The sequence below is a fragment of the Fodinibius roseus genome (assembly GCF_900129315.1).
GTDB lineage: Bacteria > Bacteroidota > Rhodothermia > Balneolales > Balneolaceae > Fodinibius > Fodinibius roseus.
Genome location: NZ_FQUS01000005.1, coordinates 173,015 through 226,440 on the forward strand (window position 1 = coordinate 173,015; position 53,426 = coordinate 226,440).

At 43.9% G+C, this 53,426-nt stretch carries 71 protein-coding genes and 2 pseudogenes (2 of these 73 running past the window's edge); 51 read left to right on the top strand and 22 right to left on the bottom strand.

Translation table 11 applies throughout. The annotated features are described in order from the left end of the window. From BUB16_RS06260 to BUB16_RS06270, 3 genes are all read left to right on the top strand, one after another. Positions 1-132: the 3' end of a helix-turn-helix transcriptional regulator gene (locus BUB16_RS06260; RefSeq protein ID WP_073061222.1), read on the top strand. Its footprint begins 504 nt before the window's first position; the window shows 132 of its 636 coding nt (coding positions 505-636); its start codon lies off the left edge, out of view; it ends in the stop codon at positions 130-132. A 78-nt stretch (positions 133-210) separates the two neighbouring features. Next, complete coding sequence (locus BUB16_RS06265) at positions 211-441, top strand: hypothetical protein (RefSeq protein ID WP_073060954.1); 231 nt, start codon at positions 211-213, stop codon at positions 439-441. Positions 442-479: 38 nt separating this feature from the next. Next, entirely contained in the window at positions 480-1,685 is a 1,206-nt protein-coding gene (locus BUB16_RS06270) for an aminotransferase class V-fold PLP-dependent enzyme (protein ID WP_073060957.1), read from the top strand. Positions 1,686-1,716: 31 nt separating this feature from the next. On the opposite strand, the gene BUB16_RS06275 is transcribed toward BUB16_RS06270, so the two are convergent. Next, positions 1,717-2,001: a YdeI/OmpD-associated family protein gene (locus tag BUB16_RS06275; protein WP_073060960.1), complete on the bottom strand. Its 285-nt coding sequence runs from the start codon at positions 1,999-2,001 to the stop codon at positions 1,717-1,719. Positions 2,002-2,256: 255 nt separating this feature from the next. Between BUB16_RS06275 and BUB16_RS21410 the strand changes: the two genes are divergently transcribed. The 5 genes from BUB16_RS21410 (at position 2,257) to BUB16_RS06295 (ending at position 5,317) form a co-directional block, all read left to right on the top strand. Next, complete coding sequence (locus BUB16_RS21410) at positions 2,257-2,424, top strand: hypothetical protein (protein ID WP_170864300.1); 168 nt, start codon at positions 2,257-2,259, stop codon at positions 2,422-2,424. Between the two features lie 60 nt (positions 2,425-2,484). Continuing rightward, positions 2,485-3,036, top strand: a complete 552-nt coding sequence (locus BUB16_RS06280) for a GNAT family N-acetyltransferase (protein ID WP_073060962.1) — start codon at positions 2,485-2,487, stop codon at positions 3,034-3,036. A 54-nt stretch (positions 3,037-3,090) separates the two neighbouring features. Further along, on the top strand, positions 3,091-3,531 hold the full coding sequence (locus BUB16_RS06285; RefSeq protein WP_073060965.1) for a VOC family protein: 441 nt from the start codon (positions 3,091-3,093) through the stop codon (positions 3,529-3,531). A gap of 103 nt (positions 3,532-3,634) precedes the next feature. Then, positions 3,635-4,507, top strand: coding sequence for an AraC family transcriptional regulator (locus BUB16_RS06290; protein WP_073060968.1), 873 nt, complete (start codon positions 3,635-3,637; stop codon positions 4,505-4,507). A gap of 63 nt (positions 4,508-4,570) precedes the next feature. Beyond that, positions 4,571-5,317, top strand: a complete 747-nt coding sequence (locus BUB16_RS06295) for a carbon-nitrogen hydrolase family protein (protein ID WP_073060971.1) — start codon at positions 4,571-4,573, stop codon at positions 5,315-5,317. Here BUB16_RS06295 and BUB16_RS06300 read toward each other — a convergent pair. The 4 genes from BUB16_RS06300 to BUB16_RS06315 all read right to left on the bottom strand — a co-directional run bounded on the left by BUB16_RS06300 (position 5,293) and on the right by BUB16_RS06315 (position 7,826). Continuing rightward, positions 5,293-6,042 (bottom strand): GNAT family N-acetyltransferase, encoded by a 750-nt coding sequence (locus BUB16_RS06300; RefSeq protein WP_073060973.1) that lies wholly within the window; start codon positions 6,040-6,042, stop codon positions 5,293-5,295. The two genes, BUB16_RS06295 and BUB16_RS06300, sit on opposite strands and share 25 nt — an antisense overlap. Next, complete coding sequence (locus BUB16_RS06305; RefSeq protein WP_073060976.1) at positions 6,039-6,488, bottom strand: DMT family transporter; 450 nt, start codon at positions 6,486-6,488, stop codon at positions 6,039-6,041. Before BUB16_RS06305 ends, BUB16_RS06300 begins: the two co-directional genes overlap by 4 nt. An 87-nt stretch (positions 6,489-6,575) precedes the next feature. Then, entirely contained in the window at positions 6,576-7,181 is a 606-nt protein-coding gene (locus BUB16_RS06310; RefSeq protein WP_073060978.1) for a Crp/Fnr family transcriptional regulator, read from the bottom strand. Positions 7,182-7,196: 15 nt separating this feature from the next. Continuing rightward, complete coding sequence (locus tag BUB16_RS06315; protein ID WP_073060980.1) at positions 7,197-7,826, bottom strand: NAD(P)H-dependent oxidoreductase; 630 nt, start codon at positions 7,824-7,826, stop codon at positions 7,197-7,199. 182 nt (positions 7,827-8,008) lie between these two features. On the opposite strand from BUB16_RS06315, the gene BUB16_RS06320 reads away from it, so the two are divergent. Further along, complete coding sequence (locus tag BUB16_RS06320) at positions 8,009-8,380, top strand: SDR family NAD(P)-dependent oxidoreductase (protein ID WP_073060983.1); 372 nt, start codon at positions 8,009-8,011, stop codon at positions 8,378-8,380. Positions 8,381-8,548: 168 nt separating this feature from the next. On the opposite strand, the gene BUB16_RS06325 is transcribed toward BUB16_RS06320, so the two are convergent. After that, complete coding sequence (locus tag BUB16_RS06325) at positions 8,549-9,469, bottom strand: EamA family transporter (protein WP_073060986.1); 921 nt, start codon at positions 9,467-9,469, stop codon at positions 8,549-8,551. 73 nt (positions 9,470-9,542) lie between these two features. Here BUB16_RS06325 and BUB16_RS21415 point away from each other — a divergent pair, with 73 nt between their 5' ends. After that, positions 9,543-9,692, top strand: coding sequence for a hypothetical protein (locus tag BUB16_RS21415; protein WP_170864301.1), 150 nt, complete (start codon positions 9,543-9,545; stop codon positions 9,690-9,692). 72 nt (positions 9,693-9,764) lie between these two features. Here BUB16_RS21415 and BUB16_RS06330 read toward each other — a convergent pair whose 3' ends face one another. The 3 genes from BUB16_RS06330 to BUB16_RS06340 form a co-directional block, all read right to left on the bottom strand. Then, positions 9,765-10,067 (bottom strand): antibiotic biosynthesis monooxygenase family protein, encoded by a 303-nt coding sequence (locus tag BUB16_RS06330; protein ID WP_073060988.1) that lies wholly within the window; start codon positions 10,065-10,067, stop codon positions 9,765-9,767. Positions 10,068-10,090: 23 nt separating this feature from the next. Beyond that, the gene (locus BUB16_RS22360) at positions 10,091-10,252 is read right to left on the bottom strand and encodes a hypothetical protein (protein WP_434083887.1); all 162 of its coding nucleotides are present in this window, start codon (positions 10,250-10,252) and stop codon (positions 10,091-10,093) included. 389 nt (positions 10,253-10,641) lie between these two features. Then, the gene (locus BUB16_RS06340; protein WP_073060991.1) at positions 10,642-11,196 is read right to left on the bottom strand and encodes a DinB family protein; all 555 of its coding nucleotides are present in this window, start codon (positions 11,194-11,196) and stop codon (positions 10,642-10,644) included. Between the two features lie 399 nt (positions 11,197-11,595). Here BUB16_RS06340 and BUB16_RS06345 point away from each other — a divergent pair, with 399 nt between their 5' ends. The 4 genes from BUB16_RS06345 to BUB16_RS06360 all read left to right on the top strand — a co-directional run bounded on the left by BUB16_RS06345 (position 11,596) and on the right by BUB16_RS06360 (position 15,621). After that, positions 11,596-11,904, top strand: coding sequence for a hypothetical protein (locus BUB16_RS06345; RefSeq protein ID WP_073060993.1), 309 nt, complete (start codon positions 11,596-11,598; stop codon positions 11,902-11,904). Between the two features lie 22 nt (positions 11,905-11,926). Then, positions 11,927-12,418: a GNAT family N-acetyltransferase gene (locus BUB16_RS06350; RefSeq protein WP_073060996.1), complete on the top strand. Its 492-nt coding sequence runs from the start codon at positions 11,927-11,929 to the stop codon at positions 12,416-12,418. Positions 12,419-12,562: 144 nt separating this feature from the next. After that, on the top strand, positions 12,563-13,438 hold the full coding sequence (locus BUB16_RS06355; RefSeq protein WP_073060999.1) for a LytR/AlgR family response regulator transcription factor: 876 nt from the start codon (positions 12,563-12,565) through the stop codon (positions 13,436-13,438). A gap of 143 nt (positions 13,439-13,581) precedes the next feature. Then, positions 13,582-15,621, top strand: coding sequence for a pyrroloquinoline quinone-dependent dehydrogenase (locus BUB16_RS06360; RefSeq protein WP_073061002.1), 2,040 nt, complete (start codon positions 13,582-13,584; stop codon positions 15,619-15,621). Between the two features lie 365 nt (positions 15,622-15,986). On the opposite strand, the gene BUB16_RS06365 is transcribed toward BUB16_RS06360, so the two are convergent. Next, positions 15,987-16,730: an amidohydrolase family protein gene (locus BUB16_RS06365; protein WP_073061005.1), complete on the bottom strand. Its 744-nt coding sequence runs from the start codon at positions 16,728-16,730 to the stop codon at positions 15,987-15,989. Between the two features lie 190 nt (positions 16,731-16,920). On the opposite strand from BUB16_RS06365, the gene BUB16_RS06370 reads away from it, so the two are divergent. From BUB16_RS06370 to BUB16_RS06380, 3 genes are all read left to right on the top strand, one after another. Next, positions 16,921-17,736 carry an AraC family transcriptional regulator gene (locus BUB16_RS06370; RefSeq protein ID WP_073061008.1) on the top strand — a complete coding sequence of 272 codons (816 nt, stop codon included), beginning with the start codon at positions 16,921-16,923 and terminating at the stop codon, positions 17,734-17,736. Positions 17,737-17,898: 162 nt separating this feature from the next. After that, positions 17,899-18,798, top strand: a complete 900-nt coding sequence (locus tag BUB16_RS06375; RefSeq protein WP_073061011.1) for a helix-turn-helix transcriptional regulator — start codon at positions 17,899-17,901, stop codon at positions 18,796-18,798. A gap of 175 nt (positions 18,799-18,973) precedes the next feature. Then, a complete protein-coding gene (locus BUB16_RS06380) occupies positions 18,974-19,972 on the top strand; it encodes a quinone oxidoreductase family protein (protein WP_211483108.1) in 999 nt (332 codons plus the stop codon). Positions 19,973-20,180: 208 nt separating this feature from the next. Here the strand turns inward: BUB16_RS06380 and BUB16_RS06385 are convergent, their stop codons facing one another. Both BUB16_RS06385 and BUB16_RS06390 read right to left on the bottom strand, forming a co-directional pair. Further along, positions 20,181-21,011 carry an alpha/beta fold hydrolase gene (locus tag BUB16_RS06385; protein WP_073061018.1) on the bottom strand — a complete coding sequence of 277 codons (831 nt, stop codon included), beginning with the start codon at positions 21,009-21,011 and terminating at the stop codon, positions 20,181-20,183. Positions 21,012-21,061: 50 nt separating this feature from the next. Continuing rightward, complete coding sequence (locus BUB16_RS06390; RefSeq protein WP_073061021.1) at positions 21,062-21,652, bottom strand: TetR/AcrR family transcriptional regulator; 591 nt, start codon at positions 21,650-21,652, stop codon at positions 21,062-21,064. A 162-nt stretch (positions 21,653-21,814) separates the two neighbouring features. Here BUB16_RS06390 and BUB16_RS06395 point away from each other — a divergent pair, with 162 nt between their 5' ends. The 3 genes from BUB16_RS06395 to BUB16_RS06405 all read left to right on the top strand — a co-directional run bounded on the left by BUB16_RS06395 (position 21,815) and on the right by BUB16_RS06405 (position 23,180). Next, positions 21,815-22,237: a VOC family protein gene (locus BUB16_RS06395; protein ID WP_073061024.1), complete on the top strand. Its 423-nt coding sequence runs from the start codon at positions 21,815-21,817 to the stop codon at positions 22,235-22,237. Between the two features lie 405 nt (positions 22,238-22,642). Further along, on the top strand, positions 22,643-22,840 hold the full coding sequence (locus BUB16_RS21420) for a carboxypeptidase-like regulatory domain-containing protein (RefSeq protein ID WP_073061028.1): 198 nt from the start codon (positions 22,643-22,645) through the stop codon (positions 22,838-22,840). Between the two features lie 85 nt (positions 22,841-22,925). Next, positions 22,926-23,180, top strand: coding sequence for a YdeI/OmpD-associated family protein (locus BUB16_RS06405; protein ID WP_073061033.1), 255 nt, complete (start codon positions 22,926-22,928; stop codon positions 23,178-23,180). A 121-nt stretch (positions 23,181-23,301) separates the two neighbouring features. On the opposite strand, the gene BUB16_RS06410 is transcribed toward BUB16_RS06405, so the two are convergent. Then, a complete protein-coding gene (locus BUB16_RS06410) occupies positions 23,302-23,628 on the bottom strand; it encodes a winged helix-turn-helix transcriptional regulator (RefSeq protein WP_073061036.1) in 327 nt (108 codons plus the stop codon). A gap of 382 nt (positions 23,629-24,010) precedes the next feature. Here BUB16_RS06410 and BUB16_RS06415 point away from each other — a divergent pair, with 382 nt between their 5' ends. The 8 genes and pseudogenes from BUB16_RS06415 (at position 24,011) to BUB16_RS06450 (ending at position 29,982) form a co-directional block, all read left to right on the top strand. Further along, positions 24,011-24,385 carry a hypothetical protein gene (locus BUB16_RS06415; RefSeq protein ID WP_073061040.1) on the top strand — a complete coding sequence of 125 codons (375 nt, stop codon included), beginning with the start codon at positions 24,011-24,013 and terminating at the stop codon, positions 24,383-24,385. Between the two features lie 43 nt (positions 24,386-24,428). Then, the gene (locus BUB16_RS06420; RefSeq protein WP_073061043.1) at positions 24,429-24,848 is read left to right on the top strand and encodes an alpha/beta hydrolase fold domain-containing protein; all 420 of its coding nucleotides are present in this window, start codon (positions 24,429-24,431) and stop codon (positions 24,846-24,848) included. A gap of 163 nt (positions 24,849-25,011) precedes the next feature. After that, positions 25,012-25,629 carry a succinate dehydrogenase/fumarate reductase transmembrane subunit gene (locus BUB16_RS06425; RefSeq protein ID WP_073061046.1) on the top strand — a complete coding sequence of 206 codons (618 nt, stop codon included), beginning with the start codon at positions 25,012-25,014 and terminating at the stop codon, positions 25,627-25,629. A gap of 212 nt (positions 25,630-25,841) precedes the next feature. Next, on the top strand, positions 25,842-26,669 hold the full coding sequence (locus BUB16_RS06430) for a dienelactone hydrolase family protein (RefSeq protein ID WP_073061049.1): 828 nt from the start codon (positions 25,842-25,844) through the stop codon (positions 26,667-26,669). A gap of 64 nt (positions 26,670-26,733) precedes the next feature. After that, positions 26,734-26,844: pseudogene (locus tag BUB16_RS21160) on the top strand (SDR family NAD(P)-dependent oxidoreductase); the annotation flags it as partial. A gap of 603 nt (positions 26,845-27,447) precedes the next feature. Beyond that, positions 27,448-28,278 (top strand): AraC family transcriptional regulator, encoded by an 831-nt coding sequence (locus BUB16_RS06440; RefSeq protein WP_073061052.1) that lies wholly within the window; start codon positions 27,448-27,450, stop codon positions 28,276-28,278. Positions 28,279-28,441: 163 nt separating this feature from the next. Further along, complete coding sequence (locus tag BUB16_RS06445; RefSeq protein ID WP_073061055.1) at positions 28,442-29,251, top strand: AraC family transcriptional regulator; 810 nt, start codon at positions 28,442-28,444, stop codon at positions 29,249-29,251. Between the two features lie 320 nt (positions 29,252-29,571). After that, positions 29,572-29,982 carry a VOC family protein gene (locus tag BUB16_RS06450; RefSeq protein ID WP_073061058.1) on the top strand — a complete coding sequence of 137 codons (411 nt, stop codon included), beginning with the start codon at positions 29,572-29,574 and terminating at the stop codon, positions 29,980-29,982. A gap of 62 nt (positions 29,983-30,044) precedes the next feature. Here the strand turns inward: BUB16_RS06450 and BUB16_RS06455 are convergent, their stop codons facing one another. Further along, positions 30,045-30,407 (bottom strand): winged helix-turn-helix transcriptional regulator, encoded by a 363-nt coding sequence (locus tag BUB16_RS06455; RefSeq protein WP_073061061.1) that lies wholly within the window; start codon positions 30,405-30,407, stop codon positions 30,045-30,047. Between the two features lie 230 nt (positions 30,408-30,637). Between BUB16_RS06455 and BUB16_RS06460 the strand changes: the two genes are divergently transcribed. The 3 genes from BUB16_RS06460 (at position 30,638) to BUB16_RS06470 (ending at position 32,590) form a co-directional block, all read left to right on the top strand. Further along, complete coding sequence (locus BUB16_RS06460; protein WP_073061064.1) at positions 30,638-31,012, top strand: DoxX family protein; 375 nt, start codon at positions 30,638-30,640, stop codon at positions 31,010-31,012. Between the two features lie 113 nt (positions 31,013-31,125). Continuing rightward, the gene (locus BUB16_RS06465) at positions 31,126-31,929 is read left to right on the top strand and encodes an alpha/beta fold hydrolase (protein ID WP_073061067.1); all 804 of its coding nucleotides are present in this window, start codon (positions 31,126-31,128) and stop codon (positions 31,927-31,929) included. A gap of 70 nt (positions 31,930-31,999) precedes the next feature. Beyond that, on the top strand, positions 32,000-32,590 hold the full coding sequence (locus BUB16_RS06470) for a peroxiredoxin (RefSeq protein ID WP_084088087.1): 591 nt from the start codon (positions 32,000-32,002) through the stop codon (positions 32,588-32,590). A 236-nt stretch (positions 32,591-32,826) separates the two neighbouring features. Here the strand turns inward: BUB16_RS06470 and BUB16_RS06475 are convergent, their stop codons facing one another. The 3 genes from BUB16_RS06475 to BUB16_RS06485 form a co-directional block, all read right to left on the bottom strand. Continuing rightward, entirely contained in the window at positions 32,827-33,768 is a 942-nt protein-coding gene (locus tag BUB16_RS06475) for a 2-hydroxyacid dehydrogenase (RefSeq protein ID WP_073061070.1), read from the bottom strand. A 374-nt stretch (positions 33,769-34,142) separates the two neighbouring features. Then, entirely contained in the window at positions 34,143-34,580 is a 438-nt protein-coding gene (locus tag BUB16_RS06480) for a cupin domain-containing protein (RefSeq protein WP_084088088.1), read from the bottom strand. 39 nt (positions 34,581-34,619) lie between these two features. Beyond that, the gene (locus BUB16_RS06485) at positions 34,620-35,054 is read right to left on the bottom strand and encodes a carboxymuconolactone decarboxylase family protein (RefSeq protein WP_073061076.1); all 435 of its coding nucleotides are present in this window, start codon (positions 35,052-35,054) and stop codon (positions 34,620-34,622) included. Positions 35,055-35,152: 98 nt separating this feature from the next. Here BUB16_RS06485 and pdxR point away from each other — a divergent pair, with 98 nt between their 5' ends. Further along, positions 35,153-36,619 (top strand): MocR-like pyridoxine biosynthesis transcription factor PdxR, encoded by a 1,467-nt coding sequence (gene pdxR, locus BUB16_RS06490; protein WP_073061078.1) that lies wholly within the window; start codon positions 35,153-35,155, stop codon positions 36,617-36,619. 27 nt (positions 36,620-36,646) lie between these two features. Then, on the top strand, positions 36,647-36,766 hold the full coding sequence (locus tag BUB16_RS22165) for a winged helix-turn-helix transcriptional regulator (protein WP_084088089.1): 120 nt from the start codon (positions 36,647-36,649) through the stop codon (positions 36,764-36,766). 13 nt (positions 36,767-36,779) lie between these two features. Here BUB16_RS22165 and BUB16_RS06500 read toward each other — a convergent pair whose 3' ends face one another. Together BUB16_RS06500 and BUB16_RS06505 are read right to left on the bottom strand one after the other, a co-directional pair. Beyond that, positions 36,780-37,007, bottom strand: coding sequence for a hypothetical protein (locus tag BUB16_RS06500; protein WP_073061081.1), 228 nt, complete (start codon positions 37,005-37,007; stop codon positions 36,780-36,782). 18 nt (positions 37,008-37,025) lie between these two features. Beyond that, positions 37,026-37,814 carry an NAD-dependent epimerase/dehydratase family protein gene (locus BUB16_RS06505; protein ID WP_211483111.1) on the bottom strand — a complete coding sequence of 263 codons (789 nt, stop codon included), beginning with the start codon at positions 37,812-37,814 and terminating at the stop codon, positions 37,026-37,028. Positions 37,815-38,376: 562 nt separating this feature from the next. On the opposite strand from BUB16_RS06505, the gene BUB16_RS06510 reads away from it, so the two are divergent. The 3 genes from BUB16_RS06510 (at position 38,377) to BUB16_RS06520 (ending at position 40,116) form a co-directional block, all read left to right on the top strand. Then, positions 38,377-38,865: a helix-turn-helix domain-containing protein gene (locus tag BUB16_RS06510; protein WP_073061084.1), complete on the top strand. Its 489-nt coding sequence runs from the start codon at positions 38,377-38,379 to the stop codon at positions 38,863-38,865. After that, on the top strand, positions 38,849-39,109 hold the full coding sequence (locus BUB16_RS06515) for an Ada metal-binding domain-containing protein (RefSeq protein WP_073061087.1): 261 nt from the start codon (positions 38,849-38,851) through the stop codon (positions 39,107-39,109). The genes BUB16_RS06510 and BUB16_RS06515 overlap by 17 nt, the downstream gene beginning before the upstream one ends. A gap of 251 nt (positions 39,110-39,360) precedes the next feature. Continuing rightward, complete coding sequence (locus BUB16_RS06520; RefSeq protein WP_073061090.1) at positions 39,361-40,116, top strand: SDR family oxidoreductase; 756 nt, start codon at positions 39,361-39,363, stop codon at positions 40,114-40,116. A gap of 9 nt (positions 40,117-40,125) precedes the next feature. On the opposite strand, the gene BUB16_RS06525 is transcribed toward BUB16_RS06520, so the two are convergent. Next, positions 40,126-41,016 carry a DNA-3-methyladenine glycosylase family protein gene (locus tag BUB16_RS06525; protein ID WP_073061093.1) on the bottom strand — a complete coding sequence of 297 codons (891 nt, stop codon included), beginning with the start codon at positions 41,014-41,016 and terminating at the stop codon, positions 40,126-40,128. A 135-nt stretch (positions 41,017-41,151) separates the two neighbouring features. On the opposite strand from BUB16_RS06525, the pseudogene BUB16_RS22365 reads away from it, so the two are divergent. Further along, positions 41,152-41,259, top strand: a pseudogene (locus BUB16_RS22365) (transcriptional regulator); the annotation flags it as partial. A gap of 41 nt (positions 41,260-41,300) precedes the next feature. Here the strand turns inward: BUB16_RS22365 and BUB16_RS06530 are convergent. After that, positions 41,301-42,413, bottom strand: a complete 1,113-nt coding sequence (locus tag BUB16_RS06530) for an alkene reductase (protein WP_073061227.1) — start codon at positions 42,411-42,413, stop codon at positions 41,301-41,303. A 51-nt stretch (positions 42,414-42,464) separates the two neighbouring features. Beyond that, positions 42,465-43,499, bottom strand: coding sequence for an aldo/keto reductase (locus tag BUB16_RS06535; RefSeq protein ID WP_073061230.1), 1,035 nt, complete (start codon positions 43,497-43,499; stop codon positions 42,465-42,467). Between the two features lie 151 nt (positions 43,500-43,650). Here BUB16_RS06535 and BUB16_RS06540 point away from each other — a divergent pair, with 151 nt between their 5' ends. The 14 genes from BUB16_RS06540 to BUB16_RS06605 form a co-directional block, all read left to right on the top strand. Next, positions 43,651-44,499, top strand: a complete 849-nt coding sequence (locus tag BUB16_RS06540; RefSeq protein ID WP_073061096.1) for a helix-turn-helix domain-containing protein — start codon at positions 43,651-43,653, stop codon at positions 44,497-44,499. An 80-nt stretch (positions 44,500-44,579) separates the two neighbouring features. Next, on the top strand, positions 44,580-45,524 hold the full coding sequence (locus BUB16_RS06545) for a helix-turn-helix domain-containing protein (RefSeq protein WP_170864302.1): 945 nt from the start codon (positions 44,580-44,582) through the stop codon (positions 45,522-45,524). Positions 45,525-45,627: 103 nt separating this feature from the next. Then, positions 45,628-46,770: an alkene reductase gene (locus tag BUB16_RS06550; protein WP_073061233.1), complete on the top strand. Its 1,143-nt coding sequence runs from the start codon at positions 45,628-45,630 to the stop codon at positions 46,768-46,770. Between the two features lie 97 nt (positions 46,771-46,867). Next, a complete protein-coding gene (locus BUB16_RS06555) occupies positions 46,868-47,488 on the top strand; it encodes an NAD(P)-dependent oxidoreductase (RefSeq protein ID WP_073061237.1) in 621 nt (206 codons plus the stop codon). A gap of 257 nt (positions 47,489-47,745) precedes the next feature. After that, on the top strand, positions 47,746-48,216 hold the full coding sequence (locus tag BUB16_RS06560) for an anthrone oxygenase family protein (RefSeq protein ID WP_211483113.1): 471 nt from the start codon (positions 47,746-47,748) through the stop codon (positions 48,214-48,216). A 26-nt stretch (positions 48,217-48,242) separates the two neighbouring features. Further along, positions 48,243-48,761, top strand: a complete 519-nt coding sequence (locus tag BUB16_RS06565) for a GNAT family N-acetyltransferase (RefSeq protein ID WP_073061104.1) — start codon at positions 48,243-48,245, stop codon at positions 48,759-48,761. Positions 48,762-48,904: 143 nt separating this feature from the next. Beyond that, positions 48,905-49,744 (top strand): sigma-70 family RNA polymerase sigma factor, encoded by an 840-nt coding sequence (locus BUB16_RS06570; RefSeq protein ID WP_073061106.1) that lies wholly within the window; start codon positions 48,905-48,907, stop codon positions 49,742-49,744. Positions 49,745-49,832: 88 nt separating this feature from the next. Then, positions 49,833-50,294: a carboxymuconolactone decarboxylase family protein gene (locus BUB16_RS06575; RefSeq protein WP_073061108.1), complete on the top strand. Its 462-nt coding sequence runs from the start codon at positions 49,833-49,835 to the stop codon at positions 50,292-50,294. Between the two features lie 188 nt (positions 50,295-50,482). After that, positions 50,483-50,761: an SDR family NAD(P)-dependent oxidoreductase gene (locus tag BUB16_RS06580; protein WP_073061110.1), complete on the top strand. Its 279-nt coding sequence runs from the start codon at positions 50,483-50,485 to the stop codon at positions 50,759-50,761. Between the two features lie 114 nt (positions 50,762-50,875). Then, positions 50,876-51,565 (top strand): SDR family oxidoreductase, encoded by a 690-nt coding sequence (locus BUB16_RS06585; protein WP_073061112.1) that lies wholly within the window; start codon positions 50,876-50,878, stop codon positions 51,563-51,565. 109 nt (positions 51,566-51,674) lie between these two features. Then, the gene (locus BUB16_RS06590; RefSeq protein ID WP_073061114.1) at positions 51,675-52,259 is read left to right on the top strand and encodes an LOG family protein; all 585 of its coding nucleotides are present in this window, start codon (positions 51,675-51,677) and stop codon (positions 52,257-52,259) included. Positions 52,260-52,327: 68 nt separating this feature from the next. Further along, on the top strand, positions 52,328-52,483 hold the full coding sequence (locus BUB16_RS21425; protein ID WP_170864303.1) for a hypothetical protein: 156 nt from the start codon (positions 52,328-52,330) through the stop codon (positions 52,481-52,483). A gap of 159 nt (positions 52,484-52,642) precedes the next feature. Further along, on the top strand, positions 52,643-53,212 hold the full coding sequence (locus BUB16_RS06600) for an ATP-dependent Clp protease proteolytic subunit (RefSeq protein WP_073061119.1): 570 nt from the start codon (positions 52,643-52,645) through the stop codon (positions 53,210-53,212). A gap of 118 nt (positions 53,213-53,330) precedes the next feature. Continuing rightward, positions 53,331-53,426, top strand: partial view of a VOC family protein gene (locus BUB16_RS06605; protein WP_073061121.1) — the 5' end (the start) only. It continues 297 nt past the right edge of the window; the window shows 96 of its 393 coding nt (coding positions 1-96); its start codon is at positions 53,331-53,333; its stop codon lies beyond the right edge, outside the window.

Below are 53,426 nucleotides of genomic sequence, written 5' to 3' on the forward strand. Positions count from 1 at the left end.
CAGGGATTCTGCCAGGCGGAATTGAATGTATTCCGGGAGGTACTGGGAGAGGCGGCGGAAGTAGAGCGTACCGAGCATATTATCAAAGGAGCGCGCAGGTGCGCTTATCGGGTGACAGAGAATACACGGTAACTTATTTTCTAATAATTTCGATTTGTCTCTGAGTGACTCGTTATTTGTCAAACATAGTCACTTTTCAAAAGCTTACTCATGAAGACACAATACTATACAACAACCAGTATCGACGGCTTTATGACTGATGGAAATCACTCTCTCGATTGGTTCTTCCAGTTTGGAGAAGTCGAAAGCATGACGGGGGCGCCGCTGTTGCCACGCAATATTACCACTCCGCCCATAAAATTGATTGACGTTCAGCAGCATGGCGGATTTTTTGCAGTTATGAAGTTCATAGAAAGTTATAATACCCATCAAACCGCATAAACGTCCGGATCGGGCGCAAAATTGAATATCACAGAATTATGACTGACACAAGTAGACCTTCAGATCATCACGATTTAAACCGATGGCTAGATGATACGCCTGGCTGCAGCCACCGGATTCATCTCAACAATGCCGGGGCCGGATTGATGCCTGTACCTGTTATCAATGCCGTCCGGGATTATTTGGAAAAGGAGGCACGCTATGGCGGGTATGAGGCGGCGGATGCTGCCTCCGGGGAGATCCATTCCTGCTATGAAGCGATCGGTCGGCTTATCGGCACAACAGCCTCCAATATTGCTATTGTGGAAAATGCCACCGTCGCGGTCTCGCAGGTGCTCAGTGCCTTTGAATTTCAGAGGGGGGATACGATTGTCACCACCAATGTGGTGTATTCCTCCAACCAGATTATGCTGCTTAACCTGGTCAATCGATTTGGGATTAAAATTATCCGTGCGAAAGATCTGCCCGAGGGCGGGGTGGATCCGGACTCGGTTCGCTCGCTGATTGAAAAGCACAGCCCGCGTCTTGTGATGATGAGCTGGGTGCCCACCAACTCCGGACTCGTTCAGGATGCCCGGTCGGTCGGGGAAATATGCCGGGAAGCTGAGGTCCCTTTTGTGCTTGATGCCTGCCAGGCCGTGGGACAACTGCCGGTGGATGTCAAGGAACTGAAGTGCGACTTCCTGGCCGCCACTTCTCGCAAATTTTTACGTGGTCCCCGGGGATTGGGCTTTTTATATGTTTCCGATCATATGCTGGAGCAAGGGATGTTGCCGATGTTTCCTGATACCCGCGGCGCTAAATGGACGGGCGTTGAAGAGTTCCGGGCGGAATCGGATGCCAAACGATTTGAAAACTGGGAATTTCCCTATGCACTTGTGTTGGGATTGGGGGCGGCCGCAAGGTACCTTCAGTCCGTCGGCGTTGAAACAGCAAGCCGGCGGGCCCTTGATCTGGCTGCGTACACGCGTGAAAAATTAGCCGGTCTCGAAAGGGTGCGGGTACTGGATCGGGGACAGAACCAATGTGCAATAGTAACGGCTGCGATCAGGGGCATGGCTGCTCCTGAAGTGGTGGAAAAACTGCGGGCTAAAAAAATTAATACCTCAGCCTCCATGCGGCACCACGGGATCATTGACATGGATGCCAAGGGAGTGGAGACGGCCTTGCGGATTTCCCCGCATTATTACAATACCAGGGAAGAGATTGACAGGACGACCGATGTCCTGAAAAATGTGGTGTAGTTGATAACCGCGTCGGGATGATTATGACTATTTAACCTCGTCTTAAAAGAGGAATTTTCTGTTCCTTTTCACATGACTCGATTAAGATTTGAAGCCGACGCTGCCGGGTCTTCTCTTTTTTGGCGCTCATCACCCAGTGGATGGAGGTCCGGGTATAGCCCGGCGCCAGCTCCTGGAAGAACGCCCACGCTTTGGGATTGGTTCTGATCTTTTCCTTGTATTCCTTTTTCAAACTGACCTCTTCCTGCTCATATGAGGCCTGGGCCGACTTTTCCTCATCGCGCTGCCGGTACGCCCGGAGTCCGGCCGGGTGCATGCGGCCATCTGCCTTGAGCCGTTCTACCGTTTCTATGTTTTTACGGCTCCAGTGGCTGTCCGGTTTTCGGGGGCTGAATCGAATCGTCTGGCTCGCTTACAGGTTCTTCACCCCAGTTATCGATGTTGAAGGAGCTGGTGGTTTGGGTACTCATATCAGAATTCCGTTCGTGAATTTTTGTTTTAAAAAAATTGACTTCGATCAAATATTATGATTGCTTTTGAATATATATTGTAAAAAACCGACAGTAGCATTATGGCGAAACCTAAAAAAGAAAACCCGAGAGGCGTGCTGAATCCCCATGAAGGGAAACATCATTTTGATCTTTCCCGTTTTCATCCGCCGGACGATCTGCAATATTTTTTGGAGCACTTTTGGATTGTGGAAGTGACAGGTAAATTTACTACTCCACTCAACAGATGATTGAAAAGATAAAAATTTTTAATTTTCTGTTACGCTGTACTGATAATCCAAGAGAACGAAATGGATAAATTCCCTGCCTTAGAAACAGATAGACTCCGGCTCCGCAAACCTGCGGCAAAAGATCTGCCAGATATTATCGAATATGCCGGCAACCCGAAGATTGCGGAAATGACGTTAAACATTCCATATCCCTACCGCGAGAAAGATGCCATATTTTTTCTTAATAAAGCCAATCAGGGGGTTGAAGATGAATCTGAATATATATTTGCGATCTGTCTGCAGCCCGATGATCAATTGGTGGGAGTAACCGGATTGAAGATCAATCCCCGGTTCGACCGGGGGATGTTGGGATATTGGATTGGAGAACCTTTCTGGAATAACGGCTATGCTACGGAAGCAATAGAAGCCATATTAACGTTTGGTTTCAGAGAAATAAGACTTAACAAAATTGTTGCTACTCACTTTCCAGAGAATCCCGCATCCGGGAAAGTAATGTCTAAAAATGGAATGAAAAAAGAAGCCAGGCTTACCGAACATGTAAAGAAACAGGGTGTATATAAGGATGTTGTCCAATACCGATTGACCCGTACTGAATTTCTGGAAAGACCATGATGGTTGTTCATAATCACAGTAACAATAAAGTTCATTTCTAAATATCTTGGTGCTATGAGTATAACCCCGTTTTCAGATAAGTATCATACCGCAACGCCCTACTTGTTGGTGGAAGGAGTTGCTGGACTGGTCGATTTTTTAGCGAATGCATTCGGAGCGGAGAAAACTATATGGCTCGAACGAAATAACGGATCAATCATGCATGTAGAAGTGCAAATTGGGGATTCCATCATCATGATGGGAGAGCCGACGGATGAATTCGATTCCATGCCCGGCTCGATCTACCTGCGTGTTGAGGACTGTGATGCCACCTACCAAAAGGCACTCGAATCTGGCGGAGAATCGATCATGGAGCCTACCGACATGCATCATGCAGGAGAGCGGTATGGCGGAATCAAAGACCCGGCAGGAAATATCTGGTGGATTGCGACTCATATCGAAGATGTGTCACCAGAGGAACAGCAGCGACGAATTAAGGAGAGTGGAACATTATGAGAATACTCAATCTCTGGCACACCCTGCATAACTGTACATGAACTGCAGGACAGCAGCCGCTAACTTTGGAATGAATTGAAATCAAAAACGGAAGGTCATTCATATGGATTGGCTCGATAAAATGAACGGGGCGATGAACTATATCGAGGACAACCTGACGACTGAGATTGACTATTGGGAAATAGCCAGGAGTGCTTGTTGTTCGGAATATCACCTTCGCAGAATGTTCCCCTTTATTACCGGTGTTTCTCTTTCGGAGTACATTCGCCGGAGACGCCTTAGCCTGGCGGCTTTTGAGCTGAATAGCAATAATATTGCTGTTCGAGATGTCGCCACGAAGTATGGGTATAGCTCTCCCGATGCATTTACAAGAGCATTCAAAAACTGGCATGGAATAACTCCATCCGATGCTCGAAAGCATGGGGAGCAGCTGAAAGCCTATCCCAGAATGATCTTTCATCTATCCATAGAAGGAGGAGTTGAAATGAATTATCGAATTGAAGAAAAGAACACATTTAATATCGTTGGAATTATGAAAAGAGTTCCGATCGTGTTCGAGGGACCTAATCCTGAAATTGAATCGATGTGGAAAGAGCTTGATGAACAGCAGTTAGCGCGACTTAAAGAGCTATCGAATGTAGATCCCAAAGGAATAATTAGTGCATCGACCAATTTTTCTGAGGGTCGTATGGAAGAAGAAGGAGAGCTGGATCACTATATCGGGGTAGCGACCACAAATAAAGCGGGCGATAACTTTGCCCAACTAACAGTCCCTGTTTCTACATGGGCGGTATTTGAATCGATAGGTTCATTTCCTGAAACACTGCAGGAAACATGGGGACGCATTTATTCCGAATGGTTCCCTACTTCAAATTATGAGTTAGCCAAAGGTCCGGAAATGCTTTGGAACGAGAATAAAGATACGGATTCTGCGACGTTCAAAAGTGAAATCTGGATTCCTGTATCAGAAAAATAATCCATTAAATTAACGGGTATACCCGGCACTTGCTGGTGTACCCGTTATTTAAAATTCTAAAAGATGAAAATTTGTGTAGCCCAAACGCATCCTGTGAAGGCAGAGGTGGAGAAAAATATCCAGAATCATAAAAGAATCATTAAGACAGCTCTCGACCACGAGGCGGAGATGATTATATTTCCCGAATTATCACTAACTGGATATGAACCGGAGCTTGCCGAACAGCTGGCAACCACCAAAGATGATACCCGCTTTAATGATTTCCAAAAACTTAGTAATAAGCATCAAGTTACAATCGGTGCTGGCATGCCGCTAAAATCTGACCATGGAATTATTATAGGGATGGTGATTTTCCAACCCGAAGAAGAACGCCGGGTATATGGCAAGAAATATTTGCATGCTGATGAGGAGCCTTTCTTTGTAAGTGGTTCGCATTTACCGGAACTGCTGGGGGAGCAAAAAAATATAGCACCGGCTATTTGTTATGAGCTGTCGGTTCCGGAACATTCGGAGCAAGCTTATGAAGCTGGATCGAGTATTTACATAGCGAGTGTGGCAAAATTTCAAAATGGTGTTGAAAAAGCCAAGGAACAATTGTCAACCATTGCCAAGAAATATTCGATGACGGTGCTGATGGCCAATGCCGTGGGACAAGCAGATGGTGATATCTGCGCCGGTCAATCTGCGGTTTGGAATAAGAAAGGGGAGTTGCTCGGGCAGTTGGATGAGACTGAAGCAGGCAAAATTATATTCGATACAGAATCCAATAATATGACCCAAAGATCTCATTTTCCTGATTCCAGGCCGTAATGCTTTAAGCTAAACTGCTCCTCGAAACCCAGTTTCACATACAATCCCTTGCCCATATCTGAGGCCTGCAGGGTAGCATAGTCCTTGCCGGTTTCAATGGCCTGGTTCAACAGGTGCTTCATGATTTTTCCGGCAAATCCACGTCTCCGCATTTCGGGGATAACACCCATACCGTGAATACCCGAGACGTTTGCTGTATTGAACTGTATGGCCGTTCCTACCGGCTGGCCCTGGTAGGAGGCCAGGTAGAAATTGATATCACCGAAGGTTTTCAGGAGGATTTCGGGGCTTATTCGATATCCAAACGCCTCAGGATAAATTTCAGCCCATGATTTCGCTTTCTCTTCGCTCGAAACAAGCTGGATATCTAAGCGTCCCTGCTCTTCAAAGGGATCAGCCAGTTCAAGCGACATGCCCAGCAGTTCAAATTGCTCGGTGCAGCCGTTGGCCTCCAGCTGCTCATGGTATCCGTCGCTGTCATCAATATCCCAAACGGGAAGCACGAGGTCTGTGGATGTCGATCTCATTATATCCAATGCCTTCCTTACAGTTTTCTCGTTTTTGATTTCCCCATTAAACCACAGCCGGTTAGGCCAGTCCGAATTGGGGACCAGACAATAGTCAAAGTCAGATCCTTTGACATAGGAGTCAAACGGAATACCCGCGGTCTTCCAAAGGGAGGTAAGGTTTTTGATGTTCGCTTGTATAAGTTCTGAATTCTTCATTTTAACTGGATTAATACGATTCCGATTATCATTGATATTACGCCGATTACTCGTCGTATAGTGATCGGTTCGGTCGGCAGGTTCAGCCAGCCGAAATGTCCCGCGATAACGGAGAAAATAAGCTGTCCGCAAAGCCCGAGCGAGATCATGGTGGAGATGCCCAGTTTCGGGATGGTGTAGTAGTACAGGCTGATTCCCAGCACGCTGAAGAGTCCGCCCGCAAACCACTTGTACCAGGGGATTTGGGACAGTCCCTTCCAGCTGGGCAACTGTTCAACACTAACGGCGGCAACCACTATGGCAAACAACGTGCTGAAAAAGAACGCCACAACCGAAGCCAGCAGGGGATTTTTAAGCAGCACACCCAGATGGGCGTTGAGAGCGCCCTGCATGGCCAGGAAAACACCACCGACAAACGCTAATGTGATCAGAAACAGGTAATTCATTGGTTAAAAAGCTTGTTTTGGTTTCTTGATTACGATCTGTGATCAAGATATTGCAGCTGATATACCTTTGCATTTACATAGGTTGATTCAGCGGTTATTATTCAGCTTTTTTCTGATGCGGCTGAGCTGGGTGGGCGTAATGCCCAGGTGGGCGGCAATATGCCTTTGCGCGATACGATTATCAATATCCGGGTGCCTGTCCAGGAGTTTCTGGTATCGCTGGGTGGCATTTTCCATGACGAGGGAGATCTCCCGCTGCTCCTTGTCAAGGATCCAGTTTTTCTCCAGGTAGGCGATATAAAAGTCTTTCAGATCCTGGTGCTCATCAATGAGTTTCCGGTACTTGAAATAATCCAGGTTGATGATAATGGAATCTTCAAGCGCTTCCAGGGTAAACTCAGATGGGGCTTTTTTGAGCAAAGAGACTTTGGATCCGGCAAATCGCCCATCCAGAAATAGGTTCTTGTTATAAACATTGCCATCATAATCGGTGACAAATGCCCGAAGTGCTCCCTTGCAAATAAAGTGAAAGTCCCGCGCCACCTGTCCCTCACGAAGCAATATTTCGCCTTCTTCCAGGGTTTGGAAGCGTACGAGGGATTCAATCATCGCCCATGAATTGTCACTGACACGGGAATAGCTTTCAAACTTGGTTCTCAGTTTCGATATATATTTTTCTTTGTTGATTTCCATCTCTTCTCAACTTCGTCAGATTACTTCAAACAATTGATGTTCGGGTTTCCTCACCTTATCCGCAAATTGTCGTTGATCATTGGCGGTGCGATAACCAATGGTAGCAATGACCGAAGCATTCAGTCCTTGTTCTTCCAGTCCCAGTATCTTATTGTATTGATCAGGTTCAAACCCCTCCATGGGGCAGGCGTCAATTTTCAGCTCGGCGCAGGCGGTCAGCAGATTCCCCAGCGCCAGGTACGTTTGCCGGGCTGTCCAGTGAGGCTTCTCAATATTCGATTTATTATTGATATCATCTTTCATAAAATCACCGTAATCTACCAAATCCTGCATGTCGATATTTTGTATTTTTGACTTCCGTTCCAGGAATTCATCCACATGATGGTCTTTAACCTCCGTATAATTGCAGAATACGATCAAATGAGAAGAATCCGTAATTTGGTCTTGTTCAAATGAGGCAGGTTTTAGTCTTTTCTTAAGCTCCTGATCCCCGATGATCAACACCTTATAGAGCTGAAGTCCGTACGAAGAAACAGACAGTTGTACTGCTTTTTTAATCTTTTCCAGATCTTCTGCGGGAACTTTTCTTGTGGGATCAAATTGTTTGGTGGCATATCGCCATTTCAAATGTTCGATCAATTGCATTGCTAATATTACTTTTTTTTGGGATTCAAGTGAATTCGTCCAAAAAGTATGTGAGGGATTAAAGCCTTGCATTTACATATGTTGATTTAACTCGTCGATCGGAACGTTAGCAGCAATCGGCGCCGGCACGGATAGTAAACGTTGCTTCCATTGGCCAGCAAGCCCTGGACTTTGACAATCTGATGCTGGAGAATGGCTACTCCGGTAATCGCGCCTATTGCCAGAGCAAGCTAGCGCAGATCATGTTTACCATAGAGCTGGGCGATCGGCTGGGAGACTCTCAGGTCACCGTCAACGCCCTGCACCCGGCAACTTACATGGACACCAATATGGTCCGCGAGGCGGGCATCAGTCCCGCAAACAGTGTTGAGAAAGGAGCTGAAGCGGTAGCATATGTCGCAACTTCTCCGGAACTGGCGGGCGTTACCGGCGAATTTTTTAACGTTAAACGCCACTCGCAGGCCAACAGTCAGGCCTATGATAAAAAGGCACGGCAACGTTTATGGGATATCTCTGAAGAGTTGAGGGGGCAGATCAAACATCTGAATACTTAATATGTTTTTGAAAAAATTACAGCCACCGCCACCTCTCACAAGTATCGTACGGTAATATTGGATCCTGGAAGGCCGCCCGAACAGATCAAAAGGGATGGGTGTACGTAAACGAAGAAAGCCTACAGACAAAAGCTGAGTTTAACTATTGGGTGGATCTGGCGCTTGACTTCAATCAAAATTAGTTTGAAAATGTGCGTATCGTATCAAAAATACGGCAGCTAAAATCATGATCAAGGATAGTGTAGTTTTAATCGTAATAAGCTCATCGGCTAATACCCATCCTAAGAATACAGCTACCATTGGATGTACATATGCATAGGTTCCTACAAGCGCTGGGGAGTATTCTTTCAGCAGCCATAAATAGGCCAAATAGCCAATGATGGAACTAAATACGATTAAAAATACCAAAGCGAATATTGAATTATATGTAACATCAAAAATAGAGAGCAATGTGTGCTCGCCAAAGAAAAATCCGATCAGGTACAAAAGAAAACCGGCCGTACCCATTTGGATGGCCAAATTCATAGGCAGAGAAACATTTTTGTTCGTTTTCTTGGAAAAAAGCGAACCCCAAGACCAGCACAAGGTTCCACCTAAAAGCACGATCAAGCCTACATAAAAAAGTTCTCGGTTATCGGACAGGTAGCCAAGCGTGTTGTAATCAGATAAAAGGGCGACACCGATCACTCCGATTCCAAGTCCCGCCCCTATATAAGGATTGTTGAAATTTTTTTTCCACCTTTCTTTATCAAAAACGACCATCCAAAGGGGGACTGTTGCCAATACGATGGCGGCCAGTCCGGAGGGGATATACTGCTCGGACCAGACAAGTCCTCCCGTCCCCAGTACATTCAGCCATATCCCCTGCTTGACAGACGGCAGGGCTGCTTTAAAAGTAGGTCTTGTCTCACCTCTGAATCGAATCCATAGGTATATGATTATTCCTGCAACAAAAAAACGGGTACCTGCCATCAAAAAAGGAGGAATAGACTCAATAGCAATCCGGATAGCCACAAAGTTAGCCCCCCAGACAAAATAAACAACTCCGAATGCCAGAAGGCCAATCCAACGATTTGAGATAGACGTCATAAATTTTTTACTGACTAATTTAATTTTAATAGTAAAAATATAATTATTTTATTTTTCTTGGCAATATTGTTTTATGAGTGATAGTAATTTCAACATTGGTAATCATTACTGGATCGGGATGCATTTTGCTACACTTCAGCTGGATAAGAGCTGTATTATATCGAAGTCCGGCCTGGATAGTATTTTCCTCGGAGTTATTGGTGCGTATGGTTTTGATGCGTAATTGGAATTGACTATAGCCCGAGCCTATTTCCCTGGATTAATAACCCGTATCCTGTAAAGGTACTCTGACAGGCTATTTTTTCGTTACCTTATAATGGCGGACATGTTCTTCAAATTCCAAGAGGAAGTCTTGATCTTCGGGATAATATTTGGCCTTAAGGACTTCACTGCCGGCAAATTTTTTTATAGCTTCTTCAGAAGTCCAGAATGTCAGCGTTTCAAAATGGGCGATCTCTTCTTCGATTCGATGTAAAATGGTTATCTTCAAACATCCATTAACCCTTTCATAATCCGGAATCGCCCGTTTTTGGAGAAATTCGAGATACTCATTTGCTTTTTCTGCAGGTGTAATTCCATGCCAAATACGTGCTATCATAACTAAGTATATTTTAGAGTAAATTAATGATCAGTTCCGTCATAAATCCACATAGGGATCGTATTTCCAGCTCGGTTGAATCCACAGGATTTGTAAAATCCTACTGCTTCCTTATCTGCTATTAACATATGTTGATGGTAGTCTTCATATTTTTTTGTGAGTAGCTTAAAGATATTCTTGCCAATTCCCCGGTTCTGAAATGAGGGAAGTACAAGGAGGTGCGGGTAATAAACGACACGAGATAGCCATCCGAAATGGCATTTCCAATACCTATCAGTTGGTTCTTACTCCAGGCAGAGACCAACGAGTGAGAATTGATTAATGCTTTATGAAGTTTGTTGGGTTTTTTAGCGGATGACCAATCATTTTGTTTATAGAGCGGTATAATTTGGTCAGGCGAAATCTCCTTTGTTTTACTATACTTAATATTCGTTGCTTTTTGCATTTGATGAAGTGGCTTGGACTTTGAAGTAAAAACAGGCTCCAGCTTAAGGAAAAGGACCCTTTTTTGTACGATGTCGTGCCAGTGGTGTGATTTTTTTATTTATTTTTTATGAAAATCGATGTGTTGGAACTATTTGATAAGACTCAGATCCTTAAATGGGAATAGTTTGTAGGAGTAGTTCATGGGACCAGGCTTGGCCTGATGTTTTCGTTGGTTCATTTTTTTGATTAATACAACTTGACCTAAATGATAGAGATCATGTTGAATAATCCCGTTCAACAGGTATCTGAAGGAATAGGATTGCCCTCCCACCGTTTTATCAAGGATGCTACCATCGCTTTCCCGTAATATTGACAATAGGTGTTGATGCTCGGTGGTAAGCTTGCCCATCAGATTATCCCAGGCATCTTTTTTTTCGGGATAAAGCCTTTGCCAACGAAAGCTATTTTCTTGACTGACATAATAATCATTATCGCCGAGTAGTCGCCTTGTGGCAAATACCCGATAGGTAATCAGATGAGCAACCAATTCTCCAATGGAGTGAATCCCTTCAGTGGGAGACTCAAATACATTATCCGGATCCACGGATTTCAGAATGGAATGGATAGGTTCGCCATACCAGGGATTTTTATCAAAAGTTTGGTCGAGTTGATTTATAATGTATGATATTTCGGAAGCATGCATAATGCTCGTTACTATTTTTTACTGTTAAAATAATTTATACCAGTAAAAAATTAATATAAAATGTCTTTACTTCCAAAATTGTTTTCAGTAGTAATATTATTATATTGAAAACAGTCAGCTAATTGTAATTTTGATTGATTTCAGATGAGTAAAGAACGCAGCATACAAACTTTGTCATTAGACGGGAACTGTCTTTGTTTCAATTTTATAAATACCGTCCACGACAGGAGTGAGGGAGTAGAGTCTTTTGAATATCTGAGCTCCTGTGAAAAATTGCTGGAGTGGTGTGAGCGTCTTACAGTAATCAACAAGCGACTGGTTGTTAATTAATTTATTTGAAATTAATTATTAGAACCAAATGAGAAATAGCCTTTAGACCTATAAAATGAAATACAAATTATGATCTCAAGACATTGGACAGGAGTTGCGAAAAAAGCAAGGGCAGATGAATATGTTCATCATCTTAAAACGGATACCTTTAAACAGATAGAGCAGATAGCTGGATTCATTTCAGCACAAATCCTAAAAAGAGAAGTCGAAGAAGGCATAGAATTTCTCATTATTACGGAGTGTGAGAGCCTTGATGCAATAAAACAATTTGCAGGAGAAAAGCTTGACAGAGCAGTAGTTCCACCCCCTGTTCAGGATATTATGGTACAGTATGATGATAAAGTCAGACATTATAAGGAGAGTTATAAAACCGCTTAATTAGAAAGTGAACGAATTGGATATGAGTGATCTCAAAATACAACCCGCAATAGTATCTGATGTTCCATTAATTCTTTCCCTGATAAAAGAGCTTGCAGCGGTGGAAGAGTTTCCGTTTGAAGTTACCGTGACTGCCGAAGATCTCAAGAAGAATTTGTTTGGCAAGCATCCATCGGCTGAGGCCTTATTGGTTTATGCAGGTGATGATCTTGCCGGCTTTGCAGTATTTTACCAAACGTTCGCTACAACAACGGGGCAACCCGGACTCCATCTCGATGACCTGTACATACGATCAGAATTCCAGGGGAGAGGTATCGGAAGAAAGGTTTTAGCCCATCTTGCCCGTATTGCAAAACAGCGCGATTGTGTCAGATTCGAGTGGTGGGTTTTGGAGTCAAATGTCCGGGCCAAAAATTTCTACGAAAAAATCGGAGCTCGGGAACTGGAGGAACTGGAAATTTATCGCCTCCGAGAAAATGGTATCGATGAACTTTCAAATAAGCTTGATAGGTAACGAGTAGTTACGGACAAGTCTTATATTTCCTTGCCAACCTAATTTTTTATGATTAATCTTTCATTTGTAAATAATTTCAACACATCGGCGACCGCAGCTTATGCGACCGGTCGTTCTATCACAGACTCATACTTTCGAAAATAGTTGAAATCCCCCTTACATCAATCATATCCTTTTTTTTATGATACCTGGAAGAACGTGTGCTTCCAAGCGATTATCCTTGCCATTGTTGTAACGCTCTTTCAGTATATTTTCGAACCTTTTACCTATGAATTTGGGGAACACCGGTTCTCATTTTTTACAATTTCACTACTTAACGGATTACTCGTCGGTTTAATCTTTCTTGGTTTTATAACCATTTCGAAAACTCTGGTCCCGAACTTTTTTCAAAGGTGGCAATGGACAGTAGGGAAAGAAATAGGATTTTGGGCCGGGCTTCTGTTGATAATTGGTGTTGGTATGTTTTTTCGGCGGGAACTGATATACGATAATCCGAATAATTTCTCTTTCAGATACTTGATAGCAGAAGTTGTCAACACATTTCTTGTTGGCTCGCTGATTATCGCCATTAGTGTAATGATCAATTATATACAACTGCTGAAATCAACTGCCAATAGGGAAAAAACATGGGATAAACTGGTCCGGGATTTTCAGAAAAGGCAGTATGAAAATCCGGAAATAATTATTAGAGCCCAAAGCCCTCAGGATAATATCAGGTTCCGGCTTTCTGATTTTATGTACGCCATGTCCGACGGAAACTATGTGAAATTCTATCTTCAAGACCAGGATGGTAACACCTCGCGACATATAAAAAGAAATACACTTTCAAATACCGAGGAGCAGTGCAGTAATTACCCAACTATCTTGAGAGTCCATCGCTCCTACATCGTAAATATACATAAGATCGACTCGGTCAGCGGAAATGCCCAGGGATATAAACTGACACTTGCAGATATTGAAGCTCAAATACCTGTATCCCGTAGCTATATTGATTCTTTTGAAGCAGCTGTGAAAGACTGATCGCAGCTTGTTGTACTACGGCTTTTACATCCACCACAAAATCTTTTCCATTCGTCCCATTCCCCTTTCTTGTAGTCTGAGGGTTACTAATTTAGCCCAAGGTCAGACTTCATTTCATTCCAACATAAACGTATCCCTAATCCATGAATACCATACTTTACCATCTGTTCGTATTTGTATTGATTGCTTCCGCGTTCCATCCAGTTCAAGCCCAACAAACACCGTCAGCAACTAATGACTCGGTTCAAAATACAGAAGGAGGTCCCACAGAGTGGGCGGCATACGGTCGAGATTTACAGGGAAGCCGGTATTTACCGGTATCAAAAATTAACCGGGACAATATTCACCAGCTTCATGTTGCCTGGTCCTATCGAACCGGCGAGGCAGAGTCTGAATATGCTACGGAAAAGCCGGCGTCTTTTCAGGCTACACCCGTTATGGTGGATGGGACCCTGTACCTCAGTACTCCCCTGGGACGAGTGGTTGCACTTGACCCGGCAACCGGGGAAGAGCTTTGGGAGTTCGATCCAAATATTGACCGCGATATTCGATATGGAGATTTTGCCAATCGCGGGGTTTCCGTCTGGTTGGATAAATCAGCATCGGAAAACGATCCATGCAGACGCAGAATTTTCGTGGGCACGGCACAATCGCAATTGATAGCATTGGATGCAAAGGAGGGCAAGCGTTGCAGTGGTTTCGGGCGAAATGGATCGGTAAATCTTTTGGAAGGGCTTCGAATACCGCCTCGTGAACCGGCGGCATTTACTCTCACGTCACCGCCACTCGCAGCAAACGGGCTGGTGGTGGTTGGTTCATCTATCGCGGACAACACCTGGCCCGATCCCGCAAGCGGTGAGGTCCGGGCCTATGATGCTCGTACCGGGGAGTTGGTATGGAGCTGGGATCCGGTTCCTCAAAATCCGGATGATCCCCCCTATGATGAATGGCGGGGAGAAATGGCGCACAAAACCGGCGGGGCGAACGCGTGGTCTGTTCTCTCTGCGGATCCGGATCGCGATCTTGTTTTTATTCCTACGTCCAGTGCGGCCCCGGACTACTATGGGGTCCTGCGACTGGGCGATAACCGGTATGCCAATTCGATTGTCGCACTCCGGCTTTCCACAGGAGTACGGGTATGGTCATTTCAAACGGTTCACCACGACTTGTGGGATTATGATAATGCCGCCCCGCCCGCGCTTACAACCATTCGAAAAGACGACGCAGAAATTCCCGCAGTGATACAGGCCACAAAAACCGGTATGATGTATATCCTCAACCGGGAGACTGGAAAACCGATTTTTCCTGTCCAGGAAAGGCCGGTCCCCGGTAGCGATATTCCGCTGGAAGAAGCTTCTCCCACGCAGCCTTTTACTGAAGTGACACCATCGCTCAGTCCCCACCAGTTCTCCCTCGAGCAGGTATGGGGTATTACCGAAGAGGATCGTTCTGCATGTTATGAAACGGTCAAAGGACTGCGGAATGAGGGCATTTTTACCCCGCCAAGCGAACAGGGCACATTGGTTATGCCATCGAATATTGGCGGTGCGCACTGGGGTGGGGTTGCAGTAGACCCTGTAAAGCAAATAGCCGTGGTTCCTGTCAACAGGACAGCAGCAATGGTGCAGCTGATTCCGCGTGAGAAGTATGATCCGGATCAATTGGGAGAAGAGGATAAACGCCTTGGTCACGATTATGAATACAACCCGATGTATGGCACGCCCTATGTGATGCGCCGCCGGCTGCTGTTGAGTCCGTCGGGGCTGCCATGCAGTCCGCCTCCATTTGGCTCGCTGGTTGCTATTAATCTGAAAACAGGTGACAAGCTCTGGGATGTTCCTCTTGGTTCTATGTCTCGGTTTGCCAAATCTGATAAAGCGGATTATATCCGTCAGATGGAGAGCTGGGGATCTGTCAATCTCGGTGGACCGATTATCACAGAGGGAGGGCTTGTGTTTATTGGAGCGGCGTTGAATGACCGGCTGCATGCTTTTGATATTGAAACGGGCCAACTGCTCTGGACCGGAACACTACCCGCAAGCGGTCGGGCTACTCCGATGAGTTATCAGCTTGCTTCCGGTGAACAGTTTGTGGTGATTTCGGTAGGCGGAGGCGGCTCGTTTGGAGAAGGAGATTATGTTGTGGCATTTCGGTTGAACCGTGATAGTCTTCGTATTGATTGAAGAAAACCAGCAGGTTAATGATTCTGCACTTATTGGATCTCTGATTACGGCATTGTTTGGGGAACTTGCATCGTGTGAGTTTTGAAATTTATCCGGATGGAATGCTCCCGGCTAAAGAAACTGTCGCTACTCTAAGAATTATTTTCGATTCATCTTTTCATATCAAACGTTGTTTTTGGTCAGAATGTTTGCTCCATCGTAGAGTATGATTCATATAAGATCAATTACCTCTCAGGTAATGAATTTTTATCGATTGCAGAAGTTTGATCATTATACTTTCGGGTAGGATAGACTAACAATTTTTTTAAAAGGACGTAGATAAGTAATTCTAATGAAAAGACGAAGATGAGAAAATCTTATACTACCTACAGTTTATACCATTTTTCTGCATTTTTATAGAAGATTTGTTCCTGCTGCTCTTTCGAGAAATGGTCTTTAATCAGGTCAATATCTCCAGAAGAAAAGGGTTCTTTTGCTCTTGTCGAAGGTAAGTCGGTACCAAATAATAAGGCTTCTGCATTAATGGAATATATTTTTTTCATTAGTGCAATGGGACTGAAGTCAAGTCTCCCGAAACCTGTGGCCTTTACCTTTATGCCCTGATCCACTAATTCAAATAGTTTATCTATCCCATCTTTGGTTAGACCCAGATGATCAATGGAAAAGGGGGGAAGCTGCTGCAGTATATCCCATATATTTTGCAGCGAATTATTTCTGATATATAATTCTGAATGCCAGCCAAATTTCTCGTGCAACCGGTTGGAAAGGTTAACCATCGTCTCTAATTGTTTCGGGCTTCCCCGAACGATATTAAAACGAACGGCCCGGACTCCCGCCTCAGCAAGTTGAACTAATTTTTCGTGGGAAATGTCTGCAGGAATATTTGCAACGCCCACAAAATTAGATCCTAATTGGTTCAGCGCATGGAGAAGGTACGTCTGATCAAACGCTTGAAACGAGCCGGAAACAAGGGCGCCCCCGGACACCTCGTAATCATTCATCCTGGTTTTATAGTCGTCAATAGTAAATTCGGGAGGCAGATATCCCTTGTTTTCCACAAGGGGAAAATCAAAATTAACAATGTGAAAATGAGCGTCAAATATCTTCATAAATTTATAAATAGTACGGTATTTGGATAATAAGCAGTATTCGTCGATAGCTTGTACAACAGCGAATCTTTTAAGGGGTTGACCATTGCCTACGCACGGCTATATCGCACCTGCTATTTGATAGTTTGCCGAATCTAAGCTACCATATGCTTATAATCTATTCAAAAATTCATTATAACAAGAACTCGGAATGGCTGCTCAAAATCGATCCCAATACCGTGAATTTTCACCACCGCCTTCTCTTTCGAAACAGATTCTTTGCGTCTGGACACAAAAAATTGAAGAAAAGGATGGTCCATATTGTCACTCTATTCTTCCCGACGGTTGCGTGGATATTGTCTGGATTGGAGATATGGAACCCATGGTAGCCGGACCGGCAACTCACCGTATCCTTGCTCAGCTCCCGGCTGGTACAAATGTTATGGGTGCACGCTTTCAGCCTGGCTGGGCCGGTAGTTTTCTTGGCCTGCCCGCAGAGGAGCTACTCAACCAACATGTTTCATTAACTGAAATTGCACATCCGGCTGCCCGACAATTGTCTCAAGAAGTTTTTAATTACAGATCGGAATCTTCGAGGTTGACTGCCATTATGGAAACATTGGAATCTTACCTGAAAAAGGAACCCTGCATTGATCCTGCGATCCAGGCTTGCGTTACCTGGCTTGTCCGTCACCCGGCGGGTCGTATATCTGATCTTGCTTCGCAAACGGGTCTGAGCAATAGGCAAATACGACGGAAGTTTAATGCTGCTGTAGGCTATGCCCCCAAAACCTTTCAGCGCATCGCACGTTTTCAACGGTTTCTGATGTTGTCTGAAGACGGACCTCTTGGAGTACAAGACCTGGCGGGTTTGGCTTATGTGGCAGGATATGCGGATCAGGCCCATATGGGTCGTGAGGTGAAGTTGCTGTCTGGTGACCCCCCACAGGTTCTATTGGAAAATAATGCTGTCAGTACATTGGCCATGTTTGATTTATTTGACGCTCAGGTAACACGGCAAAATTAATAATATAATGAAAATTGAAGACAGGCAGATGATCACATAGAGTTTTGCTGTTCATTATCTACTGCTGATAAAAAAGAAAATTCATCAATATATTTACCCGATAGAAACGAGATTTATAGCTTTCGGGTTTGTATTTACTCATCCTGTTTACAAAAGTGAATCATGTCTCAAATCAATATATTCCGGGAAATTGACGATTACATCAGAACGCTGGATTTAAATGTGGAGGCCAAACGCTCCGACTTTCTTGTATTCGATTATGAGCATGCCAACTGGGAGCATTATGACCGGTTGTCGACTTACAGGCAACATTATTTTGAGATCAATCTGGATATCACCAAAGGTTGTGATTCTCATGTTGATCAGTTCGAGTTGCCCACCATCACCAACCGGCTTACACTAATCAGTCCCCATCGATTGCAGACCACCGGATCTCACGAAGAAATGGAAAATGCATGCAAGGGGTATGGTATGTTTTTCAAGCCGGAGTTTATCCATGCTAATCCTGCCAACAATACTTTTTTGAAGGATTTTCCTTTTTTCAGCCACTTGAATCCACCGGTCATTTCACTAAATAACGACGAGATCGACCTGCTGGCGGATATTATCCGGAAACTTAAATATGAGTATGATACTCGGAGCGTTTTTAGTAAAGAGATCATTAAAAACTATCTGAACATTCTATTCCTTAAAGCAAAAGAGCTTTATTCATCTCCCTCAAATCGATATAAAAACACGAGTCGTAATCAGCAGATCTATGATGAGTTCAGATGGCTGGTTCAACAACATTTTCTGGAGCTGACGTCAGTCCGAGCGTACGCGGATGAGATGCACCTTACTCCCAAGTACCTGTCCGAAACGGTTAAAGATGTCAGCGGGCAGGGAGCGCTCGATATTATTCATCAAACACAACTTAACCATGCCAAGGCCCTGCTTAGGCAAACGCCAAAGACCGTAAAAGAAGTGGCCTATGCGCTCAATTTTGATAATCCGGAATACTTTTCTGTTTTCTTTAAGCGGCTAAGTGGAGAGAGTCCCTCTCAATTTCGCATCTCTGAGTGAAGGAATTTCTCAAATATTAGAAATCTTGGGTGGCATACCGTTGACTTTGAAGCTATTCCCATTCCCAATTCCGTAATTTTCAAAGCCTTTCCCGAGATTTTCTCAAGGCGTTTTTCTATCTGATTTCTGATGTTTGCAAGGGAATCAAATTGAGTAATAAAAACATGACAATAGCATGGACCAACCAGATTATAATATACCAGCCAACATGAAAGCCATCGCCATAGACCGTTTTGGTGGCGCCGGCGAACTCAAACTTCAGACGTTGCCGGTCCCCGAGATCGTTCCCGACGAAGTTCTGATTCGCATCGAGTGGGCAGGCTTGGGATCGTGGGATGTTGAAGAGCGGGAGGGACAATATGCCGAGTATCTTGGAGAGCCGACATTTCCCTACGTGCTTGGCTGGGAAGGAGCGGGCAGAGTCGCTGCCGTCGGTGAGCGGGTCAGCCGCTTTAAGCAAGGCGACCGGGTGTATGCCGCCAACTTCCCGAAACATAACGGCGGTGGGTTCTACGCCATGTACGCTGCGGTAAAGGCCGACTGCGTCTCCCATATTCCTGAGAATCTTCCTTCTAATCAGGCGGGGGTGATGACCGTTGATGCCATAACTGCGCTGACCGGTTTAGATAATGTGCTCAACCTGAAACAGGATCAATCACTCATGATCTTTGGCGCCAGCGGTGGTATTGGGCATATGGCCGTGCAACTTGCAAAACAGATGGGGGCGCGGGTTTTTGCAGTAGCTTCCGGCGATGATGGCGTGGAGTTCGTTCAACAGCTCGGTGCCGATGTTGCCGTAGATGGTCGGCGCGAAGATGTTGTAAAAGCCGCAAAAGATTTTGCACCAGAAGGACTTGATAAGGCGCTTGCCACTGCGGGTGGTGAAGCAGAAGACCGGGCATTGACAACCGTTCGTGAAGGAGGACGCGTAATTTATCCCAATGGAGTAATTCCCAAACCGAATGTTACTACCGGCATAAATCTCCAGAACTACGACATGCTGCCCATTGGTCGACAGTCGATTGACAAACTAACCTATCTGATTAACGAGGGACCGTTCAAAGTCCATATTGGAGGCACATTTTTACCTGAAGAGATCAAAAAAGCGCACCGGGCGCTTGACGGACATTATCTCGGGAAACTTGTTCTCACATTCCCTAACGGTGAAGATTGATACGGTTCATGTGAGATGCATGAAAACATTGTTCATGTACCAGCCAAACAGATCCGAATTCGGATCACGGCAGGCTTGTAGCAGGGCATTGTGCAACTTGTCCTTATTAAACCCAAGCCAGTTTGTTGTGTCAGCAAAAATTTATCTTACTTATTGAGCACTCGAAATACTATCCAAGAAGTTGCACTCATTAATCGGATTCGGCATATTACCCACGAACGAAGTCGAATATTTCGTTATTGACTTCATCGGATGACAGATTATGTCCAAGTCCTTTGGTTACTATTAAATCTGCATCCGACCATTTTCGATCCAATTCTTCTGCATATGCGAACGGAGCAAAACGGTCGTTTCTGTCATGAATGATCAGTCCCGGTAGATCAAGCTGTTCGGCAAATCGGGATATGGCAATATTCTCTAAATCCACACCCGTTTCTTTTTCAAAATAGTTTCGAATACAGCGAAGCGCTTTTTTATTCAGGTCAAGACGCTGCTTAAAATAGGAGAGAAAATCCTCTGTTTTTCCCGGCGTCCCGATAACAACCAGATGTTCCGCTTTGGGCAGGTTAAATCTGCTGACTGCATAAAACGTGGAAAATGCACCCAGCGAGTGTCCGATGATCGTATCCAGCTTACCAATCTGTTGACCAAATTGCATAATGACTTCTCCGTACAGGGGCGCTGAGAAAAAATGTCCCCCGGACTGCCCGTGACCCGGGGCATCAATGGCATATACCGTATACTGCGAAGTCGGAAATAGGCGGACCAACTCCTTCCACCTGGCTGAATGGCTCTGCCAGCCATGCAGTAGCAAGATCTTTTTAGGTCCGTATCCCCATTGGTATCCCCGGAGGTTAAGTTCACAATGCTGAAACGAAATCGCTTTCGAACGGTCCAAAAACTGTTGTCCGGCAGGCGTAATATTTTTCTTTGCAGGCCAACCGAACAGTTTAAATCCGAGCCTGCCCGCATGATTCGGAGCAATATCTGCCATAGCGTTCAAATAGGTTCCGATAGTTCGTTCAATTTTTCGTCTCATTGTATAGTGTTCTATTAGATACCGATCGGTATTTATGGGGTTAAATTTTTTTAGTCTTCGATATCCGAAATCATACCATTTAAATGTTGTACTGTACTATCCATATCTGCAGTATCGTTTTTCAAACGGCTCATCATGATAGCTCCTTCAAGAAGGGCAATCATTACGCTGCTAAAATGTTCAGTATTTAAATCGCTCTTTAATTGGTTGTTTCTTTTTCCATTTTCAAGGATTCTCTGAAGGGACGATTCAATCATTCCCAAAAACCGAACGGCTTTTTTTCTCAGCACAGGATTAGCATCGTCGGCTTCCACGGCGGTGTTCAGCAGGGGACAACCGCCCTGGATGCAGGGGTGAGTCACATAAGTTTTATAAAAGCTGACAATCGCTCGCAGTTTTTCCGGAGCGGTTTCTGCCATTTTTATTTTTTGCCCGAGCTTATCCATCACCAGCTTAGCCATTTCGTCGAAAGCTGCCTCTTCCAGCTTCTCCTTATTCTGAAAATGCTTGTAGATCGCACCTTTGGTCAGCCCCGCGGCCTTGGTGATATCACTCAGCGAGGTGGCTTTATACCCTTTGGTATTAAACAAGCTGCCTGAGTGAGTCAGGATTTTTTCTTTTGTGCGTTCTGGATTTCTCATATATACAAGATACCGATCGGTATCGTAAGGTTCAATATATTTTACTGATATATGTCCGATTTATTCAATACTCAAGATTTTCATATAAGTAATTTTGTCTATCAGTTACTCATATATTAAAATTCTGTATGAAAATAGAACTAATAACCGAAGGTAAACAAAATGAAATCCAGAATAACTGTTATTACCATTGGCGTTGATGACTTGGAACAATCTCTTCAATTTTATCGCGACGGACTTGGTTTGTCTACAGAAGGGATCGTCGGAGAAGAATTTGAACACGGGGCGGTGGCCTTCTTTGATCTGCAGAACGGACTCAGATTAGCCATTTGGCCGCGTGAAAGTATCGCTCACGATACGGGTCTTTCTGAGAGTGAACCCAATCCTGCGGAATTCACTCTTGGCCATAATGTTTCTTCCAAAGCGGAAGTGGACGAGGTTATGAAACAGGCGGAAAATGCGGGTGCCCGAATCGCAAAACAAGCTCAGGACACGTTCTGGGGTGGGTATGCCGGCTATTTTCAGGATCCTGATGGTCATTTGTGGGAGGTCGTTTGGAATCCAGAGATGTTACCGGAGGATTAAACGCCAGAGATGGTCAGCAAATTTAGTAAGTATCCTTTCTGGGATTTTAAGGATAACTAATTGGATAAAAAATTATGAAAGAGAAATACCTTCATTTGGCACCAGCCCGCCTCCTTAGTCTTACTACTATCATCTTCGACTAACGCAAAAGGCGTTAAGCCGGATTCGATCAGATCAAATATGGGTTTTTGATCTATATCAAAAAATATATATAGCCTTAGTCACCACTTGCTATTATTGTGTAATAAAAAGTGAAGACTCGGCGATGATTTATTGGTGGACATTCCTATGCACAATTCGAAATTTAAAAATACTACTACAAAAACAACCCAATGGTTTATCTTACATTTTTGTTCATCTTGTTTACAAGTTTTCAGGAGACTCCTGCGGACCAATCAAGCCATATTGATTAATACCATTTCAGGCAAAGTTCGCGCCCGGGATACCGGAGAGACCCTGCCCAACGCCTCCGTTCAGGTAAAAGGGACGCAAATCGGTACCACAACGAATGCGGATGGCCGGTTTGCGCTGGTTGGTCTTGAAGCGGATTCCATTACCATTCGGATTTCCTATGTTGGGTACCGGGCCGAAGAACTTGAATAGTCAATTTCAACATTTCAAGCGCCCGCCGCGTAAGCGCAGGGCATGATAAGGAGCACTGCTGCTCGACAACTAACCCAATAGTGAGATGAGTTCAGATTTTTCAAACCTCGAAAGGCCGAAACATCCCATGCCGAAGTTCGTCAAAAAGGCGCTGGAAGAGCGGGGTCTGATGGAGGATTACAGGGAGCGTCCCGCTTACCAGCAAAACGACTATATCGGTTGGATAAACAAGGCGAAACGTCAGGAAACCAAACAGAAAAGACTCCGCCAGATGCTGCATGAACTCGAAGTGGGCGGGGTATATATGAAGATGGATCATCCTCCCTCGAAAAAAGAATAAAAAAAGTTCCTTGCACTCGTTCCCAACGTCCTGGTTGGGAATGCATAGCCGGAGCTCTTGGTCTCCGAGATGGTTGATCAGGCAACTGCGAATTTGCGAAATATTGATGTCACCGCACGCCTTACCCATTCCCCAAAACATGTTCCTTGCCCCAACTTGCCATTTCTTTAAACACAGGGGATAGGCTTTCACCTAACTCAGTTAGCGAATACTCTACACGGGGCGGTATCTCGTTGTATTCTTTTCGTTTGATAAGCCCGTCTTTTTCCAGTTGTCTCAACTGCTCGGTCAGGACTTTTCTTGAAATGCCCGGAATACGGACATCAATTTGGCCAAATCGCCTTGTACCTGAGGTGAGATTGTATAAGATGATCGGTTTCCACTTTCCACCAATGAGTTCAAGCATTGCTGTAATCGGACATTCTATGTTTTCTTGTGCATCAGTCATATTAGTTACCCTGACGTTACCACTTTTTGCCAGTTACCCAGAGGTAACCTGTTACTTTTTGTAACTATCATAAGTACCTTTTCGAAACCATAATAAATCATTCAATTTAAACATTCAAAGGATATGGTTTTGGTAGCAGGAGCAACAACACATTTAGGCGCGGCAACCATGGCATATTTGTTGAAAACACACCAGCCTACAACAGGGTGGTGTTTGCAAGAGACGAAAACAAAACAAGACGCTAATGGCAGACACAAGACGAAAGTGAGGGCTAACATCTGATTTGGTGATGGCCATTATCGTATTGTTTTCTCTTACGTCTTGCTCTGACAAGGAAACCATTGAAACGACTATAAATCAACCGTAACAAAAAGCGAATGCTATGAAGAACGTATTAATCATCGGTATGGATCCTCATACCATCGACTTTACAAATCCTGAAATCCCGGAAGGTCTGACCGCAGAGAAAATTGAAAGAGGGACCCAGACTACACTGGAGAAATTACATTCTTTGGGCTATGAGGCCGAACTATTTTTAATAGAAACAGGTGCTACTGATTTAAATAACCTTGAAGAACACCTATCCAAAAAAAACTTCGACGGAATTGTCATAGGAAACGGCATACGAAGCATAGCCACCAACTTCATTTTATTTGAACAAATTGTCAATACTGTACATGCCAATGCTCCAACATCTAAAATTATTTTTAATACTCTGCCCACCAACACCGATGAGGCGGTAAAACGCTGGTTGTAGAATGGGATAACCGAATCGGGACAAACTATCCATTTAAAGAGTTATGGCTCTTAAAGAGAAACTACAAATGCCGTCAAGGGTAGTGTTGATTTCACCGTGGTTAAATCTTAAGTGCAATACGGAGTCGCATAAAAGAAGAAAGGAAATGGACCCGATTCTTACCACGGATATGTTGCTGGAATATGCGAACTACTATGCCGGTGATGACCTTGATGAAGCTGATCCAAGTCAATTGAGCTTCACCAGCTTTCCCCCTTTGTTCATTCTGGTCGGCAGTAATGAAATACTGTTTGGTGATTCAAAACTTTTTTACGAAAAGGTAAAATCGTTGCAACCTCGCACGAAAATGAAAGAATATGAAGATCAAAACCACGTGTGGCTGCTGGCCGATATAGGATCTCAAGCCTCGCAAGATGCTTTGACAGATATAGAAAAGTTTATTGCCAAAGCAACAAACCGCTAACAAAGCAAATGGACGTGTTTTTCAGATCAGCTAAAGACACCACAAGAGACCGACCCAAAGCAGGACTTGATCAGGCATCGATCTATCTTTTTTGATCTGCATCAAATGAAATACCGACTTATTTTTTCATTTTGTAAATGGAATTTTAAGTAACTGAACAAAAATGAAAATCCGGACTTTACATTATTTCTCAGGGTTACTGATTGTCGTTTTTACAGCACTGCATCTGTTCAATCATTTATTCAGCATAGTTGGAGCTGATACCCATATCCAAATGATGGAGTTGCTGCGCACAGTCTATCGCAATAGTTTTGTTGAGTTTGTACTGTTGCTTGCAGTAGGGGTACAAATTTTCAGCGGACTTGCTCTTGTCTCAAGAAACAAAAGAAGTACTAATATATGGGAAAAAATGCATATTTATTCCGGACTGTATTTAGCATTTTTTTTAGCGATTCATACATCAGCAGTACTAACAGGACGATTTCTTCTGGAGCTTGATACCAATGTTTATTTCGGGGCCTCAGGGTTAAATTCTTTTCCTTATGTCCTGTTTTTTATTCCTTACTACGGATTAGCTATTAGTAGTTTTTTTGTACATATCGCCTGTATTCACTACAAAAGGATGAATAACCAGTTAGCTGGGCTCACCGTCGAAAGGCAATCAATACTGATTATTATTACAGGAGTTATCATAACTGTAATCATTTTTTATGGATTAACTGATGGGTTTAGAGGGCTTGAAATTCCAACAGAATACCAATTCCAAAATTTAAATTGTTGAATTGATAAGTAGCGGCACGATTTATAATAATAACTATATTGATGTAATTGTTGATCCATATGAACTGATTTTATCCTGTATTCGAAATACCAAACTGAAATATATCATGGTATTAGTTGACTATGCCTAAAAATCACCCATTTTTTCTCTGCTTATTACTCCTATGCTCTGTATCGATATCGCTAAGAGCACAGAGCGACAGCGTGTCTGATATGCAGCCCGTAGAGTCAGAAGCATTTGAAGTGATGCAGCAATTCTTTGACTATGACCAAACGGTACCTCTGGAAGCTGATGTAATTGGCCGGCTTGAAAAACCGGGATATATCCGTGAGAGGATATCCTTTCGGGGTGCACTTGGCAGCAAGGTTCCGGGATATTTGGCGCTGCCAACAAACAAAATGGGGCCTTATCCGGTGGTACTTTTGTTGCACGGGGTTACCAGCTCAAAAGAAAGTTGGTGGGAAGAAAACAGCACGATGAGGAAGTTAACCATTCAACTACTTGAATCCGGTTATGCTGCGCTTTCACTGGATACAGAATATCACGGAGAGCGTTCGTCGAATAACGAGTTGGATTCTCCAATAGCACTACTCGAGAATGAGCGATTTGTGCAGTACCGAGACATGATCATGCGATCCACTATTGATTACCGACGCGGGATGGATTATCTGACTACCCGCACGGAGATTGATACCACCCGAATCGGAATGATTGGATACAGTATGGGCGGTATGATGACTTTTATGCTCAGCGCTGTAGATTCCCGGATCAAAACCTCGGTAGCATGCGTTTCGCCGATTGTGACGGTTCCGTACCTCCCGACAGGAGTCCACCATCACGCTCCTTACATCCATGAAGTTCCCTTTCTCATGTTAATGGGGAAAAATGATGGACAAAATTATACCGAGGCGCAAGCCCGTCAGCTTCACGATTTAATCGGCAGTGATACCAAGGAGTTAATTTTCTTTGACAGCGGGCATATGCTGCCTGCTGAGTGGACTGACCGGGCCGTATATTGGATAGGTAAACACTTAAACTAAGTTTAGCACAGAAATAGCGATCTGTTTTTAGTAAAAGTGAAATAAAAAATGAGAGAAACTATTTATGAAAACCTTGAAAAATAAAACAGCACTGGTCACAGGAGCAAGCCGAGGCATTGGCCGTGGTATAGCCTTGGCTTTGTCGGAAGCTGGAGTTCAGGTAGCCGTCAATTATTACCAACCAAACGTTCAATATAGATGGGGATTTTATCCTTCATAATAGGGAAGAGCATTATTCCTCTAATTGGGTTGTCTAATTGTTTATCATGAGCTATAAATCATTATTACAATATATCGGCCGTCACATTACGCTTACGGATAAAGAGTCAGAGCTATTACAGTCTTTAACCCGGATCTTTAATCAGTTCTACTTTATGTTGGCGAACCATATACGAAAGTGGATAACAATAAGGCCGGAGAACATTTTTAACGGGCTCTTTCACATGCCAGGACAGGGTCCAAAAACATGTGATTCAGAGGAAGTTTGACAACCTGTAATTGATCGAATAAAATAATTTTGTGAACTATTCAGGCTGGCATTTTGAATGGTATCCTTCACATTTTGGTTACAAATATATGTCCTAACATGTTTACCGGTTAGCAATAGATCTGCGAATCAGTATTTGACCGCTGACCGTTAACGGTGATCTGTTGTACTTCTATCGTTGATGATAGAGTGGTCTGCGGGTAAAGTCATTAAAGGTTTTCGCTCTTTAAGCCAACCGATAAATGTGTTATTCCATTTAAATACTGCTTCTTTTTTTAGACAGTCTATCACATGCAATATCGAGAAATAGATCCTCCGTCAGACTTGCAACACATCATTCGGTTCTTATGGATTGCCAGGGCAGATGCCCTCCCTTCGGATTCGGTAGCCTATCGAATCGTTGCAGACGGTTGTCCGGGGATTATCTTTCAAAAAAGTAATTCCAGTTTTGCTCCGGAAGTCGAGGAGGAAAGCCCACTTCCGAATCTGTTTGTATATGGACAGACCACCAAACATGGGATCCTTCGTTCCTCCGGCAACGCCTATACCATAGGAGTGAATTTTTATCCATATGCCTTAAAAACCATTTTTGGATTCGATGCCGATGAAGCGATGGATGAGCTGATTAGTCTGGATGCGTTTGACAACTATTTATACGAGAAGTTGAACGATGCCGATACCACGGAAGACCGGATTGATCATATCTGCGATTTTATCCGTAAGCAGATGGAAAAGCATGCCTATAAAGATGGTGCTGTAATGCATAGCATTTTGCAGATCAAAAAGAACAGGGGTGATCTCCCGGTATATACCCTCTATAATGATTTGCAAATATCCGAACGTCAATTTCAGCGGCGATTTAAGCGACAAGTTGGCGTAACCCCCAAACTGTTTACCCGGATCATCCGTTTTCAATCGGCCTTCAACCAGGTTCGCACCCAGAATTACCGGCAACTTTCGGATGTGGCCTTCGACAACGGTTATGCCGACCAGTCCCACTTTATCCGGGATTTTAAGGAATTTTCAGGATTGAATCCCGGTGCCTACGAAAACCGCCGGTTGTCGTTTATTTGCCAACACCGCGAGTGGAATGTGGCGTTTAGTCAGCAGTTAAGATCTTAATATTTACCTTTCTAAATAATGCTGGATTGGAATCCAAAGTATCACTCTATTTTGGATGATATTGAGAATGAATCCTACAAAATGAGACATAATCCAGAATAATAGTTATTTAAATCAGATAGTATTTTTATCTTATTTCAATCTATAACGTCATCAAATAATTGTGTACAAAAGATTAAATATCCGGCAATTTTATCGCCCGTTGCAACCCGCTGTAAGTGGGACAAACGGCAAAGTAACGTATTCTGAGATCCAACCAGATGAAAGGTTGCAAGATTTTATCTATTGCTATTGGCAACTCCAAACAAACGAAGAACTGGAGGATTCCTTTTGTTATCGAGTGGTTGCTGATGGCTGCATCGATATCTTTTTTGAGTTTGAAAATCCTGATGAATCGTATGTTATGGGATTTTCAAATCGCTTTGCCGAATTTTCGCTTGGCAAGTCGTTTAATTACGTAGGCATTCGTTTTTTACCGACGGCATTTGCAGAGCTTTTCGAGATCAACGTCTCGGAGCTGACAAATGTTTCCGAATCGTTGGGTAATGTCATTCCCGAAACGGCTGTTTTTATTTCCGGGAATATGCACCGGCAAATGGCGCTCATCGATCAGAAACAAATATTGGATCAATATTTTTGCAATCATATTTATCAGTCAATCATCGAGGGTGACCACAGGATTTGGAATGCACTGCATTTAATCTTGGCCAACCGGGGGGATATACAGCTTTCAAAAGATCTGGATGCTGGCGTAAGTCCGCGTCAATTGCGAAGGTTGTTCAAACAAAAAATTGGCGGGACCGTCAAAACGTTCAGCCGAATTGTTCGCTTTCAACATACCTTAGAATTAGTTCAGGGGGACAAACTATCTGGATCTGAATTCTTTGACGCCGGTTATTACGATCAGTCGCACTTTATCAAAGAATTCAACCAGCTGTATGGGAAAACACCATCCGAGGTGTTGGTTAGCTAACCGGCATTCTACTGGTATTTGGGGTAAAATCATATAAGCTATTGATAGAGGACTTTGCAAAACGCTCAAAAATCAAACGTGTCATTGTCCCGATAGTTCGGGAAAGTAATCTCCACTTAGAGACTAAAAAAGAGATCGCCGCACTACATTCGCGATGACAATAAGGTTTTGCAAAGTCCTCTGACAGGGAAGAAATGCGGGCTAAAATTGTCCGTTTTTTACAATACCGGCTGTACTACTGATGTTAAGTTTGTATCAACCTAAAATTGATACTTATGAAATCATCTTTCCTGTGTTTTCTTATTGGATTATTAACCACCATGCATGTTCAAGCACAAACACAAAAACAGTCAGCGATGAAACTGAATGCCGGAATTATCACTGAAAAGCTACCCGAGACCAAAGCATTCTATACCGAAATTCTTGGTTTTGGTATAACGTATGAAAATGAGTTTTATCTCTTAATGCATACGCCAAATAAACAGGCAGAAATCAGTTTTTTATTGCCGGATCACCCGTCCCAGCAGCCGCTATTCAAAGATGCATTTTCAGGCAAAGGCGTTTATCTTACGATAGAAGTAGAGGATGTAGATGCAAAATACCAAGAGCTAAAAGAAAAGGGCGCCGATATTAAAATTGATCTGCGCGATGAACCGTGGGGAGATCGCCATTTTGCCATTGAGGATCCCAATGGCGTAGGTATTGATATTGTAGAATATCATCAGCCGTAACATCCAAATGAATATCGGTATATTTTTATGAAAAGCGGGAAATGTGCTTGGAGGGGATAATGTCAATTATTTTCTATTTTTTCCCGATGCATCTCACCCCAGTCCGACATTTTTTCTAACATACTTTTCATGGAATGTCCGAGTTCTGTAAGCTCGTACTCCACACGCGGCGGTACTTCCGGGTGCACGATGCGGTTGATCAGTTGATCCTCCTCCAGCTCATCCAATTGTTTGGCCAACATGCGCTCGGAAATGCCGGTCAGCAGGTCGCGCAGCTGACTGAATCGCAATCGCTCATCTTCCATCAATGCCCAGAGAATACTTCCTTTCCACCGATCGCCGATTAAATTCAGGGTGTAAGCCATGCCGCAGGTCGCCTTAAGTCGCTCTTCGTTAAGCCAGTTTGTAGAGGTCTGTTTTCTCATATGATTTATTCGATTTCAGCATGAAAAGATTTATCAAGAATACAATCAAAGTTGATGAGGAAAGCGTTCGCCTATTTTGAATGCAAATCAGATAATTGCTCTTTCAAGTCCATAGTGCCAATACTTACAAAATTGTAAGCTTCTATAAATTCTGTAAGGTCTTCTAAAACTATTTCCTAGCTCTTAGTTTCGCCTTCACATTAATATTTAACAACCAAAATTATAGACTAATGAGTTTAGTAATACAAGCAATACATTGGATTTCAATTACAGCTTTCAGTTTCATATTTGGGTATGCCGGAGTAAAGAAATTGTACCAGGAAGAAACCATGATGATGGGGATGGAGGAATTGGGTTTCGGGGTAACCTGGACTTTTGCGATTGGCTTGGCAGAAGTTCTGGGCACTATTGGAGTGCTTGCTGGCATCTTTGTTCATCCCGTCAAAATCATTTCTGTACTCCTGTTGATGCCGTTTGCCATCGGAGCATTTACCATGCATATGGGGCATCAGCATCCATTCAGTATCTACTGGCAGTCTTTGGCGGTTTGTGTACTCAGTATCGTTATCCTCTGGACAGATGATAGCTTTAAGCTGGTGCTTTAATTTTGATGCTGTCAAAAAAAACCTTGCGTGTCGGTTTTATTCTATTTCAGAAGCTTTAGTTCTCATACTCTTTCACTTTAAAATAAAGATTTAAAAAAAATACAAGATCCAAAATGAATCGTCTACATCTATGGGGAAACACGCATTTTTATGAAGATTTAAATCAGGATAAAAACGAGACGATAGTCTTGGTTCATGGACATCCCTTTACCCATACCATGTGGAAATATCAGTATGGTGTGCTGAATGATTTTAGACTCGTCTTGCCTGATCTAAAGGGATATGGCAAAACCGATTATAAGTTCAGAAAAATATATATAGAAGAGCATGCACTTGATCTGGCGATGCTGTTAGATCGTCTGGATATCGAGCAGGTACACTTAATTGGGTTATCTATGGGAACACAAATCATCGTAGAATTTGCAAGGTTGTTTCCCCATCGTATTAAATCCTTGGTGATTTGTGCAGGCAGCCCCAGGGCTGAAAATGAAACATCCTACAATGAACGACTTACATTGGCTGAGCAAATAAGTTCTGAGGGGATGAAAGCGTATACTGAGCAGGATATCCATAAGTATATCCATCCCGAAACAATGAAAGAAAAAGGTGAAGTATACCAGCACTTATATGATATGATGGTCAACACTGAAATGGAGGATGCTGCTGCTTCACACCGGGGAAGAGCTGAGCGAAGAGATAACTTTGATTATCTAAATCGTATTGAAGTTCCAGCGTTAGTTATTGCCGGAAAAGAGGATTATTTCTTTGAGGTTTCGGATGTCAAAGAAGTAGCCGAGCAAATTCCTCATTCTTCGTTTAAGATTAATGAGCAATCCGGACACCTGCCGAATATGGAACAACCAGATATCTTTAATTCCTATTTGACAGAATTTTATAAAGAAAATGATTTTAAATAGGTGGTAAACTTACCATCACGAAGGAATTCCAATAAAAGTATATAAGTATAATTTTTAGTCACTATATAGAATGAAGGAAAGAATTAATAAACACAATTCAGTGCAAAATAAGACAGCATTTATTACGGGAGCTACCAGCGGTATTGGAGAAGCTACGGCCGATCATTTGACCAATAAACCAGTTCCTTCAGTAACCCTAAATACCACTGACCGAGCTACTGTTGATCTATCGAATATTACAGGGCGTGTAGTTGTCTATTGTTTTCCGAAGATGGGACGTTCGGCTGATGAAAAAGATCCAGACGGATGGAGTCAAATACCGGGGGCATATGGGTGTACTCAGGAATCGTGTAGTTTCAGGGATCACTATCAAGAATTGAGAGATCTCGGTGTGAATGAGGTATTCGGCCTTTCCCTGCAGTCAATTAATCATCAGCGTGAGGCACGCGACCGAGTCCAGTTACCATTTGAACTTTTGAGTGATGTTGATCACGAATTTACCAATCAGTTACAGCTACCCACCTTTGAAGTTGAGGGTGAGACTTATCACAAACGTCTTACTATGGTACTTGCTGATGGGACCATCGAACATGTATTTTATCCTGTCTTTCCGCCCGACGAGCATGCGAATGAGGTAGTGGAGTGGCTAACGAAATATTAAGGAAATGTTTAATTCGCTGAACGGAAATAATTCTCAAATAGATTAATGGATTGCCCAGTTTCCGTTGGTTATTGAAGCGCCCAGCAATTTATCCGTTTCTCTCGTGATCTTGGGTTATTCGACTACATGGAAATGTTAGTCGATTTTCCTAATGGAAGCAAATAACATGTTAGTCGATATAGTCGAGACATATCTTTTTCGAAAAAAGCTAGGTATAGATAGATTATTCTTAATTCTCATATATTGTTAGCTGAGTATAAAGGCTCTTTACCTTGTGCATATCGATTGATATTGTCAACGACGATGCGGGCTGTTCCTTTGAATGATGCATTTGTAACACCTCCAATATGCGGAGTAGCAATAACATTGTGTTGGAATAGAGGATGATCGGGATTAACGGGCTCTTCGGCAAAAACATCTAATCCTGCACCCGCCAGGTGCTCTGTTTGGAGTATGTGAAGCAAGGCATCGTGGTTGAGAAACCCACCACGGGCAATATTAATGAAAAAGGCACCGGGTTTTATAGCCTGTAATTCAGGCTTATCGATAAAATGATGACGGGAAACCCTGTAGTTGAGACACAATATCACATAGTCGGCGTTATGTACGGCTTCGGTATAGTCCGATAAGCCAAAGAGCCTATCAACTCCGGATGGCACTCCACGTTCTGGGTACTCATGGATGCCGGTAACATGCATATCCAGGCTATGGAGGCGTCTGGCAAGTGCCCTGCCAATACCCCCCAGTCCTATGATGCACGCCCTTTTTCCGAAAAGAGTCTGTCCTATGGGTCTACCGACCTCTCTGGCTTGCAGGACATTCTGGATCTCATGAAACTTTCTGGACAGCATCATCATAAGCATGATCGCATGTTCTGCTACAGATTCGGCATTTCCTGATTCTGCACTCGGCACACGTGCCACCCATATTTTATTTCGAGTGGCAGCTTCGATATCAACAACTCCTAATCCAACGCCGAATTGCTGTACTAGACCAAAATTCCCCTGTTTCATAAGTTTTTCATCGACATTCGTAATAAAAGGGATGATTACATCGGTCTTTGCAACATGATCCTGAACCCTATTTTCGGGACAGATGCGTAAATTATAGTCTGAAAGAAGTGGCTTTAGGTGGTCAATTGCATTTGAAAAGCCTTCACCACAAAAAAGAATATTCATAACTTGAGAATATGCCTGCTCTTAGTAGGAAATTAGTCTTTTATCCAAAATAAGTAGCATCGTTAATAAATCGTTTTAATAAATTGTAAAGGATAGGGGGTAAGATCATCCGCCCATTTTTATTTAGATTAAAAGGTATGGGATTGGTGATTTTTTTATCAGAACAAACAAATGAATCTACAACTCAGCATATAGACATTATTTTTTCGGATATCGAGATGCCGGATCTGTCGGGGATCGACTTTCCCATTTTATTCAGTTGTTTGTAAAGCATGTGTCCAGATATGCTGTCGATCAGTAGATCATATACAGCATTACTTCCGGTTTTAGCCGATTACTGTCAGATTCTGGACGAACCAGAGGGTTGAACTGGTTTAGTTATATTCTTTTTGATAGTCTGATCTTCCTTCTTTGATGATATAAAACAGTAGTATCCTCGACATGCGTTTTTCCTCCATATTCTGTAGGAGCGTGTGCAGGATGTTACGGGGTTCATTGAACATTTCCCCCTGCTGAAAAATTGCTTCCGGTTTACCTTTGAGCTTAATTTTTACACTGCCATCCAGCACATAGCCAAATAGTTCGGCATCGTGCCGATGGGCAACGGTATCGGTAAACGCCGGCGGGACCTCAAGCACCTTGCTGTAAAGCTCATATCCTTCGAGCTCTGGATCAGAAAGGGCTTGTCTCAAGACCGGGACATGTCCGAGTTCCTGCTTCTCCGATTGACCGGTAGAATCATCCGGTGATAGGAATACCAATAGAATGCAAGCTATGACTACTATTCCAAGCTGTTGATTAAATCGTCTCATATGTTGAAAATATTTTTAGACTTAATTGAATAACAATTTCTAATCCTTTTCCGGCATTAGGTGAGAGGATATGGCAATACGGTTCCAGCTGTTGATGGTGATGGCCGTAAATACTACTTGCGCAAATTGTTGTTCGCCCAACACGGCGATGGCTTCTTCATATACCTCATCCGGGATCCCCCCGTCTGAAATCGTCGTCACCTCTTCGGTCACCTTCAGGGCAATTTCTTCTTGTTCAGTAAAGAAAGGGGTTTCCCACCAGGCGCTGAGGCCGTAAAGTCGCTGTTCGGTTTCTCCCAGGTCACGAGCATCTTTGGTGTGCATGTTTATACAGAATCCGCAGCCGTTCATTTGGGAGGCCCTTATTTTAATCAGCTCTTTGAGTTTGGGATCAAGGTCAAACGCCTCCAACTGGGTTTCTGCTACGGACATCGCTTCGTAAATGCGCGGTTCTGTTTTCTTAAAAAGACTCATATTCTATCTTCTGTTCTTTGTGGTGATTTGTTTGCTTGAGTATATTTATTTATTGGACTATCATTATAGACCAATATGAATAAACCAGATAGACCAGAATGCTTCCGCTGGATAAACTCATTACAATTGACAAGTCATCCAATACGGCCGTTTATCTGCAGATATCCAACACGATGATTCACCAAATTCGTAGCGGACGGCTACGTAAGGGAACAAAACTGCCGGGATCCCGAAAATTAGCAGAGTCGTTACAGGTTCACCGGAATACCTTGCTGGCAGCATACGACGAGCTGCAGGCCCAGGGATGGATAGAGACGGAACCCCGAAAAGGAACGTTTGTAGTACAGGATTTGCCGGACATCCAGCCGCAGGGTATTGTTCAAACAACTCCAAAGGCAACGTATCCCAGGGAAACCGCATTCACAGTTGATGAAAGCAGGATTGTGCAGTTTCCCTCTGGCCAACCGTCGCATGAGTTTGAATTGACCATCGACGATGGATTTCCCGACATACGAGAAGCCCCCATAGAAGCGTATACGCGTGAGTTGCGAAGCCTTTCCAGGCGAAGTGTATTCAATAAGTATTACCGGTACGGTAGCCCGGAGGGAGTGAACTATCTCCGGGAAACGCTATCTTCCTTTTTGAATGATTCCAGGGGACTGCCGATTTCGCCCGGAAATATTATGATAACAAACGGGGCACAAATGGGCATTTATCTGACCGCTCGCCTTCTCATCCGGCCCGGAGATCATGTCATTGTTGGTGATCCCTGTTTCTGGGGAGCAACCCGGACCTTACAGCAAACGGGAGCCGAGATTAACAGGGTTCCGGTCGATGGTTCGGGCATGGATATAGATGCGGTTGAAAGGCTTTGTAAGAAAAAGGAGATCAAATTGCTGTATATTATTACCCATCACCAGCATCCGACCACGGTTACCCTTTCGCCCAAACGGAGGATTCGTCTGCTTGAATTGGCCGCTGAATATGATTTTGCTATTATTGAAGATGACTACGACTACAATTTTCATTATGCCAGCAGTCCCATTCTGCCGATGGCCAGCCTAGATCAACACGGAAACGTTATTTATATTGGAACACTGAGTAAGACCCTGGTCCCATCCATCCGGATGGGGTTTGTCGTTGCACCTGAAAATTTCATAACAGCTGTTTCTCACCAGCGAAGAGCCGTGGACTGGCAAGGAGACAGTTTGAAGGAGGTAGCTATCGCCAGGCTATATGAGAATGGAACAATGGATCGGCATATAAAAAAGATGATTCGTCTTTACCGGGAGCGGCGTGATCGTTTTTGCGGGCTCTTGCAACAAAAAATCGGAGATCGCGTTTCATTTGACAAACCAGACGGCGGCATGTCCGCCTGGGCAACCTTTCTTGATAATGATCTGAACACTGTTGAAGAAAAATCCAGGGAAAGAGGTTTGCGAATTCCCAACAGCAGGGTCTACAATAAGGGGTCGGTCTATAATACCATCCGTCTGGGTTTTGCTTCCCTCAACTTCAAAGAGCAGGAAAGAGCTGTTGAAATATTATCTAAGTCGCTCAGCTAAGGTTGTTATAGATTGACCACGTAAACTATTCGTAGCCGTGCCCCAAGAGTTAAATACCAATTGACAGACTTTGGGGAAGAGCTCTGTGAGATATTACAATCTCTTTGCGACTGGACGAAAGCACTCGAAGAATCGGTGGGTGGATAAGTAGTTTAAAATCTCACGCTAATTCCCGGCGTATTCTGCTGAAGGATTGCTGGGTGATCTGCAGGTAGGAAGCGATGTATTGCTGGGGGACCTTAAAACCAATGAGGTTGGATATCTTGCCGATGGACAAGAAATGATCACCCGGCTTGTAGGTCTTGGCTTCATAGAGTCCTGCTACATAATCCAGCTCTTTATCAGAGAGAATCCCGCCAAAACTCAACGCGTTGATAAGATTTTCCATCGTTATTAACAGTAAGGTTTATACTAGTCCAAACTCGTTAACGCTCTTGGCACAAGAGAGCACAGCTTCACGGTTGGGCAATGGTTTCCAATCTAACAAATTTTGGGCTTTCGAGTAATCGACTTTTCGTTCCACTCCCAGATCAATGAGTATTGGCTGAAGTGAAGCATCGAAATAGGATAACAGTCGAACCAGGAAATCTGGCAGTATTCGTTTGGGGATCTTTTTGTCTGGGTACTCCTGACGCAGCATGTCAGCTACCTCTTTAAACTTCAGGAAACCAGCCGAGCCAATAAAGCGTTCGTTGGCAGCTTCAGGATGTTCCATTGCCCGGATCAGCAGAACGGCAACAGACCGTACATCCACAATGTCAAAACCGATGTCGGGCATGCTGCCGTCCAGCATTTTTATGACGATATTAGCAGAAGTTCCGAAATCCTTCTCCAATACCGGTCCCAGTATGGCACCCGGGCAGACGGTTGTCAGTTCCATGCCACTGTGATCTTGGTCCATAAATTCCCAGCTGGCTTTTTCAGCGATGGTTTTACTGCGAAAATAAGGTGTCGTATCCTCTTTGTTTTGGGTGTTCGTCCAGTCGGATTCGGAATACATGCCGCTACGGTCACCGTTGTTTCTTCCATAAATGATGGAACCGACTGATGAAGTGAGTACCACTCTTTTTACATTATGGGCTGCCGCGGCCTTGAGTACAATCAGCGTGCCGTTTTTGGCTGGGATGATCAGATCATCTTCGTTGTCCGGGAGCTCCCGTGGAAAAGGAGAGGCAATATGCTGAACGAATTCCATGCCGGGCATCAGCGCCGGGCATCAGCTTGTCCCAAACTTGGTCATCTGTCAGATCGGCCTCGGCAAAATGTAAACGGCCCATATGCGAAGTATGCCGAGAGATTGTCTTTTGATGCTTTTCGCCCGATCCATATTCCGTAGCGTGCCAGTGACTTCTTACCCTTTTTCCAGCAGTTGAATAGTGGTGTGTGATCCCAAAAATCCAGTGATCCCGGTGAGGAGCACTTTTTTTGGTTTACCTTCCATAGTGTTAGTTAGCTTAGAATTAAAATGACACTACCAAGATAAAGACTAAGGCAGTCATTTCTTTTAACATTTGGTAAGAAATGGCGGTTTATTAGGGCAGCTGATCATATATCCAATGGATGCGATGCTCAAAAAGTAAGTCTAAAAATGAGATTCAATTTATGAGTGATATCAGATACCCAAGTATGGCTGTAAATTTTTTCCTTCGAAAAGGGGGCGCTTAAGAAGTAGAATTGGGGAAATAATCCGCAAGAATCGGATTTTCTTCTCCGCCAACCATTGCTAACTTCATATTAAAATAAAGATATCATAAGTCATGATTGATTATCAGCGTGTAGCTAAAGCCATTACCTATATAAAAGAACATGCCATCGAGCAGCCCAACCTGGATGATGTTGCTGAAGCGGTGCATCTCAGTCCTTACCATTTCCATCGGATGTTCAAAGAGTGGGCTGGTGTCACACCGAAGGAATTTTTGCAGTATATTAGCTTGAACCATGCCAAAAGGTTGTTAGATAAAAACCAAACCATCGAAGAAGCGATCTTTCACACCGGGCTTTCCAGCAGCAGCCGACTGCATGATCTGTTTGTCAATATCGAAGGCATGACGCCCGGGGAGTTTAAAAATCAGGGGCAATCGCTTGATATCCGCTATCATTTCAGTGAAAGTCCCTTTGGCCATATCCTGGTTGCTTCGACAGGCAAAGGCATTGGCGAATACCGCTGGGGCAGCACGCGTAAGACGGCTATTATTGGATGGGAGGCTGCACAAATATTTGAAGAAAATCATGCTCAGACAGATTAAGTTAGGTGTCACAACCTCGGCTCAAAAACGAAGAATCCGGTCGCTCATTAAAGGTGGTCAAATCACGCTGGCCGGAAACCGAAATTTAAAAATATACGGTCAGCTGGATTGCAGCTCGGGCAAGCGGATGAAAGCTGAAAACCGGGTATTTTTCAGAAATCGAGAAGGCGCGATACGACAAGGCTACCGTCCCTGCGGACACTGCATGGGAGAAGAATATAAAAAATGGCAGAAAAAGAGTTAATTTAAGGTCAGCTCGATGAAAGAAAGGAGGGCTTTTATACTGACAATGAACAATTTCCGACTACCATTGGTCCCACCTCCCCTCGACTCAATCCAAAAAAGTAGTTCATGAAAGGGGCTCTCCCTAACCACTTATTCCTGTATGTAGAAACCTTTCTTTCCCAAGGTATTCCGCAAGAATCGGGTGTTAGAATAACCACAACCATCCGACATTTAGTTGTATTATAATTGTAAATATTAAAAAAGATTACAATGGATAAGCAAGACAAAACAGTTCTTATAACAGGCGGAACAAGTGGAATGGGATTGGCTACAGCCCGGGCATTTATCCAGGATGGAGCTGAAGTGATTATCACCGGCCGCCACCAGGATACGATCAATAAAACCGTCAACGAGTTGGGGACGGGAGCCCATGGCATTGTTTCTGATGCAGGAAATATGTTGGACCTCAACATGCTACAAGAACAAATAAAAGAAATTACATCTTATGTAGATATTCTGTTTGTAAACGCTGGATACGGAAAGTTTGCCCCTGTTGAAGCTGTTACAGAAGAACACTTCGATGAGCTGTTTAATGTGTTAGTTAAAGGCACCTTTTTTACGGTCCAGCAAGTGTTACCTTTGATAAAGGAAGGTGGTGCCATTATCCTCAATACCTCTGTGGTTACAGAGGCAGGATTTTCAAACATGTCAGTATACTCCGCGGCGAAGTCGGCGGTACAATCTTTCATTAAAACTATGGCTGCCGAATGTGCGGCCAAAAATATCCGGGTTAATGGCGTAAGTCCCGGGTATATTGACACCAATATCTGGGAGAAGACCGGTCTTTCGGCCGAACAAATCGAAGGGCAAATTGAAGCCATAACACCCACTATTCCCTTTAATCGTTTTGGAGATCCTGATGAAGTGGCTGAAGCGGTCTGTTTCCTGGCTTCTGATGAGGCCTCTTATATTCATGGAACAGAAATTGTTATCGATGGAGGTTATTCTGAGATCAACGGAAGTTAATCTCAAATACTAACTCAGTTTTCTCCAGAGATAAATATTCAGATATGATTCCCACCCGCGAAAAGGCTTGAAAAAGTTTTCTATTTCACTTCGGGTGGGTTTTCTATCTAAGTTCATGATCGATGAGACCGCACTTTGTAAGCCAGTATCCCCATACGTAATACAGTTCATTTTCTGGAGTGATTTCATCAGCACATAATTGGCCGTCCAATCCCCCACCCCTCTGATTGTTTTCAGCTGCGTTACCATTTGCTGGTATGTTTCCTGATTTTGCAGCTGCTGTTTCGAGAAATCGCCGCGGACAAACTGCCGCGCAATACCAATGATATATTCCGCTTTACGACGCGAAAACTGCATATCCCTGAGGGATTCTACCGATAAAGCTGCCAACACTTCTGGCTCGGGAAAGAAGTAATGTTTTGTGGAATCATGCTTCAAAAAGCTACCATAGTTTTCAACCAGCCTCCGCTTTAATTTATATGCAAAGGTAAGGTTAATCTGCTGACCAATGACGCACCAGCACAGGGCCTCAAAAAGGTCGGGGATGCCCATCAGCCGCAGGCCATGATACCGGGTGCTCATCCACGAAAACTGTTCGTGTTGGTCCAGCAATTGATAGAAAGGCTGCAGTTCTCGTTTTAGATCGAACCACTCGGTTACATATTGCGTTGCTTTTGTCAGATTCAGCTCTCCTGCAATCCGCTCTACTTTCAGTGTATCTGATCTTGGAGAGATTTTAATCAATCCCTGCTCTTTGCCAATGCGAAGTGGTTTTAACACCGCTTTACCTTCAATGGTGTAAAGGCAGTCATCATAGCCGCGATCCAGGAAATGAAGGCATTCGGCAAAGTTAAAAATATGCGGCGTGTTCAGCTGAGCGGTATCATGGTGAAATTCCATAGCCTGTAGTATAACCAACCGACCTCTTAATACCACCCACTTTTTGCGGGATTCGTATGATATACTTGTATAACCAGACAGCTATGTATTGGTAATCAAATAGTTAGATAACTAAACTACAAGGAATTGGTTTTAATGCAGCGAGATGTATTTCAAGCAATAGCTGATCCTACACGCAGGGGCATCTTAGATCTTCTGGCTGAACAGAAACTGCCAGCCAATAAAGTAGCCAGTAATTTTGATATGTTGTGACCGACGATATCCTATTAAAGTTCAAACAATAATTATTGCTTACCATTCTTATATAGCGGATAATCGGTATATCCTTCCGCCCCTCCGCCGAAATAGGTATCCGGATCTCCCTGAGCCAATGGGAAATCGTGTTTCAGCCGATAGGGTAAATCCGGATTGGCAATAAATGGCCGTCCGAAACCAATCATATCCGCCCAGCCTTGCTCGAGGGCAGAGACCGCTTTTTGTTTGTTGTATTTCCCCGAATAAATCATAGTACCGGAAAAGGCGTCCCGCAGTGACTGTTTAAATGCCACGGGCATGAGCGGTGCATCATCCCAATCCGCTTCTGCTATATGGATATACGCTATATCGAACTCGTCCAGCATTTCAGCCACGGCAAGATAGGTTTCTTTGGGATGGTCATCTTTTGTGCCATTTAAGGTTGTTAACGGCGCCAAGCGGACACCCACTTTTTTGGGTCCGAGTACATCCACAACTTCGCGGGTAACCTCCCGGAGAAAACGGAGCCTGTTTTTCAGGGAGCCTCCGTATTTATCTGTTCTGTTACTGGATTGTGAGTCCAGGAATTGATTGATCAGGTAGCCATTGGCCCCGTGCAGTTCAATACCATCAAAGCCGGCCTCTTGTGCGTTTGTAGCCGCTTTCCCAAAATCTTTGATCGTCTGTTTGATTTCAGGGATGGTAAGTGCTCGTGGCTTCGAATGTTGCACCATTTTGCCGATACCTGATTCAGGCCCCTTTCCATCCGGTGCGACATACACTTCAACGCCGTCAGCGACCAGTGCAGAAGAAGAGACGGGAGCTTTTTGTTCGGGTTGAAAAGAGGTGTGGGAAAGGCGGCCAACATGCCACAGCTGGGCAAAAATGAGCCCATCTTTTTCATGAACGGCGTCGGTAACTTTACGCCATCCTGCAACCTGCTTGGGGGAATGAATGCCCGGCGTCCAGGCGTAGCCCTGTCCCTGCTGACTGATTTGCGTACCCTCAGTAATAACCAATCCGGCTTCCGCTCGCTGTTGATAATAACGTGCCATCAGGTCGGTTGCTACATTACCTTTGCCCGCCCGTGAACGAGTCATGGGCGGCATTACAATTCGGTTTGTTGTTTTGTAAGATCCTAATGAATGAGATGTAAATAGAATATTGAAATCGCTACTCATGGATAAATAACTTTTTTGAATTTTGATGGGAGGTTAGACTAATGGCGGATTAAGCTTCCTAAATCCTTCCTGCCGACGATAGGGCCAGTAGGGGTAAGCGGCCGGTTTTTCACTGACGTCATCCAGCCGGGCCACCTGTTCTGGGCTAAGATTCCAGCCTACCGCGCCAAGGTTATCGCGAAGTTGTTCCTCGTTTCGGGCCCCAATGATTACAGAAGAAACGGTAGGTCGTTGCAGTAACCAGTTGATAGCAATTTGCGGGATCGATTTGCCCGTTTCTTCCGCAATTTCATCCATAACATCAACCACATCGTACAGCAATTCATCATTGACGGGAGGACCGGCATTGGCGGTCTCATGCAGACGACTTTTTTCAGGTAGTGGCTGGTCGCGGCGGATCTTTCCAGTCAGTCGTCCCCAACCCAGCGGACTCCAGACCATCGCACCTACACCCTGATCCTGTCCCAGCGGCATGAGTTCCCACTCATAATCACGTCCCACCAGCGAGTAATAGCTTTGGTTGACGACATAGCGCGGGTAGCCGTATCTCTCGGAGATGGCAAGTGATTTCATCAGTTGCCAGCCCGAGAAATTCGAGACGCCCACGTAGCGCACCTTGCCGGAGCGTATAAGATCGTCAAGCGTGGAAAGAACTTCCTTAATTGGTGTTGACCCGTCAAAAGCGTGGATTTGCAGCAGGTCGATGTAGTCGGTTTGGAGGCGTTTTAGAGACGCATTCACGGCGCGGAGCAGCCGGTGGCGTGAAGATCCCGCATCATGCGGACCGTCACCCATCGGCAGGGTCGTTTTGGTGGAGATCATGAGTTGGTCTCGTCGTCCCTTGATGGCTTCGCCCAGGATCTCTTCCGAAGCGCCATTGGAATAAACATCAGCCGTATCAAATAAATTTACCCCGGCTTCCAGGCAGATATCGATCAACCGGCGGGCCTGCTCAACGTCTGTATCACCCCAGTGGCTAAACAGGGGACCGTTACCGCCAAATGTTCCGGCTCCAAAACTCAGGGCGGGTACCTTCAGTCCCGAGGCGCCAAGATTTCGATACTCCATGTTGTTGTCAGATTGTGACTCCATTTTTGTGTAAGTTTTGTTTGTATTTTTGATTGAAACTATCTCAATGCAGTGTTGTACCTCAATAAACGGCATGAAGACGTACCGGCCGTTGTATAATTTTGATATCCTTTTGTAAACAGACAGCATAATGAAGCGATACGTACAGTTTGAGCCTTTCATCATTGAAGATTTTGAGACGGATCACTGGGATCACCCGAAACACCGGCATAATCATTTTGAGGTTATCCTCATCATGCACGGGAGCGGAAAGCATATCGTTGATGAGCATGAAATGGATTATACGGGTGGAGATCTTTTCCTGCTACGGCCGGAGGATTCTCATGAGTTTAACGTCGATCAAACCACGCGTTTTATCTACTTCAAATTCACGCAGCTGTATGTTTCTAACAATAATTTCCAAGTGCCCGAAAATTGGAATCGAGAGATAGACCTGCTTCTGCGGAAATCACAAGTATCCCACGGAAGCCTGATTCATTCTGCCGAAGATATAGCAATGACCCGAAAGCTAATGGAGATGATATCCATGGAATGGCAACGTTCTGCAAAGCGGTATAAGGAAACTATCTTTCAACTATTCTCAGTGATACTGACGCTGATCAAGCGCAATCAATCGCAACCTTACGAAAAATTCGAAGGGGATGATACTTCCAGGATTGAATCGATCCTCTACTACATCGAATGCAATATTCATGATCCCGATGCCTTAAGCGCAGCAAAGATTGCGGATGAGTTTTACTTATCGCCCAATTATATCGGCTCCTTTTTCAAACGAAATATGGAAGTAACACTGAGCGACTATATTTCAGAATACCGCTATAAATTAATTGAACAACGGCTCCGCTATAGCCAGGATTCCATCAGCGAGATTGCAATGGACTTTGGTTTTTTCGACGCCAGTCATCTGAATAAGTTTTTTAAAAAGCATTTCGGGGATAGTCCTTCTGATTACCGTATAGACGTGGAGCAAAAAGATTAGCAATTCTTAAATTTGATGTCGGTTTTATTCTATTCTACAGTGAATGAGGCAGATATCTTAACCTAATCAGAAATACTACTGTGAATTTTCTGCCAGAGGTTATGATGAGAGAAACTAATGAGATCCCACTAATAAGCAGGGAGAATTACCAAAAAAGGTATTACAAAAATGAAGAAAGTCGAGTGGGGCCTATCTCCTTACAACACTTTGCGATAGATTGTAGGTCAAAGCTCCGGGATACCATTGAGCCCCACCGCCTCAATTTTTATCAGATGTTTATTGTTACCGGTGGTGAAGGTGTCCAAACGTTTGGTATCAATCGGCACTATCTTCGGGAAAACATGCTGTGCTTTGTTAGTCCTGATATGATTACATCATGGCAGTCTGAAGTCGATAAACATGACGGTTATATATGCTCTTTTTCGAGCGATTTTTTTAATCTGGGCAGAGAAGATAAGCGATTACTGAAAGAACTCCCCTTCTTTCGGATTGATTGTGGTTCCGTTTTACACTTGACAGATGAGCAAACACAGGATTACCTGTCGCTATTTGAGTCGATGTATCAGGAGCTTAATCACCACAGTACTATTTCTGAGGATATTCTCCGCAGCTCTCTTCAACTGTTGTTGCATAAAGCTCATGCGTTATACGAAAATAATGAATGTGAGGTTGTTCAGGCTGTTAACAAAACAGAACTGCGGCTTATGAAGTCTTTCCAAGAGTTGTATTTAAAAGATTTTGATCCACTAAAAGAACATCAGCCAGTATCCATAAAAAAGGTAGCCGAATATGCGGATGACCTTGGAGTTACTCAAAACCATCTTAACGATACCGTAAAATCTGTGACTGGAAAATCGGCCGGGCGTCTTATCAAAGATCAACTCATAAAGCAGGCCACCATGTACCTCAAGCAATCCTCGCTTGATATAAGTGAAATTGCCTTTCGACTGGGATACGAAGATCCATCCTACTTTTCCCGGTACTTTAAAAAGCATACCGGGCGAACCCCTTCCTCTGTTCGGTAATCTGTATTTTCTACTATCATACCTGTAAAACCTACTAACAAAGATCTGGCACGTTCTTATATGTTGTTCGCAAATGAATTATATGGTAAACGAACAGCATATTATGACTTCAGAAAAACTTTTTCTCCCACATACAGTAGGATCCTATACGACTGAAAACCACATTGTGATGCCCCCGATGACCCGTTCCCGTGCCGAAGCGGGAAATGTGCCCACGGAATTAATGGCTGAATATTATCGCCAACGGGCCAGTGCGGGCTTAATCATTACTGAAGGCACACAAATCAGTCAACAGGGGCAGGGGTATGCCTGGACGCCCGGAATCTATTCTTCCGAGCAGATAGCAGGATGGCGCAAAGTTACCGAGGCCGTTCATGAAAAGGATGGACTCATCTTTGCTCAACTATGGCATGTGGGCCGAGTTTCTCATACTTCATTTCAACCCAATGGTGAAGCCCCGGTGTCTTCTTCACCGCTTGTGGCCGAAGGCGTCAAGGTATATGTAGCTCCAGAGGGAAAGGGACCTGAATCGAAAGCAGGGAAAATGGTGCAGCACTCGAAACCCCGAGCATTAACTATCCCTGAGATACAAGATATAATTGACGATTTTGCCCAGGCAGCTTTAAATGCCCAAAAGGCGGGCTTTGATGGCGTAGAAATTCTGGGAGCTTATGGTTATCTGATCAATCAGTTTTTGGATTCCCAGGTTAATAATCGAACCGACAGGTATGGTGGCTCCCTGCATAACAGGCTCCGTTTTTTGCGAGAGGTCACGGAGGCAGTGGTTGCCATCTTGGGGAGAAACAAGGTGGGGATTCGCCTGGATCCGTTAACCTCATTGAACGGGTCTAAGGATGATCACCCGAAAGAAACCTACTTGGCTGTAATTGAAATGCTTGAAGAAATAGGTATTGCCTATGTTCATATTGCAGAAGCTGATTCCGACTCGTATGAAGTCCCTCCGATGCCGGCATCGTTTCGGGAATCAATGAGAGAAGCATTCTCAGGCACTATAATTTGTACTGGGCTATACGATAAGGAAAAGGCCCAACACGCACTGAAGAATAACTGGGCTGACATGATTGGTTTTGGACGCCCATTTATTGCCAATCCTGATTTGCCCTACCGCCTGCGGTATGATCTCCCGCTGGCTGAGGCAGACCCAGACACTTTTTATGGAGGTGGTGCTAAAGGATATACTGATTATCCTACGATATCTAAAGTTAACAGTAAAATGGAAGCATAGATATCCAAATAAACTTATGTCGGTTTTATTCTATTTCCCGATTCCCAGATCAGATACCTTGCGATAAGTCAGAATAGAAACTAAGATCATGAATACCATGAAACTACTGGTTTTTGGTGCTACCGGCAGCATCGGTAGTCAGATCATTGAGCAGGCACTGGAGCAGGGGCACCGGGTAACGGCATTTTCCCGTTCCGCATCTAAGTTGGATTTCGATCCAAATCTTGAAACGGTGGAAGGTAATGTGCTGGATTTTGATTCGGTTGCGGAAGCTATGCCTGATTATGAAGCTGTTTTTGTGGCGCTGGGAGCCGGCAGTAAGGGGACCGTACGATCCGAAGGAACCCGAAATATCATTGGGGCGATGCAACAACAGGGCGTCCGCCGGTTGATCTGTCTCTCCACGCTGGGAGTGGGAGAGAGCCGGGGTAACCTTAACTTCTTCTGGAAGTATATCATGTTTGGGCTACTGCTTCGGAAGGCGTTTGCCGATCATCAGAAGCAGGAGCAACTTGTCAAAGATAGTGATTTGGACTGGACGATTGTGCGTCCCGGAGCTTTTACGGATGATGGATTAACAGGAGAATATAAACACGGCTTTCCGGGAGATGACAAAAGTGTTGAGCTAAAAATCTCCCGTGCAGATGTAGCTGATTTCATGCTAAAGCAACTTCATGATGATCAATATCTGCACAAAACGCCGGGGGTATCGTATTGAACTTGAATATTTCAACTTATCAATCAATAAAGTTATAATGATGGATTCTATAGAAGAGAACACAAGCGAAAATCATAGCGGATTACTGGCTTTGGGAGTCGTTTTTCTAGCCGTAGGTGCCACCTTTTTGGCGACTTCTACTGTCAGTACCTGGATCTCATGGGCTTTTATTGTTGTATCGGGGATTTATTTGCTAAAATATTTGGGTAAAAGGATTGGCGATACATTGAGAGGCTAAGTAAATGGAATTATATTTTTTGATTTTACATCCTCTCGTCATGTTGGGCAGCGGGCTCATGGCGGGCCTCTTTTTCATTTTCTCCACGTGCGTAATGAAGGCGCTTGAGGGACTCCGTCCACCCGAAGGAATTACGGCCATGCAATCCATCAACCGAACGATCAAAAACCCGCTGTTTGCCTTGGTCTTCTGGGGTACGCCGGTGGCCTGCTTGTTATTGATGATCTCAACACTTTTCCACTGGCAGGGACTCCCCTCCATCTTTCTTCTTGCAGGCGGTGTATGTTACCTGGCTGGTGGATTGCTAGTTACGTTGATCATCCATGTACCGATGAATAATAAGCTGGCTACACTCCACAGGGATGCCCCAAATGCTGCTAATTTCTGGGCCAATTATGTTAGCCGGTGGACAAGGTGGAATCACCTGCGAACGGTAATGACATTGATAGCATTGACCCTGTTTCTTTGGTATGCTATGTCAATAAACTAAATCCATTTGATTCAAATGAGGTTTGTATGAGTCAGTTATCACCAAATATTAGTTTGCGAATAGCTACGCCTGATGATCAGGCTTTGTTAGAGCATTGGGATAAGCAGCCTCATGTGGAAGCAGCAGCCCCTAATGATGACCTGGATTGGGAGCAGGAATTGAATAGAAAATCTAAATGGGAAGAAAGGTTTATTGCCGAGCTCAATGGACGTCCCATTGGTTTTCTGCAGATTATCGATGCGGCGCGGGAAGAAACCCATTACTGGGGCGAAACAGAGGAGGGACACAAGGCCATTGATATTTGGATCGGCGAAGCAGATGACCTCGGAAGAGGTTACGGAACCGAAATGATGAAATTGGCACTGGACAGGTGTTTTTCTGATCCTGAAGTAAAAGCTGTGCTCATCGATCCGCTTGAGAGTAATACCAAAGCACATAAGTTTTATCGACGCCTGGGATTTCAATTCGTAGAACGTCGCCGGTTTGGTGAGGACGATTGCCTGGTGTTCAGGCTGTATCGTGACATTGGAATTTTACAGTTATGAAAGCAAACAATAATGAAGGCGTTCAGCAGCCAGAAGATCCTCCGATTATTCTTATTAACTAATAACCACACTGGGTTTGTCACGTTTGGGGTAGGTATTTTGTCTTACTATATAACTGTAGCTTTTAATAGGTCATTTTGACAATGAAGGACTATCAAAACCTACTCTTTCCGTACGCCTATAATGTATTGGGTTCGAAAGCCGATGCCAGAGATGCTATTCAGGATGTAATGACAAAGTATGCCGGATTAGATTCGGAGGTGAAGAATGAAAAAAGTTATTTGATCCGAGCTGTTATTAATCAGTCAATTAACCTAAAGGACAAGCAAAAGCGAAAAACCAGTCTTGAGGATTCCTGGTTGCCTGAACCCATAGAAACAACCACGGCCGATGAAAATATTATTGCAGAAGATATCCTTTCCTATTCCTTGCTGTTTCTGTTAGAGCAGCTAAATCCTAAGGAACGTGCCGTTTTTATTCTTAAAGAGGCATTTGCCTATTCCCATAAGGAGATTGCCGAAGTTCTGTCTGTGAAGGTCGCATATTCCAGGAAATTACTGAGTAGGGCAAGGGCGAAAGTCAGAAAAACAGATCAAAAGCCCGGAGATATTCAGGGTTTTGGGGCATACCGGAATCAGATCGAGCGATATATCAAAGCTATTCGGAGCCGGGATACTGAGAAGCTCCAAAGTATGCTTGCTGATGATGTTACGCTTTATGCTGATGGCGGGGATGAAATCAATGTTGTGCAGCGAATATGCAGAGGACGCCCGGAAGTGGCCGACCTGTTGGTATTTGCATATCACAAATTTCAACGTTCACAGTCACTGAGGTTTACAGAGATCAATCACCAGCCCGCGCTGTTATTTTGTGAGGGAGACGAGATAAAAGCATGTCAGGTGTATCATTTTGGTGAAGATGGACAGACTATCCGCCGGATTTGTAACATTCTGGATCCGGATAAGCTAAAGGATATTGTTTAATGTAGATCACCTGTCACGTTTGACCTTTCTTGCCTGTCTTATGTACTGAAGTAATCACATAAATGCTAAAACCTAAAAAGAGGTAACAATGACAGAACGAATATCATATCAAGATGTCGTACCAGAATTAATCAAAGGGTTAAATAACATCGAACAGCAACTAAAAAAAACCGGTCTCGATTTAAAATTACTGGAGCTTGTAAAGTATCGTGTCTCGCAGATCAATGGCTGTGCATATTGCCTGGATATGCATCACAAAGAGCTTTTAGAAATGGGAGAGGAAGAGCTGCGGATGCATTCGCTTCCGGCGTGGAGAGAATGCCTCTTTTATACGGACAAAGAAAGAGCCGTTTTAGCTTTTGCTGAAGCCGTGACAAAAGCCGATTCTGAAGGGGTAGATGACCAGGTCTTTGAGTCATTGACTAAATTTTATTCCAAATCAGAGATTGCTGCTTTAACAGTGGGAATAACGCAGATAAATACGTGGAATCGAATCAACAAAGTCTTTGGGACCACCCCGGGAAACTATATTGTTGGACAGCAGGGGTAATCTGGCAACTTTTTATTAATGTCGGTTTTATTCAATTGCCGAGCTTGCTCTTCTTATATATTTCCAATGCTGAACTGTTACAATTAGTCAGCTACAATAGCTTGACTCTCTTGATCACACCTAAATAAATACACACTCTTGCAGAGCGGTGGAAGCTCTGCAAGGTTTTTAAACAATTGAAGCCAAATATGGACAGTCAACGTTTTAACAATAAAGTAGTACTTGTAACGGGTGGTAGCTCAGGAATGGGATTTGCTTCCGCGAAGTTGTTTGCTGATGAGGGTGCGGATGTCGTCATCACAGGCCGAAACCTGGAAAAGCTTGAATCTGCAGCCGAAAAAATTGACAGTGAAAAGGTGCTGTCCGTTCAGGGTGATGTTGGCGATATGAATCACCTTGATAATTTGGCACAAAAGATTCATGACACCTTCGGCAAACTGGATATTCTCTTTGCCAATGCGGGTTAGTACACGTGAAAGGTTAGAATTGAAATTTGTCTCTATATTTAGCGAATGAGACATAATTCTACGTAGATACTCGTATGAAAAAGATACAAAAAAAAAGACTAAAATGACCATAAAATGAAGAATAAAAAAGTACTCGTTGTTGGAGGTAGCTTCGGTATTGGGCTCACTGTAGCCAAACAGGCTCAAGGGCATGGTGCTTACGTCATCATAGCTTCGCGTAATACAACCGAGAGAAAGAAGGAACTACTCCAAGAGCTGCCGGAAGAATCAATTGATCTCTATGATTTGGATATAACATCGTCATCAGCCCAGAACGATTTATTTGCACAAATAAGTGAAATTGATCATCTGGTTATTACGGTGAAGCCCGAAATCAGTTCTGCTCCTTTTCAAGAAACCAGTGTTCAAGAAGCCAAAGAGGCTTTCGAGACTAAGTTGTGGGGAGCCTATCAGCTGATTCAGGCAGCCCAACCCTTTATCGCCGAAAATGGCAGTATTATTCTGACAAGCGGAATTGCCGGGGAAAAGATATTCCGGGGTGCATCTACCATTGCTCTCATCAACAGTGCTACGGAAACATTAGGGCGATCGCTGGCCGTGGAATTGGCTCCGGTGAGGGTTAATGTGGTAAGTCCCGGATTTGTTAAACCAAAGCCCCAAGCCCTGCAGAATATGGCCAACAATTTTCCCGTTCCCCGATTGGCTTCCCCTGATGAGATTGCCTCAGCTTATCTAAGACTCATGGAGAACCAATATGTGACCGGAACAGTAACGGTTGTAGATGGTGGTGCTACGTTGATTTGATGGTGAATACATTATAAATAATAATTTGAAATTGCTTAAATAGGCAACGTAATGTATCCTGTTTTCGATTAAGAAAATGTTTTTATAAAAATGTAAGGTGGTTTAAATAATGCTTAACAGAATTTGTGTGTACTGTGGATCAAGTCCCGGGAAAAGGGAAGAATATACGGCGGGTGCAAAAAAGCTGGCCGAATTATTAGTACAACAGAATGTTGAATTAGTATATGGCGGAGCCAGTGTAGGAATAATGGGAGCGCTTGCCGATACGGTTTTGGAAAATGGTGGAAAGGTAACCGGTATCATCCCGGAAGATCTGGTGAAAAAAGAAGTCGCTCATAAGGGACTAACAGATTTGCAGGTCGTCTCGTCCATGCATGAAAGAAAGTTTGCAATGGCGGAACAGTCGGATGGGTTTATTGCCTTGCCCGGCGGACTTGGAACCATTGAGGAACTATTCGAAGTACTTACGTGGAGTCAGCTTGGATTTCACCAAAAACCCGTCGGACTGCTCAACGTTTGCGGGTATTATGATCATCTTTCTTCATTTTTAGACCATGCCGTTTCTGAGGAGTTTGTAAAACAAGACCACCGTCAGATACTGATGGTGGAAGATAATCCCAAAGCATTGGTTAGTCGGTTTGAACATTATGAAGCTCCGGCGGTAGATAAGTGGATAAGCAGAGACAGCACATAGTTTCAAAAAATTTTTCTGACTTCCCGTGAATTTTCCCGACTACAGCAAGTAAAACGGAATGTTCACGTATGTCATATTTTATGAATTGTATTTATCGCGCTATACGTATCCACCGCGCCCGTAAAAAACTGCGCGGTCTGTTTACCACCTGTTGCCACATCCGGTTTGATGCCAATGGAGAGTTTGCCGGCTGTACTATTAAGGATCACTGTGGGCCCCTCTAGGAACTGCAAGATCAGTTGTGCGACATGAACAATTGAGATGTCGGTTTTATTCAATCGCTAAGGAATCCACTTGCCTATCTTTTTCTTGAGCGGAGTTACGAAACCGTTCTAATTGGACTCCAGAATTAATGACACTGATAACTTAACAAGTAGTATTCTATGGCCTCATTTAAACCTATACCCGTAAAACGATCGATTACCGAACGTCTTTTAGATTCAAGGATCGTCATAATCAATGGAGAAATTACCCAGGAACTGGTGGGTAAGGTGGCCGGTAAGTTGCTGGCTTTGTCGGCAGAATCCAATGAGCCGATTACCCTGTTTATTCACTCGCAGGGCGGACATGTTGATTCCGGTCATGCCATTTATGATGCCATTCGCTTTGTGGATGCGCAGGTGCGCATCGTTGGAAACGGCTGGGTAGCCAGCGCCGGGGCCTTAATCTACGTTTCTGTCTCCAAAGAAAACCGATATTGCCTGCCGAATACGCGATTTCTGCTTCACCAACCGAGTGGTGGTGTGCAGGGAAGTGGCAGTGATATTGCCATTGAAGCTGAGGAAATTGTAAAAATGAGACAGCGATTGAACGACATTATTGCTGATGCCACAGGTCAACCTTTGGAGAAAGTGGAACAAGATACTCAGCGCAACTTCTGGCTGACAGCTGAAGAGGCGAAGGAGTATGGACTGGTGGGAACTATTGTCGAGCATGTATCAGAAGTAAGCTGAAATGGTAATGTCGCAAACCACCCGCAGAGTTGCCGTAATCTTACCGTACTAAGTGTTCCATGAAATTTTATTCTTATTGATAGCAAAGAAGCGAAAAGTTGAATGAAACCCCAATTTTATGATAACGAATGTAATCCAGGTAACCATTTTTGTAAAAGATCAGGAAGAAGCCAAAAAATTCTATACTGAAAAGCTGGGATTTGTAGTGCGCAAT

Excerpts from the sequence above, each read along its gene's own strand:
- BUB16_RS06270 (WP_073060957.1), top strand. The coding sequence starts at position 480 with ATGACTGACACAAGTAGACCTTCAGATCATCACGATTTAAACCGATGG.
- BUB16_RS06280 (WP_073060962.1), top strand. The coding sequence starts at position 2,485 with ATGGATAAATTCCCTGCCTTAGAAACAGATAGACTCCGGCTCCGCAAA.
- BUB16_RS06360 (WP_073061002.1), top strand. The coding sequence starts at position 13,582 with ATGAATACCATACTTTACCATCTGTTCGTATTTGTATTGATTGCTTCC.
- BUB16_RS06315 (WP_073060980.1), bottom strand. The coding sequence starts at position 7,826 with ATGCAATTGATCGAACATTTGAAATGGCGATATGCCACCAAACAATTT.
- BUB16_RS06550 (WP_073061233.1), top strand. The coding sequence starts at position 45,628 with ATGACTTCAGAAAAACTTTTTCTCCCACATACAGTAGGATCCTATACG.
- BUB16_RS06390 (WP_073061021.1), bottom strand. The coding sequence starts at position 21,652 with ATGAGAAATCCAGAACGCACAAAAGAAAAAATCCTGACTCACTCAGGC.
- BUB16_RS06515 (WP_073061087.1), top strand. The coding sequence starts at position 38,849 with ATGCTCAGACAGATTAAGTTAGGTGTCACAACCTCGGCTCAAAAACGA.
- BUB16_RS06295 (WP_073060971.1), top strand. The coding sequence starts at position 4,571 with ATGAAAATTTGTGTAGCCCAAACGCATCCTGTGAAGGCAGAGGTGGAG.
- BUB16_RS06470 (WP_084088087.1), top strand. The coding sequence starts at position 32,000 with ATGAAGGAAAGAATTAATAAACACAATTCAGTGCAAAATAAGACAGCA.
- BUB16_RS06485 (WP_073061076.1), bottom strand. The coding sequence starts at position 35,054 with ATGAGTCTTTTTAAGAAAACAGAACCGCGCATTTACGAAGCGATGTCC.
- BUB16_RS06385 (WP_073061018.1), bottom strand. The coding sequence starts at position 21,011 with ATGAGACGAAAAATTGAACGAACTATCGGAACCTATTTGAACGCTATG.
- BUB16_RS21425 (WP_170864303.1), top strand. The coding sequence starts at position 52,328 with ATGTCATATTTTATGAATTGTATTTATCGCGCTATACGTATCCACCGC.
- BUB16_RS06510 (WP_073061084.1), top strand. The coding sequence starts at position 38,377 with ATGATTGATTATCAGCGTGTAGCTAAAGCCATTACCTATATAAAAGAA.
- BUB16_RS21410 (WP_170864300.1), top strand. The coding sequence starts at position 2,257 with ATGGCGAAACCTAAAAAAGAAAACCCGAGAGGCGTGCTGAATCCCCAT.
- BUB16_RS06500 (WP_073061081.1), bottom strand. The coding sequence starts at position 37,007 with ATGGAAAATCTTATCAACGCGTTGAGTTTTGGCGGGATTCTCTCTGAT.
- BUB16_RS06525 (WP_073061093.1), bottom strand. The coding sequence starts at position 41,016 with ATGGAATTTCACCATGATACCGCTCAGCTGAACACGCCGCATATTTTT.
- BUB16_RS06300 (WP_073060973.1), bottom strand. The coding sequence starts at position 6,042 with ATGAAGAATTCAGAACTTATACAAGCGAACATCAAAAACCTTACCTCC.
- BUB16_RS06345 (WP_073060993.1), top strand. The coding sequence starts at position 11,596 with ATGATCTCAAGACATTGGACAGGAGTTGCGAAAAAAGCAAGGGCAGAT.
- BUB16_RS06535 (WP_073061230.1), bottom strand. The coding sequence starts at position 43,499 with ATGGAGTATCGAAATCTTGGCGCCTCGGGACTGAAGGTACCCGCCCTG.
- BUB16_RS06450 (WP_073061058.1), top strand. The coding sequence starts at position 29,572 with ATGCATGTTCAAGCACAAACACAAAAACAGTCAGCGATGAAACTGAAT.
- BUB16_RS06505 (WP_211483111.1), bottom strand. The coding sequence starts at position 37,814 with ATGGAATTCGTTCAGCATATTGCCTCTCCTTTTCCACGGGAGCTCCCG.
- BUB16_RS06580 (WP_073061110.1), top strand. The coding sequence starts at position 50,483 with ATGGACAGTCAACGTTTTAACAATAAAGTAGTACTTGTAACGGGTGGT.
- BUB16_RS06340 (WP_073060991.1), bottom strand. The coding sequence starts at position 11,196 with ATGCATGCTTCCGAAATATCATACATTATAAATCAACTCGACCAAACT.
- BUB16_RS06575 (WP_073061108.1), top strand. The coding sequence starts at position 49,833 with ATGACAGAACGAATATCATATCAAGATGTCGTACCAGAATTAATCAAA.
- BUB16_RS06330 (WP_073060988.1), bottom strand. The coding sequence starts at position 10,067 with ATGATAGCACGTATTTGGCATGGAATTACACCTGCAGAAAAAGCAAAT.
- BUB16_RS06455 (WP_073061061.1), bottom strand. The coding sequence starts at position 30,407 with ATGAGAAAACAGACCTCTACAAACTGGCTTAACGAAGAGCGACTTAAG.
- BUB16_RS06375 (WP_073061011.1), top strand. The coding sequence starts at position 17,899 with ATGTCTCAAATCAATATATTCCGGGAAATTGACGATTACATCAGAACG.
- BUB16_RS06370 (WP_073061008.1), top strand. The coding sequence starts at position 16,921 with ATGGCTGCTCAAAATCGATCCCAATACCGTGAATTTTCACCACCGCCT.
- BUB16_RS06275 (WP_073060960.1), bottom strand. The coding sequence starts at position 2,001 with ATGCACCCGGCCGGACTCCGGGCGTACCGGCAGCGCGATGAGGAAAAG.
- BUB16_RS06365 (WP_073061005.1), bottom strand. The coding sequence starts at position 16,730 with ATGAAGATATTTGACGCTCATTTTCACATTGTTAATTTTGATTTTCCC.
- BUB16_RS06585 (WP_073061112.1), top strand. The coding sequence starts at position 50,876 with ATGAAGAATAAAAAAGTACTCGTTGTTGGAGGTAGCTTCGGTATTGGG.
- BUB16_RS06320 (WP_073060983.1), top strand. The coding sequence starts at position 8,009 with ATGCTGGAGAATGGCTACTCCGGTAATCGCGCCTATTGCCAGAGCAAG.
- BUB16_RS06395 (WP_073061024.1), top strand. The coding sequence starts at position 21,815 with ATGAAATCCAGAATAACTGTTATTACCATTGGCGTTGATGACTTGGAA.
- BUB16_RS06520 (WP_073061090.1), top strand. The coding sequence starts at position 39,361 with ATGGATAAGCAAGACAAAACAGTTCTTATAACAGGCGGAACAAGTGGA.
- BUB16_RS06565 (WP_073061104.1), top strand. The coding sequence starts at position 48,243 with ATGAGTCAGTTATCACCAAATATTAGTTTGCGAATAGCTACGCCTGAT.
- BUB16_RS06350 (WP_073060996.1), top strand. The coding sequence starts at position 11,927 with ATGAGTGATCTCAAAATACAACCCGCAATAGTATCTGATGTTCCATTA.
- BUB16_RS06590 (WP_073061114.1), top strand. The coding sequence starts at position 51,675 with ATGCTTAACAGAATTTGTGTGTACTGTGGATCAAGTCCCGGGAAAAGG.
- BUB16_RS06410 (WP_073061036.1), bottom strand. The coding sequence starts at position 23,628 with ATGACTGATGCACAAGAAAACATAGAATGTCCGATTACAGCAATGCTT.
- pdxR (WP_073061078.1), top strand. The coding sequence starts at position 35,153 with ATGCTTCCGCTGGATAAACTCATTACAATTGACAAGTCATCCAATACG.
- BUB16_RS06380 (WP_211483108.1), top strand. The coding sequence starts at position 18,974 with ATGGACCAACCAGATTATAATATACCAGCCAACATGAAAGCCATCGCC.
- BUB16_RS06555 (WP_073061237.1), top strand. The coding sequence starts at position 46,868 with ATGAAACTACTGGTTTTTGGTGCTACCGGCAGCATCGGTAGTCAGATC.
- BUB16_RS06415 (WP_073061040.1), top strand. The coding sequence starts at position 24,011 with ATGAAGAACGTATTAATCATCGGTATGGATCCTCATACCATCGACTTT.
- BUB16_RS06420 (WP_073061043.1), top strand. The coding sequence starts at position 24,429 with ATGGCTCTTAAAGAGAAACTACAAATGCCGTCAAGGGTAGTGTTGATT.
- BUB16_RS06305 (WP_073060976.1), bottom strand. The coding sequence starts at position 6,488 with ATGAATTACCTGTTTCTGATCACATTAGCGTTTGTCGGTGGTGTTTTC.
- BUB16_RS06290 (WP_073060968.1), top strand. The coding sequence starts at position 3,635 with ATGGATTGGCTCGATAAAATGAACGGGGCGATGAACTATATCGAGGAC.
- BUB16_RS06600 (WP_073061119.1), top strand. The coding sequence starts at position 52,643 with ATGGCCTCATTTAAACCTATACCCGTAAAACGATCGATTACCGAACGT.
- BUB16_RS21415 (WP_170864301.1), top strand. The coding sequence starts at position 9,543 with ATGAGTGATAGTAATTTCAACATTGGTAATCATTACTGGATCGGGATG.
- BUB16_RS06465 (WP_073061067.1), top strand. The coding sequence starts at position 31,126 with ATGAATCGTCTACATCTATGGGGAAACACGCATTTTTATGAAGATTTA.
- BUB16_RS06460 (WP_073061064.1), top strand. The coding sequence starts at position 30,638 with ATGAGTTTAGTAATACAAGCAATACATTGGATTTCAATTACAGCTTTC.
- BUB16_RS06425 (WP_073061046.1), top strand. The coding sequence starts at position 25,012 with ATGAAAATCCGGACTTTACATTATTTCTCAGGGTTACTGATTGTCGTT.
- BUB16_RS06325 (WP_073060986.1), bottom strand. The coding sequence starts at position 9,469 with ATGACGTCTATCTCAAATCGTTGGATTGGCCTTCTGGCATTCGGAGTT.
- BUB16_RS06570 (WP_073061106.1), top strand. The coding sequence starts at position 48,905 with ATGAAGGACTATCAAAACCTACTCTTTCCGTACGCCTATAATGTATTG.
- BUB16_RS06310 (WP_073060978.1), bottom strand. The coding sequence starts at position 7,181 with ATGGAAATCAACAAAGAAAAATATATATCGAAACTGAGAACCAAGTTT.
- BUB16_RS06405 (WP_073061033.1), top strand. The coding sequence starts at position 22,926 with ATGAGTTCAGATTTTTCAAACCTCGAAAGGCCGAAACATCCCATGCCG.
- BUB16_RS06285 (WP_073060965.1), top strand. The coding sequence starts at position 3,091 with ATGAGTATAACCCCGTTTTCAGATAAGTATCATACCGCAACGCCCTAC.
- BUB16_RS06475 (WP_073061070.1), bottom strand. The coding sequence starts at position 33,768 with ATGAATATTCTTTTTTGTGGTGAAGGCTTTTCAAATGCAATTGACCAC.
- BUB16_RS06440 (WP_073061052.1), top strand. The coding sequence starts at position 27,448 with ATGCAATATCGAGAAATAGATCCTCCGTCAGACTTGCAACACATCATT.
- BUB16_RS06265 (WP_073060954.1), top strand. The coding sequence starts at position 211 with ATGAAGACACAATACTATACAACAACCAGTATCGACGGCTTTATGACT.
- BUB16_RS06480 (WP_084088088.1), bottom strand. The coding sequence starts at position 34,580 with ATGAGACGATTTAATCAACAGCTTGGAATAGTAGTCATAGCTTGCATT.
- BUB16_RS06540 (WP_073061096.1), top strand. The coding sequence starts at position 43,651 with ATGAAGCGATACGTACAGTTTGAGCCTTTCATCATTGAAGATTTTGAG.
- BUB16_RS06430 (WP_073061049.1), top strand. The coding sequence starts at position 25,842 with ATGCAGCCCGTAGAGTCAGAAGCATTTGAAGTGATGCAGCAATTCTTT.